At 68.1% G+C, this 44,051-nt stretch carries 45 protein-coding genes (1 of these 45 only partly in view); 16 read left to right on the top strand and 29 right to left on the bottom strand.

Translation table 11 applies throughout. From position 1 onward, the window contains the following. The 15 genes from secA to QM693_RS25905 form a co-directional block, all read right to left on the bottom strand. A protein-coding gene (gene secA, locus QM693_RS25835; protein ID WP_283353777.1) for a preprotein translocase subunit SecA crosses the window boundary here: on the bottom strand, positions 1 to 380 show its start. It extends 2,491 nt beyond the left edge of the window; 380 of the gene's 2,871 nt are visible here — the first part of the coding sequence; its start codon is at positions 378 to 380; its stop codon lies beyond the left edge, outside the window. A gap of 151 nt (positions 381 to 531) precedes the next feature. After that, entirely contained in the window at positions 532 to 1,209 is a 678-nt protein-coding gene (gene hpf, locus QM693_RS25840; protein WP_005259747.1) for a ribosome hibernation-promoting factor, HPF/YfiA family, read from the bottom strand. Positions 1,210 to 1,380: 171 nt separating this feature from the next. Continuing rightward, entirely contained in the window at positions 1,381 to 2,079 is a 699-nt protein-coding gene (locus tag QM693_RS25845) for a ComF family protein (RefSeq protein ID WP_283353760.1), read from the bottom strand. Between the two features lie 31 nt (positions 2,080 to 2,110). After that, the gene (gene lpqB / locus QM693_RS25850) at positions 2,111 to 3,904 is read right to left on the bottom strand and encodes an MtrAB system accessory lipoprotein LpqB (RefSeq protein ID WP_280781629.1); all 1,794 of its coding nucleotides are present in this window, start codon (positions 3,902 to 3,904) and stop codon (positions 2,111 to 2,113) included. Then, positions 3,901 to 5,673 carry an MtrAB system histidine kinase MtrB gene (mtrB, locus tag QM693_RS25855; RefSeq protein WP_283353761.1) on the bottom strand — a complete coding sequence of 591 codons (1,773 nt, stop codon included), beginning with the start codon at positions 5,671 to 5,673 and terminating at the stop codon, positions 3,901 to 3,903. Before mtrB ends, lpqB begins: the two co-directional genes overlap by 4 nt. Beyond that, positions 5,670 to 6,347, bottom strand: coding sequence for an MtrAB system response regulator MtrA (gene mtrA, locus QM693_RS25860; protein WP_005240059.1), 678 nt, complete (start codon positions 6,345 to 6,347; stop codon positions 5,670 to 5,672). Before mtrA ends, mtrB begins: the two co-directional genes overlap by 4 nt. A gap of 45 nt (positions 6,348 to 6,392) precedes the next feature. Beyond that, complete coding sequence (locus tag QM693_RS25865) at positions 6,393 to 7,076, bottom strand: dTMP kinase (RefSeq protein WP_283335213.1); 684 nt, start codon at positions 7,074 to 7,076, stop codon at positions 6,393 to 6,395. 56 nt (positions 7,077 to 7,132) lie between these two features. Then, positions 7,133 to 8,617, bottom strand: a complete 1,485-nt coding sequence (gene ahcY / locus QM693_RS25870; RefSeq protein ID WP_105413171.1) for an adenosylhomocysteinase — start codon at positions 8,615 to 8,617, stop codon at positions 7,133 to 7,135. Positions 8,618 to 8,707: 90 nt separating this feature from the next. Beyond that, positions 8,708 to 9,328 carry a TetR/AcrR family transcriptional regulator gene (locus QM693_RS25875; RefSeq protein WP_283335211.1) on the bottom strand — a complete coding sequence of 207 codons (621 nt, stop codon included), beginning with the start codon at positions 9,326 to 9,328 and terminating at the stop codon, positions 8,708 to 8,710. Between the two features lie 84 nt (positions 9,329 to 9,412). Continuing rightward, entirely contained in the window at positions 9,413 to 10,921 is a 1,509-nt protein-coding gene (locus QM693_RS25880; protein WP_283353762.1) for an amino acid permease, read from the bottom strand. Between the two features lie 28 nt (positions 10,922 to 10,949). Beyond that, positions 10,950 to 11,876, bottom strand: a complete 927-nt coding sequence (locus QM693_RS25885; protein ID WP_283353763.1) for a cation diffusion facilitator family transporter — start codon at positions 11,874 to 11,876, stop codon at positions 10,950 to 10,952. A 75-nt stretch (positions 11,877 to 11,951) separates the two neighbouring features. Then, on the bottom strand, positions 11,952 to 13,184 hold the full coding sequence (gene manA / locus QM693_RS25890) for a mannose-6-phosphate isomerase, class I (RefSeq protein ID WP_280781624.1): 1,233 nt from the start codon (positions 13,182 to 13,184) through the stop codon (positions 11,952 to 11,954). After that, positions 13,184 to 14,263 carry a hypothetical protein gene (locus tag QM693_RS25895; protein WP_009479522.1) on the bottom strand — a complete coding sequence of 360 codons (1,080 nt, stop codon included), beginning with the start codon at positions 14,261 to 14,263 and terminating at the stop codon, positions 13,184 to 13,186. Before QM693_RS25895 ends, manA begins: the two co-directional genes overlap by 1 nt. A gap of 77 nt (positions 14,264 to 14,340) precedes the next feature. After that, positions 14,341 to 15,708 (bottom strand): phosphomannomutase/phosphoglucomutase, encoded by a 1,368-nt coding sequence (locus QM693_RS25900; RefSeq protein ID WP_283335208.1) that lies wholly within the window; start codon positions 15,706 to 15,708, stop codon positions 14,341 to 14,343. Positions 15,709 to 15,812: 104 nt separating this feature from the next. Further along, on the bottom strand, positions 15,813 to 16,208 hold the full coding sequence (locus QM693_RS25905) for a DUF3499 domain-containing protein (protein ID WP_283353764.1): 396 nt from the start codon (positions 16,206 to 16,208) through the stop codon (positions 15,813 to 15,815). An 80-nt stretch (positions 16,209 to 16,288) separates the two neighbouring features. Between QM693_RS25905 and QM693_RS25910 the strand changes: the two genes are divergently transcribed. Beyond that, positions 16,289 to 16,780: a metallopeptidase family protein gene (locus tag QM693_RS25910; RefSeq protein WP_283353765.1), complete on the top strand. Its 492-nt coding sequence runs from the start codon at positions 16,289 to 16,291 to the stop codon at positions 16,778 to 16,780. Between the two features lies 1 nt (position 16,781). Here the strand turns inward: QM693_RS25910 and QM693_RS25915 are convergent, their stop codons facing one another. Continuing rightward, positions 16,782 to 17,042: a WhiB family transcriptional regulator gene (locus QM693_RS25915; protein ID WP_166680705.1), complete on the bottom strand. Its 261-nt coding sequence runs from the start codon at positions 17,040 to 17,042 to the stop codon at positions 16,782 to 16,784. 467 nt (positions 17,043 to 17,509) lie between these two features. On the opposite strand from QM693_RS25915, the gene cofD reads away from it, so the two are divergent. Genes cofD through QM693_RS25930 form a run of 3 tightly spaced genes read left to right on the top strand, consistent with a single transcriptional unit; the run spans position 17,510 to position 20,395 of the window. Then, positions 17,510 to 18,475 carry a 2-phospho-L-lactate transferase gene (cofD, locus tag QM693_RS25920; RefSeq protein WP_283353766.1) on the top strand — a complete coding sequence of 322 codons (966 nt, stop codon included), beginning with the start codon at positions 17,510 to 17,512 and terminating at the stop codon, positions 18,473 to 18,475. After that, positions 18,472 to 19,836: a coenzyme F420-0:L-glutamate ligase gene (locus tag QM693_RS25925; RefSeq protein ID WP_283353767.1), complete on the top strand. Its 1,365-nt coding sequence runs from the start codon at positions 18,472 to 18,474 to the stop codon at positions 19,834 to 19,836. The genes cofD and QM693_RS25925 overlap by 4 nt, the downstream gene beginning before the upstream one ends. Positions 19,837 to 19,846: 10 nt before the next feature. Next, positions 19,847 to 20,395, top strand: a complete 549-nt coding sequence (locus QM693_RS25930) for an NUDIX hydrolase (protein WP_280785199.1) — start codon at positions 19,847 to 19,849, stop codon at positions 20,393 to 20,395. A gap of 445 nt (positions 20,396 to 20,840) precedes the next feature. On the opposite strand, the gene manB is transcribed toward QM693_RS25930, so the two are convergent. The 3 genes from manB to rfbD are packed head-to-tail and all read right to left on the bottom strand — an operon-like array spanning position 20,841 to position 23,692. Then, complete coding sequence (gene manB, locus QM693_RS25935; RefSeq protein WP_280785198.1) at positions 20,841 to 21,920, bottom strand: mannose-1-phosphate guanylyltransferase; 1,080 nt, start codon at positions 21,918 to 21,920, stop codon at positions 20,841 to 20,843. Continuing rightward, positions 21,910 to 22,809 carry a glycosyltransferase family 2 protein gene (locus QM693_RS25940; RefSeq protein WP_005264672.1) on the bottom strand — a complete coding sequence of 300 codons (900 nt, stop codon included), beginning with the start codon at positions 22,807 to 22,809 and terminating at the stop codon, positions 21,910 to 21,912. Before QM693_RS25940 ends, manB begins: the two co-directional genes overlap by 11 nt. 34 nt (positions 22,810 to 22,843) lie before the next feature. Further along, entirely contained in the window at positions 22,844 to 23,692 is an 849-nt protein-coding gene (gene rfbD, locus QM693_RS25945) for a dTDP-4-dehydrorhamnose reductase (RefSeq protein WP_283353768.1), read from the bottom strand. A gap of 68 nt (positions 23,693 to 23,760) precedes the next feature. On the opposite strand from rfbD, the gene QM693_RS25950 reads away from it, so the two are divergent. After that, on the top strand, positions 23,761 to 25,290 hold the full coding sequence (locus QM693_RS25950; protein WP_502942675.1) for an LCP family protein: 1,530 nt from the start codon (positions 23,761 to 23,763) through the stop codon (positions 25,288 to 25,290). A 23-nt stretch (positions 25,291 to 25,313) separates the two neighbouring features. Continuing rightward, positions 25,314 to 26,033, top strand: coding sequence for a TIGR03089 family protein (locus QM693_RS25955; RefSeq protein WP_283353778.1), 720 nt, complete (start codon positions 25,314 to 25,316; stop codon positions 26,031 to 26,033). Here the strand turns inward: QM693_RS25955 and QM693_RS25960 are convergent. The 3 genes from QM693_RS25960 to QM693_RS25970 are packed head-to-tail and all read right to left on the bottom strand — an operon-like array spanning position 26,018 to position 28,182. Next, positions 26,018 to 26,374 (bottom strand): hypothetical protein, encoded by a 357-nt coding sequence (locus QM693_RS25960; RefSeq protein ID WP_283353779.1) that lies wholly within the window; start codon positions 26,372 to 26,374, stop codon positions 26,018 to 26,020. The genes QM693_RS25955 and QM693_RS25960 overlap by 16 nt on opposite strands. A gap of 37 nt (positions 26,375 to 26,411) precedes the next feature. Next, positions 26,412 to 26,939, bottom strand: coding sequence for a 5-(carboxyamino)imidazole ribonucleotide mutase (gene purE / locus QM693_RS25965; RefSeq protein WP_283353769.1), 528 nt, complete (start codon positions 26,937 to 26,939; stop codon positions 26,412 to 26,414). After that, positions 26,923 to 28,182, bottom strand: coding sequence for a 5-(carboxyamino)imidazole ribonucleotide synthase (locus QM693_RS25970; protein ID WP_280785195.1), 1,260 nt, complete (start codon positions 28,180 to 28,182; stop codon positions 26,923 to 26,925). Before QM693_RS25970 ends, purE begins: the two co-directional genes overlap by 17 nt. Before the next feature lie 130 nt (positions 28,183 to 28,312). On the opposite strand from QM693_RS25970, the gene QM693_RS25975 reads away from it, so the two are divergent. Continuing rightward, positions 28,313 to 28,858 (top strand): GtrA family protein, encoded by a 546-nt coding sequence (locus QM693_RS25975; protein WP_164065884.1) that lies wholly within the window; start codon positions 28,313 to 28,315, stop codon positions 28,856 to 28,858. A gap of 3 nt (positions 28,859 to 28,861) precedes the next feature. Here the strand turns inward: QM693_RS25975 and QM693_RS25980 are convergent, their stop codons facing one another. From QM693_RS25980 to QM693_RS26000, 5 genes are read right to left on the bottom strand one after another with little or no spacing between them, the layout of a single operon-like run. Beyond that, positions 28,862 to 30,196 (bottom strand): sensor histidine kinase, encoded by a 1,335-nt coding sequence (locus QM693_RS25980; protein WP_283353770.1) that lies wholly within the window; start codon positions 30,194 to 30,196, stop codon positions 28,862 to 28,864. Positions 30,197 to 30,204: 8 nt separating this feature from the next. Continuing rightward, entirely contained in the window at positions 30,205 to 30,885 is a 681-nt protein-coding gene (locus tag QM693_RS25985) for a response regulator transcription factor (RefSeq protein WP_025432276.1), read from the bottom strand. Between the two features lie 39 nt (positions 30,886 to 30,924). Beyond that, positions 30,925 to 31,482: a PH domain-containing protein gene (locus QM693_RS25990; RefSeq protein ID WP_105413190.1), complete on the bottom strand. Its 558-nt coding sequence runs from the start codon at positions 31,480 to 31,482 to the stop codon at positions 30,925 to 30,927. A gap of 15 nt (positions 31,483 to 31,497) precedes the next feature. Next, positions 31,498 to 32,055, bottom strand: coding sequence for an HdeD family acid-resistance protein (locus QM693_RS25995; protein WP_280785193.1), 558 nt, complete (start codon positions 32,053 to 32,055; stop codon positions 31,498 to 31,500). Positions 32,056 to 32,071: 16 nt separating this feature from the next. Further along, on the bottom strand, positions 32,072 to 32,920 hold the full coding sequence (locus QM693_RS26000) for a biotin--[acetyl-CoA-carboxylase] ligase (RefSeq protein ID WP_280785192.1): 849 nt from the start codon (positions 32,918 to 32,920) through the stop codon (positions 32,072 to 32,074). 116 nt (positions 32,921 to 33,036) lie between these two features. Here QM693_RS26000 and QM693_RS26005 point away from each other — a divergent pair, with 116 nt between their 5' ends. The 3 genes from QM693_RS26005 to QM693_RS26015 are packed head-to-tail and all read left to right on the top strand — an operon-like array spanning position 33,037 to position 35,691. Beyond that, positions 33,037 to 34,677: an acyl-CoA carboxylase subunit beta gene (locus QM693_RS26005; protein WP_112299291.1), complete on the top strand. Its 1,641-nt coding sequence runs from the start codon at positions 33,037 to 33,039 to the stop codon at positions 34,675 to 34,677. Beyond that, on the top strand, positions 34,674 to 35,036 hold the full coding sequence (locus QM693_RS26010) for an acyl-CoA carboxylase subunit epsilon (RefSeq protein WP_283335198.1): 363 nt from the start codon (positions 34,674 to 34,676) through the stop codon (positions 35,034 to 35,036). Before QM693_RS26005 ends, QM693_RS26010 begins: the two co-directional genes overlap by 4 nt. 10 nt (positions 35,037 to 35,046) lie before the next feature. Further along, a complete protein-coding gene (locus QM693_RS26015) occupies positions 35,047 to 35,691 on the top strand; it encodes a Maf family protein (protein ID WP_280785218.1) in 645 nt (214 codons plus the stop codon). On the opposite strand, the gene QM693_RS26020 is transcribed toward QM693_RS26015, so the two are convergent. Continuing rightward, positions 35,674 to 37,392, bottom strand: coding sequence for an MFS transporter (locus tag QM693_RS26020; RefSeq protein ID WP_280785219.1), 1,719 nt, complete (start codon positions 37,390 to 37,392; stop codon positions 35,674 to 35,676). The two genes, QM693_RS26015 and QM693_RS26020, sit on opposite strands and share 18 nt — an antisense overlap. A gap of 248 nt (positions 37,393 to 37,640) precedes the next feature. On the opposite strand from QM693_RS26020, the gene QM693_RS26025 reads away from it, so the two are divergent. Next, positions 37,641 to 39,158 (top strand): condensation domain-containing protein, encoded by a 1,518-nt coding sequence (locus tag QM693_RS26025; protein ID WP_283353771.1) that lies wholly within the window; start codon positions 37,641 to 37,643, stop codon positions 39,156 to 39,158. Continuing rightward, a complete protein-coding gene (locus QM693_RS26030) occupies positions 39,158 to 40,600 on the top strand; it encodes a condensation domain-containing protein (RefSeq protein ID WP_283353772.1) in 1,443 nt (480 codons plus the stop codon). The genes QM693_RS26025 and QM693_RS26030 overlap by 1 nt, the downstream gene beginning before the upstream one ends. Here QM693_RS26030 and QM693_RS26035 read toward each other — a convergent pair. Then, a complete protein-coding gene (locus QM693_RS26035; RefSeq protein WP_283353773.1) occupies positions 40,560 to 40,976 on the bottom strand; it encodes a group III truncated hemoglobin in 417 nt (138 codons plus the stop codon). The genes QM693_RS26030 and QM693_RS26035 overlap by 41 nt on opposite strands. A gap of 148 nt (positions 40,977 to 41,124) precedes the next feature. Here QM693_RS26035 and QM693_RS26040 point away from each other — a divergent pair, with 148 nt between their 5' ends. From QM693_RS26040 to QM693_RS37910, 4 genes are all read left to right on the top strand, one after another. Continuing rightward, on the top strand, positions 41,125 to 42,024 hold the full coding sequence (locus QM693_RS26040; protein WP_283353774.1) for a sulfurtransferase: 900 nt from the start codon (positions 41,125 to 41,127) through the stop codon (positions 42,022 to 42,024). Beyond that, on the top strand, positions 42,021 to 42,437 hold the full coding sequence (locus tag QM693_RS26045) for a SufE family protein (protein WP_009479492.1): 417 nt from the start codon (positions 42,021 to 42,023) through the stop codon (positions 42,435 to 42,437). The genes QM693_RS26040 and QM693_RS26045 overlap by 4 nt, the downstream gene beginning before the upstream one ends. Positions 42,438 to 42,458: 21 nt before the next feature. Beyond that, positions 42,459 to 43,835 (top strand): condensation domain-containing protein, encoded by a 1,377-nt coding sequence (locus tag QM693_RS26050; RefSeq protein WP_283335192.1) that lies wholly within the window; start codon positions 42,459 to 42,461, stop codon positions 43,833 to 43,835. A 131-nt stretch (positions 43,836 to 43,966) separates the two neighbouring features. Then, the coding region (locus tag QM693_RS37910; RefSeq protein WP_378690743.1) for a biotin carboxylase N-terminal domain-containing protein at positions 43,967 to 44,051 on the top strand (85 nt) is incomplete at its 3' end.

The following is a 44,051-nucleotide window of genomic DNA, read 5'->3' on the forward strand; positions in this document are numbered from 1 at the left end:
TGCACGCCGTCTCCGGCGATCGCATTGAGGTACGCGGGCAACACGCAGGTCAGGGTCTTGCCCTCACCCGTCTTCATCTCGGCGATGTTGCCGAAGTGGAGGGCGGCGCCGCCCATGATCTGCACGTGGAAGTGCCGCTGGTCGATGACCCGCCAGGACGCCTCGCGGGCGACCGCGAACGCCTCGGGCAGCAGCTCGTCGAGCGTCTCGCCGTCGCGGTAGCGGGCGCGGAACTCCTCGGTCTTCGCGCGGAGTTGCTCGTCGGTCAGGTCTTCGACCTCGGGCGACAGCGAGGAAACGTGGTCGGCGATGTGCTTGAGCCGCTTGACCATGCGACCTTCACCAACACGGAGCAGCTTCGATAGCGACAGCGACGGCACAGTCTTGTTCGTCCTCAATCTTCGGCAGTGGATGGGTGACACACAAAATCCGGCCGGAGGTCCGAGAACCCCGGCCGGATTCCATGGTAGGCGCTTCCGCGATCGGACGAGTAGACCGACCGCTCGGATCGTCAGGCGGAACGGGAGTACATCACGCCAGACGGATCAATCCGTAGTCGAACGCGTGCCGCCGGTAGACGACGGTCGCCTTGTCCGACTCCTTGTCGTGGAACAGGAAGAAATCGTGTCCTACCAGCTCCATCTCGTACAAAGCATCGTCGACGGTCATCGGCGTGGCCTTGTGTTCCTTGGTACGCACGACATGACCCGGTGTGTGCTCGTCCGGCATCTGACCGTCCAGGGAGATGTCGGGACTGATGCCGAGACTGTCGTCCTCGGCGAGTGCGGCGGTGGCCTCCGCCACCGACACCGGGGTCTTTTCCCCGTAGTGGACCTTTTTGCGGTCCTTGGTGCGGCGGAGCCTGCTCTCGAGCTTGGCGGTCACCGACTCGAATGCTGCATAGAAGCTGTCGGCGCATGCCTCGGCTCGGGCTACCGGCCCCTTGCCTCGGGCAGTGATCTCGACGCGCTGGCAGTTTTTCCTCTGGCGTCGATTGGGTTCGTGGTGAAGTTCGACATCGAACAGAAATATGGAGGGATCGAAGCGCTCGAGGCGCGACAGCTTCTCGGAGACGTACACGCGGAAGTGGTCGGGTACCTCGACGTTGCGTCCCTTGACGACGATCTCGGCGTTGGGGGTATCCGTCTTCTCTTGTGCATCCGTTGTGCGGTCGTCGACGAAAACCGAGGCTTGCGAAGGGGTCGTCACTCGTACCTCCCGATTACGGCCCCGCCCCTTGATGGGCGGCGGCGAGTTTGAGCAATGCCGGAAGGGGGTCCGCCCGGCACCAGGTTCGAAGTTCCACCTCCTACCTGTGTTTTCGGGTGTGTCCGCGACGCTAGTACGTAACGCGCGCGAGTGCCACTGTTCGGCAGAATTTCATCCGACACCCGCCACGACGACCACCGCGCTCACTCGGATACCCACTCGCGACAGCACCCGGACCGACTCGGCGGCGGTCGCCCCGGTGGTCGACACGTCGTCCAGCAGTACCACCGATACCCGTTGCAGTGCATCCGATTCCGACAAGAGATGCCGTGCGAATCCGCGACCGCTGCGCGTCAACCGGACGCCACCCTCGAGGTTTACTCGACGTTGATCTGCGCTCAGTCCGACCGAATCGCGCACGGCGTGTCGCATCACGAGCGCGGGGCACACGCGTCTGCCTCCCACCGCGGCGACGGCGATCCGGGTGACGGGGTCGCCGCCGCGTGCACGGGCGGCCCGGGGACGCGTCGGGGCCGGCACCAGAACCACCGGGGCCACGTCCGGCGGGTCGAGTTCACCCCACTGCTGCAGACGGCACAGGGCGCCCGCGACGGCGGATCCGAGGGGCGCAGCGAGATCACGCCGCCCGCGTTCCTTCGCGGCGATCACGGCCCGACGGCGGGCACCCGAGTACGGCCCGAGGGCCCACACCCCGACCCCGGGATCCACGCGGGGCCGGAGCAGCACGGGATCGTCGGCCAACTCCGTGGCGCAGCGGGCACACCACTGAGTGCCCGGCACCCCGCACCCGCCGCATTCGGCGGGCAGGATCAGGTCGAGCAGGCTCCGGAGGCCGGGCAGGGCGCGCATGCGGGCAGTATCGGCGACCGCACCGACAGCCTCAGCCCGGCAGGACCGGGATCGCCTTCACACCCGTCAATCCGGGGACCTCCCGCCAGTACCGGTCGCCCGCCGGATCGTTGTTGTTCAACTGGAACACCGCGCGGGAGTCGGCGACGAACTCCGTGGTCGTGGACGCGTCCACGGCCACCACCGGCGCGGTCAGGTTGCGGCTCGGCAGCGCGTCCATCCGCGAGCCGTCGACGGCCACCTGCACCACCGGGATGTCCGAGGCCGCGCGCGCGACGACGATCGTGTCGCTCGTGCTCCAGTCCAGCGACAGCGCCGGGCTGCCCAGACCGATCGCGACCGCACGGGGATTCGTCAACGCGTACTCACCGCCCGGCATCTGGGTGACGATCGCGAGGTAGACCTTGCCGTCGACGATCAGCGCCGCGCGCACCCCGTCGCGGGACAGCCGCAACTCGGTGATCGTGGCACCCAGCGCGGTGACGGCGCCGGCATCGACGTTGACCACCGACGTCCGGCCGGTTCCGGGCTCGCGCAACACCCGAATCACCGTGTTGCCGTTGACCGCTGCCCAGATCGCCGAATTGTCGGGTGCCCATGTCGGGCGGGTGATCGCGCCGCCTTCGAGCACCGACGCGGCACCGTCCTCGTATGCGCCGACCATCAGCGAACTCGCGGGTTCCGGGGCGGGACGCCCGGTGTCCGCGACCGCGGCGACCAGCTTTCCGTCCTGCGACAGCGCGAGCGAACGCATGTTGCGGGCCGAACCGAAGTACCCGGGCACCGGGGTGACGCCAGTCTCGGTGACGCTCACCATCGACCCCTCACGCAGCGCGTGCAGCCCCACGGTGGCACTCGAGGTCGCGAACGGATTCATCGACGCGACGTCCGCGGTGGTCCACCCGTTCGGGAACCGCTCGTCGAAGGGCTCGCCGTCGGCGAGCAGCACATACGGGCCCGAGATCTCCGCGTTGGCCAGCGTCCAGATCACCTGCGCCGCGAACAGCTGCTTCGCCTGCGCGTCCATGGGCGGCACGCCGGCGAAATCGATCCGGATGCCGCCGAGCCCCACCCCCACCTGCGCGGTGCGGCCGTCGGCCTTCGTGATCGGGCCCCGCACGGACACGCCGTCACCGAGCTCGTTGCGCACGGCCGGGGCGAGGGCGGCCTTCGGCCCGTCGATCAGCAGGCCGATCAGCTGCGACGCCATCTGGTCCTGGGCGCCCGACACCCAGCGCGGATCCGGCACGACCGTCGTCCCGGCCGGATCCAGGAAGTACAGCGATTTGCGCTGATAGGTGTTCAGGAACTGTGCCCGGTCCAGGATCACGCCGGCGGGGAGCTCGGAGATCCTCCACTCCCCGTCGAGTAGCTCGAGGCTGATCTTCGTCTCGAAGCTTCCCTCCTCCGCCACGTACAGTCCGCCGGGCTCGAGCTGCCCCACCTTGTTGGCGCGGATCGTGTACGTCGCCTTGTCGGCGGACCGGGTCTCCGGCAGCACGTCGACCTTGTCGACGATGGTCGCGCTGGCCGCGTCGTCCCAGCTGCCGGACACCCCGGCGGTGAGGAATTGGCGGGCCGCCAGATGCCGGTCGGTCGGGTCCGTGCTGGCCTTGAAGAAGTCGCGGAGCAGCAGGTCGGGTTCACGCCCCGGCGCGGGGGCCGCGACACTCGATCCCGGCGAGTCACGGTTGATCGTGCCGATCGCCTGCGGTGTGGAGGAATCCGGGAGGCTCGCGCACCCACTGACCGTCACGAGCACCGCCAGGACGATCGCTCCGCACACCGACCGCGACAGCAGGGCGGATCGCCGGCCGGGCGTCACAGGTCCTGCTCCGGAAGGTGCGAACCGTCTCGGTCACCGACGTGCGCTCGCTCGCGCTTCCGGGGAACCGTGCGGGACTCGTCGGCCACCGTCTCCGGGCTCTCGTTGCGCACCGGCAACGTGGTGTCGCCCGGGACGGGCTGCCCTTGAACGTATTTCGCGGTTCCCGGTTTCAACGGCAGCGGGCTCGACACGACCTTGCGGCCCCGCACCCGCGGCAGCGTCAGCCGGAAGCAGGCGCCTTGGCCGGGTTCGCCCCACGCCTCGAGCCTGCCGTCGTGGAGATTCGCGTCCTCCACACTGATCGCGAGTCCGAGGCCGGTACCGCCCGACCGTCGCACACGCGACGGGTCGGACCGCCAGAACCTGTTGAACACCAGCTTCTCCTCGCCCGGCCGCAGCCCCACGCCCTGGTCGCGCACGATGAACGCCGCAGCGCTGTCGTCGGCGCGCAGGCGCAGCAGCACCGGTTTGCCTTCTCCGTGATCGATCGCGTTCGCGAGGAGGTTCCGCAGAATGCGTTCCACGCGACGCGGGTCCACCTCGGCCATGACTGCCTGATCGGGCAGGTCCACGATCAGTTCGGTCCCGCTCTCGCGCGCGAGGTGACGGACCGTCGAGATCGCCGCACGCGCACACATCCGGACGTCGAGTTGCTCGGCGGCCAGTTCCGCGACACCGGCGTCGTGCCTGCTGATCTCGAGGAGGTCGGCCAGCAACCCCTCGAACCGGTCGAGTTCGGCGACCAGCAATTCCGACGACCGCCGGAGCACGGGGTCGAGGTCGTCGCTGCCGTCGTGGATGAGGTCGGCCGCCATGCGCACGGTCGTCAGCGGGGTCCGCAGCTCGTGGCTCACGTCGGAGGTGAATCTCTTCTGGAGATTTCCGAACTCCTCGAGCTGGGTGATCTGTTTCGAGAGGCTCTCGGCCATCTCGTTGAACGACATCGCCAGCCGGGCCATGTCGTCCTCGCCGCGCACGGGCATGCGTTCCTTCAGCCGGCCGTCGGCGAAGCGCACCGCGATCCGGGACGCCGACCGGATGGGCAGAACCACCTGCCGGGCGACGAGGAGCGCGATGGCCGCGAGCAGCACGGCGAGCACCGCACCACCCACCAGCAGCGTGCCGCGAACCAGCGACAGGCTGCGGTCCTCACTGGCCAGCGGGAACACGAGGTACAGCTCGAGCGTGGAGATCGCGGACGCGGTCGGGCTCCCGACGATCAGCGCCGGCCCCGAATAGCCTTCGGGATCGTTCACGGTGGCGAACTGATAGGCAACCTGACCGGCCTGGACGAACGCCCGCAACGATTCCGGGATCTGGTCCGCCGGACCGCTGGACGTCGGGGCCCGGGGGCCGTCACCGGGCACGATCAGCACGGGGTCGAACGTTCCCGCCGACCCCGACGCCTGACCGGCGTCGGGCTCCCGGTTCGTCAGCGCGGCCCGGGCACCGTCGAGCTGGGTGGTGGGCGAACTACTGTCGTCCGCGCCGGCCAACTGCCCCTCGACCGTGCTGCGGGCACGGTCCATCTCCTCGGTCGCCGCGTTGATCTTCGTTTCGAGCAGACGGTCGGTGATCTGACTCGTCAGCACGACGCCGAGCACGACGATGACGATGAGCGACAACGTCAACGTCGAGACGACGACCCTCAGCTGCAGCGAACGACGCCACGTGTGCGCGAGGGTATTGCTCAGTGAGTGACCCCACCGAAGGATCGGCGAAACGCGTCGGTTGACGCGACGCCGCCATCGGGAAACACCTGTCACGGCGGTCCGGCCTTGTAGCCGACCCCCCTGACCGTCAAAACCACTTCGGGATTTTCGGGATCAGTCTCGACCTTGGCCCGCAGACGCTGAACGTGCACGTTGACCAGTCGGGTGTCGGCTGCATGTCGGTAACCCCACACCTGCTCGAGCAGGACCTCACGGGTGAACACCTGTCGCGGCTTGCGCGCCAGAGCCACCAGGAGGTCGAACTCGAGGGGGGTGAGGGAGATCAGTTCTTCGCCCCGGCTCACCTTGTGGGCGGGGACGTCGATGACGATGTCGGCGATGCTGAGCAGCTCGGCCGGCTCGTCCTCGGTCCGGCGAAGCCGTGCCCGAACCCGCGCCACCAGCTCCTTCGGCTTGAACGGCTTCATGATGTAGTCGTCCGCGCCGGATTCCAATCCGAGGACCACGTCGACGGTGTCCGTCTTCGCGGTCAGCATCACGATGGGCACACCGGAATCGGCCCGCAGGACGCGGCACACGTCGATGCCGTTCATGCCGGGCAGCATCAGGTCGAGCAGCACGAGGTCCGGGCGTGTCTCCCGGACCGCGGTGAGCGCCTGGGTCCCGTCCCCCACCACATACGGATCGAATCCTTCGCCGCGGAGGACGATCGTGAGCATCTCCGCGAGCGCAGTGTCGTCGTCGACAACCAGAATCCTTGGCTTCATGTCCCTATCGTTGCATCTTCGGAGGCCGTAACAGCCCGTTCGCCGTTACGGCGTGCCGTGTTCTTTCTCGTCACGGCGTGCCGTGTCGTCACTCAAGAGTGCCAGGTTTTCGGCGAGCGTGACCGGATCGGTGTCCGGGGTGAGCACCCACCACGGTGAAATCCAGTCCTTCACGGCCAGCTCGCGGTACACCTCGCCGGTGCGTTCCTGCAGTCCACGGTCGCGTTCGTAGGCGTCCAGCGACCGGCTCGCATCCGCCGATTCGCGGCCGCGGGCGCGTTGCGCGGCGAGTGCCACGGGGACGTCGAGATACAGCTGCAGGTCGGGCCGAGGCAGCCCCAGCCGCTCGAATTCGAGGTTCTGCACCCAGCCCACGAACTCCCCGTCCGCCCCCTGATGCAACCGAGCTGCGCCGTACGCGGCGTTGGACGCCACATAGCGGTCGAGGATCACCAGGTCGTGTCCGGCGAGCAGCTCTCCGAGCTCTCCGACGGCACCGGACCGGTCCAGCGCGAACAACACGGCCATCGCGTGCACGGAGTCGCTGAGGTCGCCGTGCGCGCCCTTGAGCGCCTCGGACGCCAGATCCGCGTGCACGGACCTGCCGTACCGCGGAAAGTCGAGGGTGCCGACCGTCAGGCCCTGTTCGGTGAGGCGTGCCACCACTGCGCCGACGAGTGTTCGCTTGCCGGCGCCGTCCAGGCCTTCCAGCGCAATCAGTTTTCCCACGAGGAAGAAGGCTATCCCCCGGCCCGCCCGCGACGGGCCGGGGGACGCCGCAGCCTCTAGTAGCGGTAGTGCTCGGGCTTGAACGGGCCCTCGACGTCGACGCCGATGTACTCCGCCTGCTCCTTCGTGAGCTTGGTGAGCGTGCCACCGAGCGCCTCGACGTGGATCTTCGCGACCTTCTCGTCGAGGTGCTTCGGGAGGCGGTACACCTCGTTGTCGTACTCCTCCGGCTTCGTCCACAGTTCGATCTGCGCGATCACCTGGTTGGAGAAGCTGTTGCTCATCACGAACGAGGGGTGGCCGGTGGCGTTGCCGAGGTTCAGCAGGCGGCCCTCGGACAGCACGATGATCGAGTGGCCGTCCTTGAACCGGAACTCGTCCACCTGCGGCTTGATGTTGATGCGGGTGACCTCACCGGAACGCTCGAGGCCCGCCATGTCGATCTCGTTGTCGAAGTGGCCGATGTTGCCCAGGATGGCCTGGTGCTTCATCTGCTTCATGTGCTCGAACGTGATGATGTCTTTGTTGCCCGTGGACGTGATGACGATGTCGGCCCAGCCGATGGCCTGCTCGACCGTCTTCACCTCGAAGCCGTCCATCAGCGCCTGGAGGGCGTTGATGGGGTCGACCTCGGTGACCGCGACGCGGGCACCCTGTCCGCGCAGAGCCTCCGCGCACCCCTTGCCGACGTCGCCGTAACCGCAGACGAGCGCGGCCTTGCCGCCGATCAGCACGTCGGTGCCGCGGTTGATACCGTCGAGCAGCGAGTGCCGGGTGCCGTACTTGTTGTCGAACTTGCTCTTGGTGACCGAGTCGTTGACGTTGATGGCCGGGAACGTGAGTTCACCGGCGGCCGCGACCTGGTAGAGACGCAGGACACCGGTCGTGGTCTCCTCGGTGACGCCCTGTACCGACTCCGCAACCTTGGTCCACTTGGTCTTGTCCGCTTCGAGGGACTGACGCAGCAGGGCGAGGAACACCTTGTACTCGTCGGAATCCTGCTCGTCGTCGGTGGGCGGCACGACGCCGGCCTTCTCGAACTGCGCGCCCTTGAGGACGAGCATCGTGGCGTCGCCGCCGTCGTCGAGGATCATGTTCGCGGGCTTGTCGGCGTCCGGCCAGGTGAGCATCTGCTCGGCGGCCCACCAGTACTCCTCGAGCGTCTCGCCCTTCCACGCGAAGACCGGGGTGCCCTGCGGCTCCTCGGGCGTGCCGTGCGGGCCGACGACGATCGCGGCGGCGGCGTGATCCTGCGTCGAGAAGATGTTGCACGAGGCCCAGCGGACCTCCGCGCCCAGAGCGACGAGCGTCTCGATGAGGACGGCCGTCTGGATGGTCATGTGCAGCGAACCGGAAATGCGAGCGCCCTTGAGCGGCAGCACCTCTGCGTACTCGCGGCGAAGCGCCATCAGTCCCGGCATCTCGTGCTCGGCGAGCCGGATCTCCTTGCGGCCGAACTCGGCGAGCGAAAGGTCCGCCACCTTGAAATCGATCCCGTTTCGGCTCTCGGCCACGGGCGTGGTTGAAACTGAGGTCGTCATCTGCCTCTCCTGTTTGACTGCTGTTTCGGTCAAGGCTATCGGTACTGCGGCCCGAGGGTCACACTCACGTGAGGCTGCGCCGCGGGGCGGTCACTCCCGATCGGCCCCGTCGACCGCCTCGTCCACGAAAGGCCCCAGAAGAGCACCCAGATCCTCGGCGACGTTGGCCTCGGATTCGGGTGGCATCGAGATGTAGCTCATAGCGAGGCGCACGATGGCGCGGCTGAGAATCCCCGCGTCCGACGGGCTCGCCCGCACCCAGCACCGCTGGAAGACGTCGGCGAGCCGCGTGGACGCCCGCTCGATGATCGGCGCGCTCTCGGTCGTGATCAGACGCAGCAGATCGGGCTTGGTCTCGCCGCGCAGAAGTGACTGTACGAGCGGGTCGGACAGGCTGGCCGCGAAGAACGCGGTGAACCCGGAGAGCAGCGCGGCCCGACCTTCCCCGACGTTCGCCACGAGCGCCTCGTCGACGGCGTCGACCAGTTCGTCGGCCAGCCGGAGGGCGTACGCCTCCGCCAGCCCCTGCCGGGACTTGAACTCGTTGTAGAGCGTCTGCCTGCTCACCCCGGCGCCGGCCGCGACATCCGACATCGTGATGTCCGACCAGTCCTTCTCGAACAGGAGATCCCGCATCGCATCGAGCACCGACTGACGCAGCAGCAGGCGCGCAGCCTCCTGATAGGGCACCCGGACACGCGACGAAGTCATGGCCAAGACATTAGTGCCCGCCACCTCCGGGGTACTCGCCCGGTACTGCCGCTCCGGCACCCGGAGGTCGAAACCCGTTGCGTGTCAGACCTCGCCGCGGCTTCGTCTCTCCATCATCGAGTGGCGGCGGCTGTAGGCGAAGTAGATGATCACGCCGAGCGCCATCCACACGATGAACCGGATCCACGTCTCGACGGACAGATTCACCATCAACCACAGGCAGGCGAGGACGGCGAGGACGGGCACCCACGGGACCAGTGGGACACGGAATCCGCGGGGCAGGTCCGGTCGCGTCCGGCGCAGCACGATCACGCCGACCGACACGAGGACGAACGCGAACAGCGTTCCGATGTTGACCATCTCCTCGAGGGTGCCGATCGGGAAGATCCCCGCGAGCACCGCCACCACGACTCCGACGAGCACGGTGATCCGAACGGGTGTGCCGTGCTTGCCGGTCGGCGCGAGCCGCCTCGGCATCAGTCCGTCCCGGGACATGGCGAACAGCACCCGGGTCTGCCCGAGCATCAACACCATCACCACGGTGGTCAGGCCCGCGAGCGCACCGAACGAGATCAGGTTCTTCGCCCACGTGATTCCGTGGATGCCGAACGCGGTGGCCAGATTGGAACTGTCCCCGGCCAATTCGTGGTAGTCCACCATGCCGGTGAGCACCAGTGTCACCGCCACGTACAGGACTGTCACGATCAGCAGCGATCCCAGAATTCCGCGGGGCAGCGCCTTCTGCGGATCCTTCGTCTCCTCGGCGGTGGTGGCGACGATGTCGAAACCGATGAACGCGAAGAACACCAGGCTCGCCGCTGCCAGCAGTCCGTACCAGCCGAACGTGCTACCGCCGGCGCCCGTGACGTAGGAGAACAGGGACTGGTGGATGCCCTCGCCCGTGCTGCCCGCCTCGGACGGGGGAATGTACGGCGAGTAGTTGTCGGTGTCGATGTAGAACGCGCCGACGACCACCACCACGAGCACCACGACCACCTTGATCGAGGTGATCACGAGGGAGACCCGCGACGACAGCTTCGTGCCCGTCGCCAGTACGACGGTGATGATCGCGACGATGAGTACCGCACCCCAGTCGAACGTGACCGAGCCGATCTGCGCCATCGGCGTGTGGTTGCCGATCACCTCACCGAGATAGAGCGACCAGCCCTTCGCCACGACCGACGCGGCGAGCGCGAATTCGAGGATGAGGTCCCAGCCGATGATCCACGCGATCAGTTCACCGAACGTCGCGTAGGAGAACGTGTACGCGCTGCCCGCGACCGGAACGGTCGAGGCGAACTCGGCGTAGCAGAGCGCGGCGAGCCCGCACGCGATGGCGGCGATCACGAACGCCGCCGACACCGAGGGACCGGCGACGTTGCCTGCGGTGCGCGCGGTGAGCGTGAAGATGCCGGCACCGATGACGACGGCGACACCGAAGACGGTCAGGTCCCACGCCGTCAGATCCTTGCGGAGTTTGGTTTCCGGTTCGTCCGTGTCTCGGATCGACTGCTCGATCGACTTGGTGCGGAACAACCCGGTCGGCCTGCCGCCGAGGTGCGGTTCTCCACTGTCTTTGTCCTGGATGGCCACATCAGCCTCCTCAATCGAAAGTTGCCGTTCAGCCTATGCCTTCGGTTGCCCGGAACAGGTCGGGTTCGATGTAGATGCGGCGAGCCGCGGGGACGGCGCCACGCACTCGCGCCTCGGCCTCGTCGATGGCGTCGGCGACCGCACTGATGTCCGATCCTGCGGCCACGGCCACTTTCGCGGCCACGAGGATTTCCTCGGGTCCGAGGTACTGCGTCTTGCAATGGATGACGCGCTCGATCTTCTCCCCGTCGACGAGAGCGGCGAGAATGCGCGACTCCTCTTCGGCGGTCGCTCCTTCACCGATCAGCAGGCTCTGCATCTCGACGATGAGGATGATCGCGATGATTCCGAGCAGGGCGCCGATGCAGAGGGTGCCGACACCGTCCCACACCGGATCCCCGGTGAGCATCGTCAGTCCGACACCACCGAGCGCGAGAACCAGACCGACCAGTGCGCCGGTGTCCTCGAGCAGCACGACGGGAAGCTCCGGGCTGCGCGACGTGCGAATGAATCCCCACCAGCTCGCCTTTCCCTTGAGGGGGCGCGACTCCCGCATGGCCGTGAGGAAGCTGAATGTCTCGAGTCCGATGGCGATCACCAGGATGACCACCGCCACGAGGGGCGACGTGAGTTCCTCGGGATTCTGGATCTTGTGGATGCCCTCGTAGATCGCGAACAGCGAACCGAGGCTGAACAACACGAGCGCGACGACGAACGAGTAGAAGTAGCGGCTACGCCCGTACCCGAACTGGTGCAGGTCGTCGGCGGCGCGTTCGGCCTTCTTCTGGCCGAGCAGGAGCAGGCCCTGGTTGGAGGTGTCGGCCACCGAGTGCACGGACTCCGCCAGCATGGATGACGAGCCGGTGATCAGGAAGCCGGCGAACTTGGCCACCGCGATACCGGCATTGGCGCCGAGCGCGGCGAGAATCGCCTTCTTCCCCCCATGAGCCGACAACTGACTTCTCCTCTCGGTCGCACACGACCCTCGCGACGGGCCGCGGAGCCCCTCCCGGATCAGGGCGGGTACAGGCTACGCGATCGGCGGGCCGACCCTCGCACTGAACAACTGGGCGCACTCGGTGCCCGCGGTCACCACCACTTCGGGGTCCTCGGCCGCGATCCAGACGGCGTTGCCCTGGGACAGTTCGAGGGCATCGGTTCCGCACCGCAACTCCACCGAACCCGAGGTGCACAGCAGAATGTGCGGTCCCTCCGAGTCGAGCCGGTGCTCCGTGGGGCCGTCCGGTGACAGGTCGATCCGCGCGAGAACGAATTCCGGCGCCGGCGTGGAGTACACGAATTCGCCACTGCCCGGGCGCTCTTGCGCCTCCAGTATCGGAATGTCGACGGTGTCGAAGTCGAGGACGCGCAGCAACTCCGGAACGTCCACGTGCTTGGGCGTGAGTCCCCCGCGCAGCACGTTGTCGGAGTTGGCCATGATCTCGACGGCCATCCCGTGCAGGTAGGCGTGGAGGTTGCCCGCGGCGAGGTACAGGCCCTGCCCCGGTTCGAGGGTGACCCGGTTCAGGAGGAGCGCGGCCAGCACACCCGCGTCTCCCGGGTACACCTCACTCAATTCGAGGGCCGTGCGGATCTCCGCCGCGAACTCGCCGTCCCTGGTGTTCGACAGATAGGCGACGCATCCGTCGAGCACCCTCGGCATCAGCGCGCCGAGCACGGGTTGCGGCAACGTGATCCACGTGGTGAACAGCGCGCGGAGACCGTCCGAGTCGGGTTGTCCGGCAATCAGGCCGACGTAGGGCTGCAGCTCCGGAACCGCGATCGCCTCGAGCAGCTTGACCGTCCGCTGAGGGTCCCGGAAACCGGCGAGCGCGTGGAACCGGCTGAGGGCCACGACGAGTTCGGGTTTGTGGCTGGCGTCCTTGTAGTTGCGCACCGAGGACTCGAGCGGGATTCCCGCTTCGTTCTCCCGGGCGAATCCCTCCCACGCCTGCTCGGCGCTCGGATGGGCCTGCAACGACAGTGGTTCCTCCGACGCGAGCAACTTCAACAGGAACGGGAGGCGATCGCCGAACGTCTCCACACTCCGCTTGCCGAGCTGACGTTCGGGTTCCGAGTGCACCAGGTCCAGAAGGGACCGGGGCCCCTCCTCGGTGAGAACGCGGGCGGGATCACCGGGGTGCGCGCCCAACCACAGTTCCGCCTCCGGATGCGCCGTGGGAACCGGAAGTCCACGCAGCTGCGCGATGGCTGTGCGCGATCCCCACGCGTAGGACCGCAGCGCACCTTCGAGTCGGTGCACTAGATACCGCCGATCAACTGGAGATACGCGGCAGTCATGTCGAGCCTGCCGACGAGAACCGCCGCCTGTTCCAGCTCGGGACGCTGCGACGGAACCTGACCCTCGTCCGAGGACGCGACGACGAGGTCGACGTCGCCCAGGGCGGCGATCCTGCGTTCGACGAGCATCCGATCGGCGTCGGCGGACAACACGAACGTGCGCACCGGGCTCGCCGACGGCGGACCGTCCAACTCGGGATCGTGGAATATCGAGTCGTGCGCGGAGAGCGCCTGGTCGACACGGAACGTGCCCGCCGCGCTCAGAACGTCCGGAAGTTCCGACGCGGTCGCCACACGACCCGCGTGCAGCAGCGCCTCGGCGCCGTGCCGGGCCAGTTCCACCGTGCTCTCCGTGTCACCCGTGAGCACGATGCGGCGTCCCTGCATGCGGGAGGCCAACGATTTCGCCGGATTGTGGAACACCTCGCTGTTCGGCCTGTCACGCAGCGCCTCACCGTCGACGGCGTCGGCGATCTGCTCGAGGTCGGGAACCTCGTCGCCCCAGCGTTCCGAACCGACCACGCGGAGGACGGCCAGCAGTACGGCAAAGTACCGCAGCAGACCGTGCCGGGTGAGTGCCCGCACCCGCGGCGCGAACATGACGACGCGTCCGGCCGCCGCGGCCTGCAAGGGTCCCTCGTCCGGCGCCGCCACCACGACTTCGGCGCCGCGGCGCACCGCTGCGTCGATGGCCTGCACGAGCCGGGGGTCGCCTGCGTCGTCGCCGGCCACCACCACCACGTCCAGCGGGCCCACCCACACGGGGGTCCGGGTGGCGCGCACCAGCGGGAAACCGATCCGTTCGGCGAGGACCGCCGTCAGGATCGCCGCCCCGCGGCTGGCACGCCCCGCGCCGGTCACCACCACCACGCTGCGCGGACGCAGCCCCTGCAGTCGTTCGAGAGCCCCCTCCTCGACCGCGGACCGGGTGGCCCGGATCTGGGCACCCCCCATGGCGGCGGAACGCAACACACCCTCGGTGTCCGCCGCGACCAGTGCGTCCCCGTCGTCCAGATCGAACAGGGGCGTCGGCGCTGTCATGACACCGCACCCCCTTTCTTCATCAGTGCAAGCCACATTCGCAACACGAGCAGAACCTGTAGTTCCAACTATGGCAGTCAGGCTCGGACGATGCCCAGTATCTCGGTAACGAGTGCATCTACCTCGGCCGCCGTCGCCGCCTCCACGTTCAGTCGCAGGAGCGGCTCGGTGTTGGAGGCCCGCAAGTTGAACCACGCGCCGTCCGCCAATTCGACCGTGACACCGTCGAGCCGGTCCACGACCGTGGTGCGGTCCGCGAACGCCGACAGCACCGCGTCGGTCCGTTCGGCGGCGTCCGCGACGGTCGAGTTGATCTCCCCCGACGCCGCGTACCGCTCGTACTTCGCCATCAGCTCGGACAGCGGACGATCCTGCTCCCCCAGCGCCGCGAGAACGTGCAGTCCGGCGAGCATCCCGGAGTCGGCGCCCCAGAAGTCGCGGAAGTAGTAGTGCGCGGAGTGCTCGCCGCCGAAGATCGCGCCCGTCTCGGCCATCTGCTGCTTGATGAACGAATGCCCCACCCGGGTGCGGACCGGGTGTCCGCCCAGCTCCGTCACCAGCTCCGGCACCGCGCGGGACGTGATGAGGTTGTGGATGACGGTCGCGCCGGGCTCCTTGGCCAGCTCCCGCTCCGCGACCAGGGCGGTGACGGCGGACGGCGACACCGGGTTGCCGAGCTCGTCGACCACGAAGCAGCGGTCCGCGTCGCCGTCGAAGGCCAGACCGATGTCGGCACCGGTCTCACGGACGTACCGTTGCAGATCCACGAGGTTCGCCGGGTCGAGCGGATTCGCCTCGTGGTTCGGGAACGTGCCGTCGAGCTCGAAGTACAGCGGCTCCAGCTTCACCGGCATCGGCTCGAACACCGCGGGAACGGTGTGCCCACCCATGCCGTTGCCCGCGTCGACGGCGACCGTCAGCGGGCGGAGGTCGGAGAGGTTCACCAGTCCGCGGACGAAGCTCGCGTACTGCTCGAGCACGTCCTCCTCGGACACCGTGCCGGGAGCGCCGTCGAACGCGGGGACCCCGTCGACGACCTCGGCCGCGATCGTGGAAAGGCCCGTCTCCTGCCCCACCGGCTTCGCGCCTGCGCGGCACAGCTTGATGCCGTTGTACTTCGCCGGGTTGTGGCTCGCCGTGAACATCGCACCCGGGCAGTCGAACAGCCCCGACGCGAAATACAGCTGATCGGTGGACGCGAGACCGATGAGGACTACGTCCAGGCCCTGGGCGGTGACGCCGTCGGCGAATGCACGGGCCAGGTCCGGGGAAGACGCGCGCATGTCGTAGCCGATCACGACCTTCGTGGCGCCGTCCTCGCGAACGAGTCGTGCGAATGCGCCACCCACGTCCTGCACGAACGCGGCGTCGATGTGTTCACCGACGACACCCCGCACGTCGTAAGCCTTGATCACGGCATGTACGGACTCGGCTGATCGCGCCACTTCTTGTTTCTCCTTTACGAGCACCAGTGCTGGCGCAAGCCTAATGCCTGCCCGTCGCGGGCACGGCACGCCGCGGACCGCAGGCCCCGAAGCAGGCCGGGACGTCAGTTGGAAGGGTCGGGAAGTACCCGCAGATGGCCGCGACGACCGGTGCGTGCCGGGCCGGGCTGGGTGCCGGTCTCCGCGCGATCCTCGGTGGACAGGGTCCGTTCGGACCGCCCGCGATCGCCGAGGCCCGCCTCCCGCACGGCCTCCGCCAGCGCGGTCAGGTCGTCCTCGTCCGGGGTGCTCGACGAGAACCCACCTTCGTACCGAACCAGTTCCCAGCCCTTGGGTGCGGTAATCCTCGACGCGTGCGTTTCGCACAGATCCCACGAGTGCGGTTCCTCGACCGTGGCGAGCGGGCCGACGACGGCGGTGGAGTCGGAGTAGACGTACGTGAGCGTCGCGACAGCGGGGTTCTTGCACCCGGGGCGGCAGCATCGACGCAGAGATCTCACAGCTAGGGAGCCTAGCCCCACGAAGGCCCGGCACCTACTCGGACACACCGAGAGTGTGCGGCTGTCGTAATGTCCACACCATGTCCAGAGCACGACGCAGGCGTCCCGTGACCACCCGATCCGTCGACCGACGGGGACGGGGAATCCGCGGGTCCGTGTTCCCTCCGGACGCGCCGGCACGACGGAGCCGCGCAGAGAAGTTCGATCTGGTGGTGCTCGAGGCGTTCGCGCCGATCGACGCGCGCTGGCGCGAACGCCTGACGAAGCTGGACATCGCCGTCGACGAGGTCCCGAAAATTCATGCGCTCGACCCGGATTCGGTCAACTGGCCCGCCGAGGTCGTGGCGGACGGGCCCGTGCCACTGTCCCGACTGATCCCGGCCGGCATCGACCGGCACGGATCCACGACGCGGGCGCGAGTCGTCCTGTTCCGGCGACCGCTCGAACAGCGCGCCAAGGACCCGGACGATCTCACCGACCTGGTGCACGACGTGCTCGTACAGCAGGTGAGTACGTACCTCGGAGTCGAACCCGAGGTCATCGACCCGGATTTGCCGGGCGACAAAGACTGAACTAGACGATCCCCCGCTTCAGGCGCCGGCGCTCACGCTCCGACAGACCACCCCAGATACCGAACCGCTCGTCGTTGGCCAGTGCGTAGTCGAGGCATTCGTCCCGCACCTCACAGCCCAGGCAGATGCGCTTCGCTTCCCTGGTGGAGCCTCCCTTTTCGGGGAAGAAGGCCTCAGGGTCGGTCTGCGCACAGAGCGCGCGTTCCTGCCACTGATCCTCGATGGTCTCGAACAATTCGTCGAAACCGGTGACCAGACTCAACGCCGGGCGGGGGCCCGTCGTCTCGACTTCCTGTGCGACGAGTTCCGGCACAGGAATTTCTTTCACACTGCCTTCTTGCACACAGACTTCTTGAACACAGACGCCGTCCGCTGCGCCTGCTTCGGAATTGGTCTGCGGTTCGTCGCTTACTGTGCTCCAGCGAGTCTCCGACTCGATCTGCTCATTGGGCATCGTTCCGCCTCCTCACCTGTGATAGCGCAGAAAATTTCGATCGATCATGTACCCCGAACCGAACACCCCTGCCACCCGTTCGAACAACCGTTCGAATTGATCCCCGCTGCAAGTGATTCCACGCCCACAACGTCGGAATGACATATTTGTGATTAGACACGCCCAGCGTGTCGCGGTCAAGCTAACCGTCGAAAGTCGATTACTATTTCGCGCTCTCGATTCGCTCCGGGGAAGCAGCACACAGGAGGCGGGCGGCCACCGCCTAGGCTTGCACCGTGAACGTGACTGTATTGGTTGGCGGGGTGGGTGGGGCCCGGTTCCTGCAAGGTGTGCGGAGACTTCTGGGGGCCGATTCGGGCCATGTCGTTACGGCGGTGGTCAATGTCGGTGACGATGTGTGGATGCACGGGCTGCGGATCTGCCCGGACCTGGATACCTGCATGTATACCCTCGGCGGCGGTATCGACACCGAGCGTGGGTGGGGGCATGCCGGGGAAACCTGGAACGCGAAGGAAGAACTCGCCGCCTATGGTGCGAAACCGGATTGGTTCGGGCTCGGGGACCGGGACATCGCCACGCATCTGATCCGCACCCAGATGCTGCGGACGGGGTATCCGTTGTCGGCGGTGACCGAGGCGTTGTGCAACCGGTGGCAACCGGGTGTGACCTTGCTGCCGGTGACCGATGATCGTAGTGAAACTCACGTCGTGATCACCGATCCCGAGGACGGGGAGCAGCGGGCGATCCACTTCCAGGAGTGGTGGGTGCGGTACCGCGCCCAGGTGCCGACGCACAGCTTCGCGCACATCGGCGCCGAGCAGGCCGCCCCGGCGCCGGGGGTGCTCGAGGCGATCGAGGCCGCCGACATCGTGTTGCTGGCACCGTCGAATCCGGTGGTCAGTGTGGGGGCGATCCTGGCGGTGCCCGGGATCCGGGGCGGCCTGCGCACCACCGCGGCGAAGGTGGTCGGGATCTCGCCGATCATCGGCGGAAAACCGTTGCGGGGCATGGCCGACGAATGCCTCGACGTGATCGGGGTGGACACCTCCGCGGAGGCGATCGGCCGGTGGTACGGGGCCCGGTCCGGGACCGGGATCCTCGACGGCTGGCTGGTCCACGACACCGACACCGCCGAGATCCCCGGTGTGGAGGTGGCCCGGGTGCCGCTGATCATGACCGACCCCGACGCCACCGCAGCGATGGTGCGGGCGGCGCTGGACGTGGCGGGGGTGACGTTGTGAGCGACCCGGCGGGTGCGTCCGGGCTCGATCACGCCCCGGGCGGGGCGATCGAAATCCGCCCGGTGACCGGTCTGCCCGAGTTCCGGCCCGGCGACGACCTCGCGGCAGCCGTGGTCGCGGCCGCACCGTGGCTCGCCGAAGGGGACGTGCTGGTGGTCACCAGCAAGGTGTTCTCGAAGGTCGAGGGCCGGATCGTGTCCTCGCCCACCGACCCGGAGGAACGCGACGCCGCCCGACGGCGCCTCGTCGAGCAGGAAGCGGTGCGGATCGTGGCCCGCAAGGGCCGGACCCTGATCACCGAGAACCGGCTCGGGATCGTGCAGGCCGCGTCGGGGATCGACGGCTCGAACGTCGAGGGCTCCGAACTCGCACTGCTGCCGGAGGATCCCGACGCCAGCGCCCGCACCCTGCGCGATGCGATCGAGGTGGCGCTGGGGGTGCGGGTGGCGGTGGTGGTCACCGACACCATGGGCCGGGCGTGGCGCAACGGTCAGATCGACGCCGCGATCGGCGCGGTCGGGCTGCCGGTGCTGCACGGCTACGCCGGGTCCCGCGACAGTCAGGGCAACGAACTGGTGGTCACGGAGGTGGCGGTCGCCGACGAGATCGCCGCCGCGGGGGATCTGGTCAAGGGCAAACTCGGTGGGGTACCGGTCGCGGTCGTGCGGGGCCTGGATCTGGTCGACGACGGTTCGCGGGCACAGGATCTGATCCGCCGCGGCGCCGAGGACCTGTTCTGGCTCGGCACCGCCGAATCCGTCGAACGGGGCCGGGCGGAGGCGGTGCTGCTGCGCCGCTCGGTCCGCCACTTCGCGACCGACCCGGTCGACCCGGATGCGGTGCGGGCATCGATCGCGGACGCCCTGACCGCACCCGCACCGCACCACACCCGACCGGTCCGATTCGTCTGGGTCCGCACCCGCGCGGTCCGCGACGCACTGCTGACCCGGATGCGGCAGCAGTGGCGCACCGACCTGGCCGCCGACGGGATGAGCGCCGACGCGGTCGACGCGCGAGTGGCCCGCGGCAACATCCTGTTCGACGCACCGGAGGTGATCATCCCGTTCTGCGTCCCCGACGGCGCCCACCACTACCCCGACCAGCGTCGGCAGGCGGCGGAGTCGACGATGTTCACCGTCGCGGTCGGAGCCGCGGTGCAGGCACTGCTGGTGTCGTTGGCGACCAAGGGAATCGGCAGCTGCTGGATCGGGTCGACGATCTTCGCCGCCGACACCGTCCGCAGCACCCTCGACTTGCCCGCCGACTGGCAACCCCTCGGCGCGATCGCCGTCGGCCACCCCCTCGAACCACTGACCCCCCGACACGCCGCCGACCCCGGCGACGCCCTGATCGAGAGATGACCCACGCGCAATGAGCGCCGAATCACTACACCGCACCGCGACCGCCGCACTCGAGGGCTGGAAAACGCTCGACGAGAACGACGAATCATTGCGGCACACCATGCTCGCGTTCCTCGCGTCGGCGCCGCTGGGGTGCCTGCGGGAGCACGCACCCGGACACATCACGGCGTCCTCCCTCGTCCTGGACGAGGGGGGATGTCACGTGCTTCTGACCCTGCATCCCCGGGTCGGCCGGTGGATCCAATTGGGCGGGCACTGCGAGCCTTCCGACGAGACCGTCGTCGACGCCGCGCTGCGGGAGGCGTGCGAGGAATCGGGAATTCCCGACCTCCGGATCGATCCCGTCCTGCTGTCGGCGCACACCCACCCGATCACGTGCTCACTCGGACAGCCCACCCGGCACCTGGATCTCCGGTTCGTCGTCCGCGCGCGTCCCGACGCCCACATCGTGCGCAGCTCCGAATCGACGGACCTCCGCTGGTGGCCGGTGGACGCACTGCCGCCGAACGCGGAGAAGTCCACGATCGACCAGCTCGTGCACCTGGCCGGACTGCGCTAGCGGAGCGGCGCCAGCGCAGGGCGTTTCGCCGAGATACGGTCGCCGGAGGATGTTCCCCAGATCGCCGGGTCGGCGTAGCCGAGATCCCCCGAACGGGCCGCAAGTTGCTCGGCAACCCGATCCGATCACCCGCGTAATCCGTTGGGACGCCTCGGGTCCGGATCGCCGCGGGGCGCGAACCTCGAGGCCTGCTACCCGTGCGGGCACGTCGACAAGGCGAACCGGATCACACAGGATCGGTTTGTGTGCCGGGTGTGGACATGTCGATCAGGCAGATCACAATGCCGCGTTGAACATCGCCTACCTGGGGTACGTGAAGTACATGACCACGACGCACGGCTATTGGGCCGCCTAATCAACCGGCCTACAGTCGGCGCGCACCCGACAGCCAGTCGGGGACGCGACTGGCAAACCCGGCCCTTCAGGGCAGGGGTACGTTGATCTCTCACACGTCCGTGCTGAACCGGACCCCGCCGTCGGGCAACGTCACTCCCGGCCACACCCGGGCGCCGCGCAGGAGTTCGCACCGGGCGCCGATGTCGGCTCCGTCACCGATCACCGCGTCACGCACCAGAGCCCGCGGCCCGATGCGTGCGCCGAAACCGATGATGGACCGTTCGACGGTCGCTCCGGCCTCGACCACGGCGCCGTCGAACAGCACCGCGCCGTCGAGTCGTGCGCCCGCACCCACCTCGGCGCCGCGGCCGACGACGGTCCCGCCGATCAGCAGCGCGCCCGGGGCGACACCCGCCCCCGGGTGGACGAGCGACTCGCCCCGCGGTCCGTCGAGCGCAGGCGACGGTGCGATGCCGCGCACCAGGTCCGCGGAACCGCGCACGAAGTCCTCGGGGGTGCCCATGTCGCGCCAGTACGAGGAGTCGACGTGACCGTAGATGCGGGCGTCCTCGGCCAGCAGGGACGGGAACACCTCGCGTTCCACCGACACCGGACGACCCTCGGGGATCCGTTCGATGATCTCGCGCTTGAAGACGTAACAGCCGGCGTTGATCTGGTCGGTCGGCGGGTCCTGCGTCTTCTCGAGAAACGCGGTGACCCGGCCGTCGGCGTCGGTGGGCACGCAGCCGAACGCCCGCGGATCCCCCACCCGCACGAGGTGCAGGGTGACGTCGGCGTCCCGGTTCCGGTGGGTGTCGAGGATCGCGCCCAGGTCGGTGCCGCCGAGAACGTCGCCGTTGAAGACCATGGCGTGGTCACCGCGCAGCTTCGGCAGAACGTTGCGGATGCCGCCACCGGTGCCGAGTGGTTCGGTCTCGGTGACGTAGTCGATCTCGAGACCGAGCTTGGAACCGTCGCCGAAGTACTCCTCGAAGACCTCCGCCTTGAATGACGTCCCGAGGACCACGTGCGTGATCCCGGCCGCCCCGATCCGCGCGAGGAGATGCTGGAGGAACGGCAGACCCGCCGTCGGCAGCATGGGTTTGGGCGCCGACAACGTCAGCGGGCGGAGCCTCGTTCCCTGACCGCCGACCAGCACCACTGCGTCGGTCGTCTTCTCAATTGCCATGAGTCGTTCCCCCCTCGTTCTGGTTCGTGCGTCGTTCCCGGACTGCGGCAGCCACGGCGATCTTCGACCGCACTGCCAATCCTCCCCGAAGTGCCCACCGAAGCGGCGCCTGCCACCAGTGGGGATGACGATCGGCCTGGAACCGGTACGCGCTCTGATGGTGAGCGGGCAGCATCAGTTCCGGATGCTTGCCCGCGGCGTGCCCCTTCGCGTGGGTGACCTCGGCGGAAGGCACGTACACGTTCAGCCATCCGGCCTTGCCCAGGCGGTCGCCGAGGTCGACGTCCTCCATGTACATGAAGTAGCGGGAATCGAAGCCGTTGATCGAGTCGAAGGCCGCGCGCCGCATGAGCAGGCACGAACCGGACAACCAGCCGACCGACCGCTCGCTGACCGTCTCGTTTTCCTGGCGGTAGCCGGCAGTCCACGGGTTGGACGGCCACACCGTGCCCAGAATCGCGTGCCCGGCACCCGACACGAGGTCGGGCACCTGGCGTGCCGACGGGTAGATGCTCCCGTCGGGTTCCAGGACGAGAGGTCCGAGCGCCCCGGCACGCGGCCAGCGCTCGGCGGCCGCGAGAAGTACGTCGATCGATCCGGGCGCCCAGCGAACATCCGGATTGGCGATGACGACGAACTCGATCTCGTCGTCGATCTCCGCCACAGCCCTGTTGATGGCACCGCCGTAGCCGATGTTCCCGCCGGTGCGCAGCAGGCGCACGTGCTCGTGCGCCGCGTCCGCGGCCTCGGGGGCGCCGTCCGTCGATCCGTTGTCGGCCATCACGACCTGCGGATCTTCTTTCGTCGCCTCGGCGAGAGTGCCCAGGAATTGCTCCAGATGCTCACCTGGCGAAAAGGTCACCGTCACCACGGCCAGCTTCGAACTCACGCGGGCAAGCGTAGCCGCTGGGAGAGGGTCCGCCTCACACCGCTGCACGCACAGCCGCATGCAGCGCGTCTCGCCACGGCCGCAACGGGGTCAGCCCGGCGTCGGCCCACGCACTCCCGGACAGCACCGAGAACGCCGGTCGCGGGGCGGGCCGCACGAACTGGGCACTCGTGCACGGCCGGACTCGCTCCGGGTCCGCGCCTGCTTCCTCGAACACTGCGCGTGCGAGGTCGAACCAACTCGCCCGGCCCGAATTGGTGGCGTGCAGGACCGGCGCGCCGACGTCGCTGCGCCCCGCGAGTTGGAGCAGCGCATCGGCCAGGTCGCCGGCGAATGTGGGCGAGCCCACCTGATCGTCCACGACGTCGACCGTGTCACGTTCGCGCTCGAGCCGGAGCATGGTGGAGACGAAGTCGGAGCCGACCCCCGTGTAGACCCATGCGGTGCGCACGACGTGGGCGGACGGAAGCGCTGCGTGGACGGCGCGTTCGCCGGCGAGTTTGGTGCGTCCGTAGGCGGTTGCCGGACCCGTCGGGGCGTCCACCTCGTACGGCGTGTCGCCCTGCCCGGCAAAGACGTAGTCGGTGGAGACGTGGATCAGCCGGGCACCCACCCGGGCGCACGCCGCCGCCAGGTTCCCAGGCCCGGTCTCGTTCACCGCCCGGGCGGTGTCCTCGTCCGATTCCGCAGCGTCGACCGCCGTGTACGCCGCGCAGTTGATCACCACCGATTCGCCTTCGACCTGCTCGTTCACCGCGCCGGGGTCGGTGATGTCGAGTTCGTCGGACCCCACCCCCCGGGCCGGAATACCGGTCGCCGCGGCTCGTCGGAGGAGGTGTCCACCCAGCTGTCCCCGGGCGCCGGTCACAAGGATCTTCGTCACGGGGGTCAGTCTGGCACGCCGATCGACGCCTCCCTGCTCCCGGCGCGGCGACCAGTAGCCTGGTTTCCGTGTCACACGAGCAACCCGCACCAGACGCACCCCCGAGCACGGCTCGGCGGCCGATTCACATCGCTGTGGCGGTGCTGTCGGTGCTCGCCCTCGTCGTGACGGGATTCGCCTGGCGGAGTATCGACTCGCTGCGCAACAATCTGGCAACCGCGGGCGGTCTGGGACTCGGCGGAAGCGCCGACGGCGCCGTCGACATCCTCATGGTCGGCACCGACAGCCGCACCGACGCCCACGGCAACCCGCTGTCCCAGGAGGAACTCGACTCACTTCGGGCCGGCGAGGAAGTGGCGTCCAACACCGACACCATCGTCCTCATCCGCGTTCCCAACGACGGGAGTTCCGCCACCGCCATCTCGATCCCCCGCGACTCCTACGTCGACGTGCCGGGCATCGGCATGTCGAAGATCAACGCCGCGTACGGCGCCACCAAGGAGACCGAGCGGCTCAAACTCGTCGAGGACGGCGCCACCGACAAGGAAGCCGAGGAGGAGTCGACGAAGGCCGGCCGCGAGGCGCTCATCCAATCGGTGGCCGATCTCACCGGGATCACCGTCGACCACTACGCCGAGGTCGGGCTGCTCGGGTTCGTCCTCCTCACCAACGCTGTCGGCGGCGTCGACGTCTGCCTCAACGAACCGGTGGACGAGGACATGTCCGGCGCGCACTTCCCCGCCGGTGAGCAGACGTTGAAGGGTGCGGACGCACTGAGCTTCGTCCGCCAGCGCCACGACCTGCCCCGCGGCGACCTCGACCGCATCGTGCGTCAGCAAGTGTTCATGGCCTCGCTCGTCGGCAAGGTGCTGTCCGCGAAGACACTCAGCGATCCCGGCAAGCTGAACGAACTCAGCGGCGCCGTGCAACGCTCGGTGGTGCTCGACGAAGACTGGGACATCATCGAATTCGCCACCCAACTGCAGGACCTCGCCGGTGGCAAGGTGCAGTTCGAGACGATTCCGGTCGCGGATCTCAACGGCATGACCGACTACGGCGAGTCCATCGTCGAGGTCAAGCCGAAGGACGTGAAGAAGTACGTGGCCGGTCTCGTCGGCGAGGAACCCACCGACTCGGAAGACACCACCACGTCCGAGACGCCCAAGATCGACGCCTCGACCGTCACCGTCGACGTGGCAAATGCAAGCGACGTCGGGGGCCTCGCGAACGGCGTCGCCGACGCTCTCACGTCGCTCGGCTACGGCCAGGGCGAGGTCGGCAACTACACAGGTCAGTCGCTGAGCGAGACCACCGTCTTCGCGCACTCCGCGGACGACGACAGCGCCAAGGCGGTCGCCGCAGCACTCGGCGGACTCCCCACGGACACCGACGCATCACTGCCCGAAGGCTCGGTGCGGGTGGTGCTGTCGAGTGACTACCAGGGCCCGACGTCCGCCGAGACCACCGGCACCACCACGTCGTCCGAGTCCTCGGAGACAGGCCTCGAGCCCGCGACCACAGCAGGAACGACCCCCACCCCGGCACCGCCCGGCCCACCCATCGATGCCGGCTCGTCGGGCCCGCGTTGCGTGAACTAGAAAACGAGAGACGGATCGTGTCCATGAACCATGCGTCCCGCACGCTGACCGACGCCCTGCTCGACCCCATCCTGAAGAACGACCCGGCCGGCCCGCGCGTCACGTTCTACGACGACGCGACCGGCGAACGGGTCGAACTCTCGGCCCTCACCCTCGCCAACTGGGCGGCCAAGACCGCAAACCTTCTGCGTGACGAATTCGGCGTCGAGCCCGGCGCCCGCGTCGCGGTGCTCCTTCCCGCGCACTGGCAGACCGCCGCGGTTCTGCTCGGTGCATGGTGGGCCGGCGCCGAGGTCGTCCTCGAAGCCGACGCGGACGCCGAGATCGCACTCGTCTCGGCCCAGCACCTGGGCGACGTCGAGGACGTACCCGAGGTCGCGGCGCTGTCGCTGGACGCGTTCGGCAGGCCCGTCCCCGACCTCCCCGTCGGCATCACCGACTACGCCACCTCCGTGCGCGTCCACGGCGACCAGTTCCGGCCGACGGTCGCCGGACCCGCACTGGCCGGCAAGAGCGTCGACGACGTCCTCGCCGCAGCGCTCGCCTCCGCCGAATCCCAGGGAATCACCGGTGCCGACCGGGTGCTGTCCGAAGAGGCGTGGGACTCCCCCGACGCCCTGATCGACGGTCTGGTGGCCGTCTTCGCAGCCGGAGCGTCACTCGTGCAGGTCACCAACGCCGACGACGCAGTTCGGTCGAGGCGCGTCGACACCGAGAAGATCACCCGTCAGCTCTCCCGGTAGCCGCCGTCCGCGAGGCCCGCGGCGATCTCGAACCTGTTCCGGGAACCGCGGTGCCGCAACTCCTCGAACAGATACCGCAGCGCGAAGGTCCACCCGTACGTAGCCCATTGGTCGGCGTGGACCGCTTCGTGTCGCATCAGCGATCTCGCCGGTTCCGGGCCGGTGAGGAATGCGCCGCCGATCGTCGTCCCGCCGCGCGCGTACCCACCCCGCATCCGGCTGCACACGAAGATGCCGAACTCGGCGTCGAACGCGATGTGGGCACCCCACAGCCGGGCATACACCAACGCCAGCCGTGTGATCGCCGCGGACTGCGAGCTCCCCCGCGACGCTCGGATCATCGGCACACCGCGGCTGCGTTTCACAGGCGCAGGATACTCAGCCCAGCAGCTTGTCGCGGAGTGCCTTGTCCTTGTCCAGGACCATCTTCTCGAGCCCGTCCTGGAACGCGACCATCCGCTGTTGCAGGGCGGGGTCGGAGGCGCCGAGGATGCGGACGGCGAGCAGGCCCGCGTTGCGGGCGCCGCCGATGGACACGGTCGCGACGGGGACGCCTGCGGGCATCTGCACGATCGAGAGCAGCGAGTCCATGCCGTCGAGGTATTTCAGCGGGACGGGCACACCGATGACGGGCAGTGGGGTGGCCGACGCGACCATGCCCGGCAGGTGGGCGGCACCCCCGGCGCCGGCGATGATCACCTGGATGCCACGGCCGGCCGCGTCCTTCGCGTAGTCGAGCATGCGCCGCGGTGTGCGGTGCGCGGAGACGACACCGACCTCGAAGCGCACCCCGAACTCGGCGAGCGCCTCGGCGGCGGCCTCCATGGTGGGCCAGTCGGAGTCGCTGCCCATGATGAGCCCGACCTGTGCGCCCTGCCGTGCTGCCGTGTCACTCACCGTGTACATCCCATCCGTCGGTCCATTCAGCGTGCGAGAGCCAGTGCGCGGCGCGCTCGGCGCGCTCGCGCACCCGCGCCACGTATTCGGGGTCGTCGATCGAGCCGGGTCCGCCGACGATGTTCACGTGGCCGATCTTCCGGTCCTCACGTTCGCCCTTGCCGTACAGGTGGATCTTCGCGTCGGGCATCCGGGCGAAGAGGTGGTGGACGCGTTCGTCCATGCTCATCTCGGGGGCCGTCGGTGCACCGAGCACGTTCGCCATCACCGTGATCGGTGCGAGCGGTGCGGTGTCGCCGAGCGGGTAGTCGAGGACGGCACGCAGATGCTGCTCGAACTGTGAGGTGCGGGCACCGTCCATGGTCCAGTGGCCGGAGTTGTGCGGGCGCATCGCGAGTTCGTTGACGACGAGCGTGCCGTCGGTCGTTTCGAACAGTTCGACGGCCATCGCGCCGACCACACCGAGTTCGGACGCGATGCGGAGCGCCAGTTCCTCGGCGGCCTCGGCGACCGAGTCGGGCAGAGCTGGGGCGGGGGCGAGGACCACGGCGCACTGTCCGTGGCGTTGCACCGTCTCCACGACGGGCCATGTGGCGCCCTGGCCGAACGGTGACCGCGCCACCATCGCGGACAGCTCACGCCGCATCTCGACCTTCTCCTCGACGATGAGGGAGACACCCTTGTCGAGTTGCCGGGTGACGATGCGCTCGGCCTCGTCGGAATCGTCGGTGATCCACACGCCGCGACCGTCGTATCCGCCGCGGACGGCCTTGATCACGACAGGCCACCCGTGTTCGGCGCCGAATTTGACGACGTCCTCGGCCCAGGTCACCTCGGCGTACGCCGGGACCGGTGCGCCGAGTTCGGCGAGCTTGCGGCGCATCGCCAGCTTGTCCTGCGCGTAGATGAGCGCCGTCGGCGGCGGCTGCACGTTGACGCCCTCGGCGACCAGGACGTCAAGGTGCTCGGTGGGCACGTGCTCGTGGTCGAAGGTCAGCGCGTGCGACCCGACCGCGGCCCTGCGGAGCGCGTCGAGGTCGGTGTGGCTGCCGAGGACGACGTCGGGGCTCACCTGGGCTGCGGGTTCGTCGGCGGCGCCGGAGAGCACCCGCAGGGTCTGGCCGAGCGCAATCGCGGCCTGGTGGGTCATCCGCGCGAGTTGGCCGCCACCGATCATCGTCACGACGGGTTGCCCGGCGGTCAGATCGCGGGGTGTCGTGGGACGCGGTGTGGAGTCAGAGTTGCCGGTCACGGGTCACTAGTTTGTCACGTCCGGCGCGGGGTTCCGCCGCCGAGGTGCCGGTGGGCAGTTTCTGTGATTCTCCTGATGATCTCGCCGTCAATTGGTGGTATCCGGTCCGACTTTCGTAAACTCATCCGTTGTGTCATTTGTCGACGGCGTCCTAGCACGCGTTCCCCAGCCTTTTCGGGCTCTCGCGTTGCGGCATCACGAACTGATCAAGTTCGCGATTGTGGGCGGCACCACCATGATCTTCGACCTCGCGATCTTCTATTCGCTGAGCCTGACGATCCTCGAAGAGAAGCCCGTTGTCGCAAAAATTCTGTCCGGAATTCTCGCGACGGTCCTGAGTTACATTCTCAACCGCGAATGGTCGTTCAAGAACCGTGGCGGGCGTGAACGTCACCACGAGGCCCTGCTGTTCTTCACGATCAGCGGGATCGGCGTCCTCCTCGCCGCGGCGCCCCTGTGGATCGCCAATAACGTGTTCGACATCCGCGCCGACCAGGAGAACCTGACCACGCTGGTGGTCGTCGACTTCGTGCTCAACTACATCATCGGAAACCTGCTGCAGATGGTGTTCCGCTTCTGGGCACTCCGCCGGTTCGCCTTCCCCGACGAGAACGTGCACATCATCGATCCGGACCTCGTCGACGAGGCCGTCGAGGAAGAGTTCGGCCACTCCTGATCATCAGCGCGGTTCCCGGATCCCGGTGACCCGCGTCGGCACGTGCTCGCGCGCGAGGGGAACGAAGATCGCGAACAGCGCCGGACGGCGTCGCTGCAGTTCCAGCCGGCCGCCGTCCGCCTCGATGAGTGCGCGGGCCAACGCCAGGCCCACACCGGTCGAACCGGCCCCCGAGAATCCGCGGTCGAAGATGTGTGGCGCGAGGTCGTTGCTGACCCCGACTCCCTCGTCCGACACCTCGACGCACACCATGGTCTCGCGGGGCGACGTCTCCTCGCCGGGCGTCCTGAGATTCTGCCCCTGGATCAGACGCACCGCGACGGTGCACGTTCCCGCCCCGTGCATGAGCGCGTTGTCGACGAGCACCGCGACGGCCTCGCGGAGCCGGGAACCGGTGGTCGACGCCATCACGTTCGTGTCCCCGCGCAGCAGCAACTCGCGGTCGACGTCTTCGAACGGCCGCTTCCAGTCCGCGATGACCACGCTGAGCTCCCGGATCACCGACACGTGGGTCTCGGTACCACTGCTACGTGACGAGCGGACCAGTTCGTCGATCGCAACGGTCAATCGGTCCACCTGCGCCATCGCCTCGTCGGCCTCGACCACGACCGCGGGGTCCGAGTGCACGGACAGCTCGTCGAGCCGGAGACGGACGGCCGTGAGTCGGCTGCGGAGCTGATGGGAGACGTCCGCGACGAGCGCGTGCTCGCGCTGCAGCCGTCCCGCGATCTCGACGGTCGCGGAGTCCAGGACGTCGGAGACACGGTCGAGTTCGGGGATGCCGTGACGTCGGGGGTCGGGCCGGAAATCGCCCTCCGCGAGCCGGGCCGCCCGGTTGGCGACATCCCGCAGTGGGTCGGCGAGCCGCTTCGCCGTGACGTAGGCGACCACGGTGCCCGCGGCGATGGACACGAGCACCAGCAGCGCGACGGCACCGACCGCCTGCCGTTGCTGGGTGCGCATCTCGTCGGACGGCACCTCGAGACGCAGCGAACCGGATGTGCCCATCGCGAGAGATTCCACGAGGGGCGACCGCACGGACGATTCGCCGATGTCCACTCGCGCTGCGCCGTCGTCGGTGGTCGGATAGACCACCACCAGGCGGCCCCCGGCGGGCGTCAGCAGACGCAGGGAGTTCGTGTCGAGATCACCCTCGACGACGCCGTTGACGCCCTCCTGGGTGATGATCTCCGTCGCCATCCGATCGAGCCGGACCTGGAGATCGCTCCGGTTGAAATCCTCGACCCACAACCACGCCGTGTAGATGAGCGGCACACCGAGCAGCAGTGCCGTCAGGATCACGACTGCGAGGATCGACTGGAGAATTCTGCGGCGCACTACCCCGCCTAGTCGGTGTTGATGCGGAAGCCGACGCCGCGGACCGTCGCGATGCGACGCTCGGCGGCGGGGCCCTCGTCACCGATCTTCCGGCGAAGCCACGACATGTGCATGTCGAGTGTCTTCGAGCCGCGCAGTTCCACGTCGCCCCAGACCTCCGCGAGGATGGTGTCGCGGGACACCACCTGCCCGGCGTGCTCGAGCAGCACCCGGAGAAGCTCGTACTCCTTGTTGGCGAGGGCGATCTCGGTGCCGTTCACGAGCACCCTCCGGGCCGCCGGTTCGAGCCGGATGCCGCCGACCTCGACGACGGAATCCTCGCCGCCGCCGCGACGGCGCAGCAGGGCGCGCACCCGTGCCATCAATTCCGCCAACCGGAACGGCTTGCCCACGTAGTCGTCGGCGCCCGCGTCGAGTCCGACGACGAAGTCGACCTCGTCGGTGCGTGCGGTGAGCATGAGCACCGCGAGTTCCGAACTGTGGGCGCGTACCTGCCTGCACACCTCGAGTCCGTCCATTCCCGGTAGGCCGAGGTCCAGGATCAACAGGTCGTATGCTCCGTCGAGCGCCTGCTCCAGCGCTGCCGGGCCGGTCTGCTCGATGGTGACGTCGTATCCCTCCCGGCCCAGTGCCCGCGACAGCGGGGCGGCAATGGCTTCGTCATCTTCGGCAAGCAATACAGCAGTCACCTCCACAGCGTACGGAGGTGCGCAGACGGCCGTGACCGGTTACCAGCCTTTGCCGGTGTCGGCGTCGCCGCGCGGGTCGTCTCGCTCTCGTTCGCGGTGGAGATCCATCGCGTCGAACACCTGGTGATAGAGCAGCGAGTGGACGCGCTGGACGTCGGGGATGTCGTCGAATTCCAGTGGATCGTCCGAGGACGACACGATCACCAGCGTGCCGGTGCGGAGCATCCGGTCGAGGAGGCCGTGCCGGAACTGGACGTTGCTGATGCGCCCCATCGGAATGTCGATCCCGGTGTGGGTCATCACACCCTGGCGGATGAGAACACGCCGGTCGGTGACGATGAAGTGGGTGAACTTCCAGCTGAGAAACGGCGCGACACAGCGCCATACGACGAGCCCCAGCCACACCACGAGGACGACGACGAGCACGACGTTCAGCGCGGAGCCGTCCAGCTTGTTCTCGGCGAATCCCGCCGCGAAACCTGCCACGGCCGTCGCCAGCAGAAACGTGACGGCGGGGAGCAGCAGCATCTTCCAGTGTGGATGACGGTGAAGCAGCAGTTCCTCGTCCTCGGCGAGGGCGTCCTCCGGATATCCCATGCGAAGAGTGTGCCTCTATCGCATGCGGCTGAGCACTATCGGGGTGATGACGATGATGATGCCGTACAGCACCATCCACACTCCGACCACGATCACGAACACCTCGAGCGACAGTTCGGGCTGCAGGAGGACGAAGCCCCCGGCGATGACGCTGATCACGCCGAGCACGATGGTCAGCCCGCGATCCGCGACCGAACCCGAGGCGCCTTCCACGATTTCGAGGACACCTCGGAACACCCACCACGCACCGACGACGAGCGCGATGATCACGACGGTCTGGAGGGGGCTCCTCAGCACGAGGAACGCCAGAAGTATTGCCAGGGCGCCGGATACGCCTACCAGGGTCCGTGCAGCTCCCCCGGCCTCGACGTCGGCGAACGCCCGGATGATCTGGACGATCCCGAAGCCGAAGAACTGGATGGCGATCAGGACGGCCAGCACCGTGAGCGTCACGTGCGGCCATACGAGCACCGCGATGCCGAGACCCAGGGTGAGCAGACCGAGCACCACCGTGAGACCGGTCAACGTGCGCCGGGCTGCGGTGACGGAGGACTCCGGAATTGAGGTACTCATGTACCACAGTGTGGCACTACTCGGTGCGCACCGGGCGTAAATGTGTGATGTCACCTGCGGCGACGGCGATCGTGCCGGGCTGGCCGTCGGGGGCGATCACGACCCGGCCCTCCGCGTCGACGTCCGTTGCGATGCCGATGAGTTCACGCCCGCCGGGCAGTTCGGCGCGCACTCGCTGGCCGAGCGTGCCGCAGCGGGCACGGTAGGCCTCGGCGAGTTCCGTGACGTCCCAGTTGGAGTCGTGCCATTGCTGCCAGCGATCGGCGATGGCGCGCAGCACCGCCCGCACGAGGGTGTCGCGGTCACTGACCTCGGCGCCCTCGAGGACGAGCGACGTCGCATGCTCGACGGGCAGTTCGTCTCTCGTGAGGCTCACGTTGAGACCGATCCCGACGACCACCGCCGGATCCGGTGCCGTGGCGGACACCTCGGCGAGGATGCCGGCGACCTTGCGGCCGTCGATGAGCACATCGTTGGGCCACTTGAGTTCCGCGGGAACCTTGGCGGCGGCGCGGAGCGCGTCGACGACGGCGACACCGGTCAGCAGGGGCAGCCACCCCATGTCCTGGACGCTCATCCCCGGCATCGTCAGCAACAGGGAGACCGCGATCTGCGCCTGCGGCGGACTCACCCAGGCGCGTGAATGGCGGCCCCGGCCGCTGTCCTGGAATTCGGCGAGCAGCACGTGCCGGTCGCAGTTCGACGTCGCGGCCCGCGCGAGAAGATCGGCGTTGGTGGACCCGGTCTCCTGCACCACGTCGAGCCGCGCCCAGAACCTGCGGGTGTCGCTGTCGTCGTCACCGCGGACGAGCGCCGCGCGCAGATTGTCGGCGTTGAGAGGGGGTCGGTTCAGGTCGGTCCACATCACCACAGCCTAGGACGAGCTGGAAAAGGTACTGGTCAGTAGCCGGGTCCGGGCAACCCGCCGCCTGACCACCTCCCTTGGCAGAAGCTCGTCGGCTCTCGTTAAGCTGACCTGTCATGACCACTGTTCAGGAGCCGAGCGCGGCGGAGTCGGCGAGTACGCCCGATATTCACACGACGGCGGGAAAGCTCGCCGACCTGCGTAATCGTCAGGCCGAGGCGCAGCACCCGAGCGGTGAAGCCGCGGTCGAGAAGGTCCACGCCAAGGGCAAGCTCACCGCCCGCGAACGCATCACCGCCCTGTTGGACGAGGGCAGCTTCGTCGAACTCGACGCCCTCGCCCGGCACCGCTCGGTGAACTTCGGCCTCGCCGACAACCGCCCCGTCGGCGATGGCGTCGTCACCGGCTACGGCACCGTCGACGGCCGCGACGTGTGCGTGTTCTCCCAGGACGCCACCGTCTTCGGCGGCTCCCTCGGCGAAATCTACGGCGAAAAAATCGTCAAGGTCATGGACCTCGCCCTCAAGACCGGCCGCCCCCTGATCGGCATCAACGAAGGCGCCGGCGCCCGCATCCAGGAAGGCGTCGTCTCCCTCGGCCTCTACGGCGAAATCTTCCACCGCAACGTCCAGGCCTCCGGCGTCATCCCGCAGATCTCCCTGATCATGGGCCCCGCCGCCGGCGGCCACGTCTACTCCCCCGCCCTGACCGACTTCGTCGTCATGGTCGACCAGACCTCCCAGATGTTCGTCACCGGCCCCGACGTCATCAAAACCGTCACCGGCGAAGACGTCACCATGGAAGACCTCGGCGGCGCGCACACCCACATGGTCAAGTCCGGCGTCGCCCACTACGTCGCCTCCGGCGAACAGGACGCCCTCGACTACGTCAAGGACCTGCTGTCCTACCTACCCAGCAACAATCAGGCCGCGGCCCCCCGGATGCTGCCCACCGACCCGATCACCGGGTCCATCGAAGACTCCCTCACCGCCGAGGACCTCGAACTCGACACCCTCATCCCGGACTCGGCGAACCAGCCCTACGACATGCACGAGGTCATCCGCCGCATCCTCGACGACGACGAATTCCTCGAGGTCCAGGCCGAACGGGCCGGCAACATCGTCGTCGGCTTCGGCCGCGTCGACGGCCGCTCCGTCGGGATCGTCGCCAACCAGCCCACCGTGTTCGCCGGCTGCCTCGACATCGACGCCTCCGAAAAAGCCGCCCGCTTCGTGCGCACCTGCGACGCGTTCAACGTCCCCATCATCACCCTCGTCGACGTCCCCGGCTTCCTGCCCGGCACCGACCAGGAATACAACGGCATCATCCGCCGCGGCGCGAAACTGCTCTACGCCTACGGGGAGGCCACCGTCGGGAAGATCACCGTCATCACCCGCAAGGCCTACGGCGGCGCCTACGACGTGATGGGCTCCAAGCACATGGGCGCCGACGTCAACCTCGCCTGGCCCACCGCCCAGATCGCCGTCATGGGCGCGTCCGGTGCCGTCGGGTTCGTCTACCGCAAACGCCTCCTCGAGGCCGCCAAGAACGGCGACGACGTCGACGCCCTGCGCCTGCAACTGCAACAGGAATACGAAGACACCCTCGTCAACCCGTACGTCGCCGCCGAACGCGGCTACGTCGACGCCGTCATCCCCCCGTCCCACACCCGCGGACAGATCGTGGCCGCCCTGCGCCTCCTCGAACGCAAAATGGTCACCCTCCCGCCCAAGAAGCATGGGAACATCCCCCTATGACCGCTATCACCGACGACGGCGTGCGCACCGAGACAGGTTCGGACGCGACGGCGTCAGTCAACGGTTCCGCAGCGGACACCACGCTCGCGAAGGGTGCGGCCACCGACCTGCCGGGTGACACGGACGGCACCGCCGCCGACGCGGCCCGTCAGCCTTTCCTGAAGGTGGTCAAGGGCTCACCGTCCGACGAGGAGATCGCTGCGCTCGTCGCGGTGCTGTCCGCGGTCGCCGCCGCCGGCAGCGGTGAACCGGATTCGCACGTACCGCCCGAGTCCTGGGGCGCTCCCACGCGGATGCACCGGAGTGTCGCCCCGTTCTCGCCGTACGCGTTCCCGAACGTGTCCGCGTACCGGCGTTGATCAGGATCCGGTGACATCCTTCGTTCTCGCCTCGGCTTCCCCGGCGCGGCTGGCTGTTCTGCGCAGCGCCGGGGTGGAGCCGGTCGTGCGAGTCTCCGGAGTCGACGAGGATGCCGTCATCGCGGCACTCGGTGCCGACGCAGCCCCCGAGCACGTCGTCACCGAACTGGCCCGCGCCAAGGCGAGCGACGTCCTCCCTGTTCTCGCACGGGACGGGATCTCGGACGCCGTCGTCGTCGGATGCGACTCCATGTTGCTGATCGACGGGTCCCTGCAAGGCAAACCCGGAACCGTCGACGTCGCCCGCGCGCGGTGGTCGTCGATGGCCGGCCGTAGCGCGACCCTGCTCACCGGGCACAGCGTCCTGCGGATCGCGGAGGGCGCGGTGGTGGGTGACGCACACGATCACAGCGCCACCGTCGTCCATTTCGCGAGCCCGCCGGACGCCGATCTGGAGGCCTACCTCGCGACCGGGGAACCACTGCAGGTCGCGGGCGCGTTCACCCTGGACAGCCTCGGGGGCTGGTTCGTGGACCGCATCGAGGGCGACCCGTCCAGCGTGATCGGGATCGGTCTGCCGCTCGTCCGGAGGTTGCTCGCGGAGGTCGGGGTCGGCGTCGCCGAGTTGTGGGCGTCGTCAGGCCGCGTCGACTGACTGTTCGTCGACCGACAGATTCCGGCGCGGAAGCGTCAATGACGCCACACCGATAGCCGCCGCCACCGCCGCGATGATCCAGAGGATGCGGCGCTCTGCCTGGAGAAACGCCTCGCCTGCCGCTGATCGGGTCGACTCCCGTGCGGCTACCACCGCGGAGTCGGCGATCTGCTGCTGAGCGGCGCCGAGCGCCGCACCCCCGGACGCCGGCGAACGGCATTCGTCGGGCACCTTCATCGGGGACGTGGACCCGAGTTGCTCCGTCGCGCAGCGCACGAACGTGTCCTCGGCCCGCGGGATCAGCGCCGGCGGCACCCCGGCCTCGGCGAGTTGCGCGGTCAACGCGGGCCGCTCGGCTTGCACCGCGTCCGCCGACTGCGTCGCGACGAGGTTGAAGAACACGACGCCGATCACCGCGAGGCCGATCGAACTACCCACCTGCTGCACGGTCGGGAGCAGCCCCGACACCGACCCGGCGTTCTGCGGTTGCACGGTCGCGAGGATCGCCGTCTGGAGCGGTGCCACGAACAGCCCGAGCCCGGCTCCCCCGATGAACAGCGGACCGGCCAGCGCCGACCACCGCGGATCGGTGCCCTCGTGCTGCAGTTGCGCCGCCAGCACGATGAGGGAGCCGGCGAAGAGCAGCATCCCGAGAGGCAGGACGAGGTTGCCGATGCGCCGATACACGGCAGCGGAGGCCAGCGCGGCGAGCCCGGTCCCCAGCGCCCACGGCAGCGTCATCACCCCGGCCCTGAGCGGTGAGAACCCGAACCCGAACTGCAGGGTGAGGGAGATGGTGAAGATCAACGACGTGAGCGTCCCGAAGAACACGAACGCGATGGCCGCGCCGAGCGAGAACGCGCGGTCGGTGAACAGTTCGAGGCGCAGGACCGGGTCGCCGCCGCGGCGCCCGAGCCGCCACTCGTGGACGACGAACGCGATCAGGACCGGCACCGAACACAGCAGCATCACCACGAGCGACGTCGGCCAGCCGCGTTCCCGGCCCTCCGCGAGCGGAAAGATCAGGAGGAACAGGCCGAGCGCCGACAGCACGGCGCCGCCCACGTCGAGCCGGCGGATTCCGTCGGGCTTCGCGTCGACGAGATAGAAGTAGCCGAGGACCAGGGCCGCGAGCCCGATCGGGAGATTGACGAAGAAGATCAGCCGCCAACCCCAGTCGAAGAGATCCCACTGGATGAGAAGTCCGCCGACGAGCGGACCGCAGATCGTGGCGAGCCCGATGGTCGCGCCGTAGATTCCGAACACGCGCGGGTGCGAGCGTTTCGGAAACAGTCCCGAGATGATGGCGAACGTCTGAGCCGACATCGACCCCGCCGCGAGGCCCTGCAACGCCCGCGACACGACGAGAGCGGTCGGCGACTGGGCCAGTCCGCAGAGCAGAGAGGCAACGATGAAGACGGCCAGTGCGGTGAGGAAGACCCGTCGTCGGCCGAGCAGATCCCCCAGCCGCGCCGCTGTGATCAGCGAACATGCGAACGAGAGCGTGTAGACGCTCACCATCAGCAGCTGCGCCGACACCGAGGCGCCGAGATCGACCGCGATGCTCGGAAGCGCGACGTTGACGATGGTCGCGTCCAGGAGTTGCATGAACACGGCGGCGAGACTGGTGGCCAGACCCAGCCACGGGACCCAGCGACCGAGTTCGCCTCGATAGAGTGCGTCACGCTGAGTCACAGGCATCCGGACAGGCTAGCGGCTCGAACCTCACGGAATGCTGTGAGGTTGTTCAAAGGTTGCTGGATGCTACGCGAAGAACTTGCAGCGTGGAACCCTTTTGCCCGACACTTGACTGGACCGGGACCGACCTGTAATCAGTCTCATACTTCTCTACCTCTCGCGGTAAGGCACTCGGTGCCGCATCCTGTTGCGAGAAAGTCCGTGCCACACCCGACCGAACTCGCAACTCGAATCCGACCAGGAGCCGCTCGATGGACTTGAACTTGATCACCCACTGGAAGCCAGAACCTGGGCGGGTCGTCGAGTGGAAAGTCACGGACGCGAGCGCACGAGCGGCTGCCGAAGCGCCGGTGGATCCGGCACTGCCGACCACCATGCAGGAGCGGCACCTGCGGCGGGCCCGGCTGGCGGCGAACAACGGCGAGACGCAGTCCCCGTGGATCGGCATCGCCTTCGACTTCCCCGGCCGCCTCGACACCGCCGCGATGACACGAACCCTGGAGCGCTACGTCCTGCGGCACGACACGTTGCACAGCTGGTTCTCGTTCGAGAACGCGGACGCCGACCCCACGGACACCACCAATGCCGTCCGACGGCACGTCGTGCCCGCCGGCTCCATCGCGCTCACGGCGCACGAGGGCGAGACGCTCACCACCCCCGAGCAGGTCCGCGACCACGTCGCCGCGCGCTTCGCGAACGATACGAGCGCGCTGGCCTGGCCCGCATTCGTGTTCGGGGTGGTCGAGCACTACGACACCGGGGCTCCCGGGCGCGAGGACAGCTTCACCCTGATCCACGCCGTCGATCACGCGCACACCGACATGCAGTCGATGATCCTCACGTTCGCCGAGACCCGGACCATCTATCAGGCCGAACTCGACGGCGTGGAGCCCGACCTGCCAGACCCGGGCAGTTACGTGGAATACAGCCGGCGGGAACGAGAGAAGGCGGCGACGCTGACCCTCGCCTCCCCCGAGGTCCACGGCTGGATCGGTCACCTCACCCGAAACGGCGGAACGTTCCCGAGCTTTCCCCTCGACCTCGGCGCTTCCGACGAACCCAAACCGGCCATCGGCAGCCGGTTCGACCTCGCCGACGCCGACGAGTGCGAGCGGTTCGGTGCCGTGTGCAAGGCCCACGGTTCCAACTTCATCGGCGGCGTGTTCGCGGCCCTCGCCATCACCGAACACGAACTGGTCGGGCGCGACCGCTACATGGCGCTGTCGCCGCTCACCACCCGCAACGACCCGCAGTTCTATTGGTCCCAGGGGTGGTTCATCAATCTCATTCCGGTCGGGTTCGCCCTCGAGGACGCCACGACGTTCACGGGCCTTGCCCAGCGCGCGCAGGACGCCTACCGGTCCGGCAAGGCGCTCGGCGAGGTGTCCGTGCAGCAGGTGATCGACACCGTGCTCGCTCAGGCCGGCCCCGAGGCGATGTCGCAACACGCCACCACACTCGCACCGCCGCCGATCGTGTCGTACATCGACGGCAGGCGGTTGCCGCAGACCGAGAGTTTCACGTCGACCCGGGCGACCGGCATCGTCGGGGGCAAGGCCACGCAGATCGCGTCGATCTGGGTGAACCGCATGCTCGAGGGCACGTGGATGGCCGTCTCGCACCCCGATACCGACGAGGCGCACCGGTCCGTGACCGCATACGCGGAGCGGTTGTCGGCCATCATGAAAACCGTTGCCCGCGAGGGCGATTACACGGTGACATCGTTCGCGCCTGCGGCGGACTCCGCGACTGCCGCAGGGGTGGAGTAGTGCACGTCACGTCGATCGACCGGTACATGCTCGAACCCGGCCTGGTGACGGAATGGTCCGTCGCGCCGGGCAAGGTCTCCCCGTCCGCGGTGCCGCCGTCGTACAACCAGCAATTCCATCTCGACACCGCCCGCACCCACGGCGTCGGCCGAAGCGTCTGGATGGCAGCAGCTTTCGACCTTCCCGGGCGACTCGACCGGGATGCTCTCGCGCAGGCACTGGTGCACTTCATCCGGCGGCACGACACGCTGCAGACCGGCTTCGACGTGAGCCCGGACGCGATGGCGCGCGTGGATCTCGACCCCGAGGACATCACCGTCGTCGCGTCCGAGTCCTCGGTGACGACGTCGCCACACGAGCTCCGGGACCATCTGCGGTACCGGTTCACCGAGGCGTGCGACCCGCTGACGTTCCCCGCGTACCTGTTCGCCACCATCGAACGCGACTCGCACTACACCGTGGTCAGTGCGTTCGATCACACTCTCGTCGACGGATACTCGCTCGTCATCGCCCTGGGCGAACTCCGGCAGATCTACCAGCGACTCACCGGGCTCGGCGGCTCGGCCGAACTCACGGAAGCGGACCTGACGAAGGAACTCGGCGATCCCGGGAGCTTCCTGCGGTACTGCGAACTCGAGGCCGAGACGCCCGTCACCGAAATCGGCGACCCCCGGGTGCGCGAATGGGCACGCTTCTACGAACGCTGCGGCGGCACCGCGCCCAGTTTCCCGCTCGATCTGGGTGTCGAGGCGGGCAGGCCCGCACCACAGGGGGCGGACGTCCGCCCCCTCCTCGACGCCGCCGACACCGAGCGGTTCGAGGAAATCTGCCTGGACTCTGGGGGAAGCCTGTTCACCGGGACGCTCACCGCGATGGGCATGGCAGTGCACTCGATCAACGGCATCTCCCGGATGCCGTTGCAGTTTCCGCTGCACATTCGCCAGGACCCGCAGTGGGCCAATGCGATCGGGTGGCTCACGACGAGCGCGCCACTGACGGTCGAACTGACCCCGGACTGCGACTTCCAGTCCTCCTTGGCGCACACCCACGCCTCGTTCCGCACAGCCCTGACGCTCAAGGGTGTGACGATGGCCCAGGTGCGGGAGGCGCTCGGTGACGGATACCGCCGCACCCGCACCGATGTGTTCATGGTCTCGTACATCGACTACCGCAGACTGCCCGGCACCGACGATCACGACGAGCTGAACGCCCACCACATCAGCAACGTGACGGTCGCGGACGACGCGCAGTTCTGGATCTCCCGCACGCAGCGGGGTCTCGCGCTGCGGTCGCGGTTCCCGGAGACGTCGACGGCACGCCGGGCGGTCACGGAATTCCTGGTGCGGTTGCGGGAGATCATGCACGACATCTGCGAGAACGGCGTCACTCCCATCGCGGAGCTCACCAGTCAGCTGAACCTGGAAGGCACTCCCGTCGTCTGACCGCCGGAGGCTCGAACAGTCGTCGCCGCATCGCGTCGGCGATCTTGGCTGCCTCGCCCTTGGCCCGCCCCGCGACGTCGCCTGCGAACAACTCGTCGACGCTGGACGCCCACAGTTCGACCCAGCGGTCGAAATGCCGGTCGGTGAATCCGTGCCGGCCGTGCAGCGCCCGGTGCACGGCGAACGCGCTGCCGCGGTAGACGCCGGTGCGCAGCAGGATCGTCTCCCAGAAGTCGCACATGACGGGCAGGTGGTCGTCGATGCCGATCACCGCGAGCGTCTCGAAGGCCGGTTCGAGGACCGGGTCGGCGAATGTCCGGCCGTAGAAGTGCCGGAGCAGCAGTTCCAGGTCGGCGCGCGTCGAGATGTCGGGCATGAGGCCTCCGTTCGGGTGCGAATCTACGCGCCCGCTGCGGCCTCCCTCACCGTCCACGGAAGGTAAGTGTGAACGCCGGTCGGAAGAACTTCCGGCGTCCGCCTAGAATTGACGCCGTCCCCGTCGCATCTGCCCCAGGAGCCCACCCGTGCCCGTAGCGCCAGATCCCACCCAGTCCTTCGCCGAGTACGCCAATCCCGGTCGGCTCGTGTCGACGGAGTGGCTGTCCGCGAAACTGGGCACACCCGGCCTCAAGGTGGTGGAGTCGGACGAAGACGTGCTCCTCTACGACGTCGGCCACATCCCCGGCGCCGTCAAGGTCGACTGGCACCTCGATCTCAACGATCCGGTGACCCGTGACTACATCGACGGCGAGCAGTTCGCCGACCTGATGAGCCGCAAGGGCATCAGCCGCGACGACACCGTCGTGATCTACGGCGACAAGAGCAACTGGTGGGCGGCGTACGCCCTCTGGGTGTTCACGCTGTTCGGACACGAGGACGTCCGCCTCCTCGACGGCGGCCGCGACGCGTGGATCGCCGAGAACCGGGACACCGCGTTCGACGTCCCCGAGACCTCCCCCACCGACTACCCGGTGGTCGAGCGCAACGACGCCCCGATCCGCGCGTTCAAGGACGACGTCCTCGATCACCTCGGCAAGGGTCCGCTGATCGACGTGCGGTCGCCCCAGGAGTACACCGGCGAACGCACCCACATGCCCGACTACCCCGAAGAGGGCGCGCTGCGCGGCGGCCACATCCCGAGCGCGCTGAGCATTCCGTGGGCCAAGGCCGCAGCCCCCGACAGCCGTTTCCGCTCGCGCGGTGAACTGAACGAGATCTACGGCGGTGTGTCCGCCGACGACGACATCGTGGCGTACTGCCGCATCGGTGAGCGCTCCAGCCACACCTGGTTCGTCCTCACCCACCTGCTCGGTTACCCCAGCGTCCGCAACTACGACGGTTCGTGGACGGAGTGGGGCAACATGGTTCGCGTTCCGATCGTCAGGGGTGAAGAGCCGGGAGACGTGCCCGGCGCATCGTCATGACCGAACTACCCGATTCGCTTGCCGAGATCGTCGACGACTTCGCTGCCGTCGACGGCTCGGACAAGCTGCAGTTGCTGCTCGAGTTCAGCCGCGAACTGGCGCCTCTGCCTGCCGAACTCGAGCAGGACGCGATGGAACCGGTGCCCGAGTGCCAGTCTCCGCTGTTCCTGTCGGTCGACGACTCCGATCCGGAACACGTGCGGCTGCATTTCAGCGCGCCCGCGGAAGCGCCGACGACGCGGGGTTTCGCGTCGATCCTGCACCAGGGCCTCGACGGGCACAGTGCCGCCACCATCCTCGGCGTTCCGGACGATTTCTATTCCGCGCTCGGGCTCGCCGACGCCGTCAGTCCCCTGCGACTGCGCGGCATGTCCGCGATGCTCGCGCGAATCAAGCGGCATCTTCGCGGCTAGGCAGGATCTGAACACACACTGATGGAATTCACCGAACTTGCCGACTACCCCGTTCCGGTGGGCGCGCTCACCGAATGGTTACCGTGCGCCCGCTCGGAATGGGTGGACGACCCCCGCCCGGCCTCGTACATCCACGAGGCGCACCTGCGCCGGTGCTCCGACTCCGGTGGTCGCGAATCCTGGCTGGGCACCGCATTCGAGATCCACGGCACACTGAACGTCACCGCTTTCCGGTCGGCGCTGGAGAAGTGGACCGATCGTCACGAGGTGCTGCGCTCCCACACGGCGTTCGACGCGGAGACCGAGCGCGTACGTCGGCGCACCGTGCCGCAGGGCGGGCTGCACGTCGGGGTCGTCAGCCACGGGTACGACGCCGCCGGCGGCGACAACTTCGCGCACCTGCAGCAACTGTTCGACGAGTACGCCTCGCCGCACAGTTGGCCGTCGTACGTCTTCGCGACGCTCGAAACCGTCCAACGCGATCGATTCACGGTGTTCTTCGCGGCAGACCACTCGATCATCGACGGGTTCTCCATCGTGCTCGTCGCCCACGAGTTGACCGCCCTGTACGAGGAGGCACTGTCCGGCCGCACGGCCAACCTGTTCCCCGTCGGCAGCTACATCGACTTCGGCCGTGAGGAGCGTGAGAGCTCCACCGACGCCGAGGTCAAACGGGAGGCGCTCGACGTGTGGCGGTCGGCCCTCGAGGGACCGGGCCTCCCCGAGTTCCCGCTCGAGGTCGGCCCGCGCACCTCGTACGCCCAGCAGAACCTGTCTGCCTGGATTCTCGATGCCGACCAGGCTGCGGCGTTCAACTCGGCGTGCCGCGAAGCAGAGGTGGGGTTCTTCCCCGGCCTGCTCGCGTGCCTGGGGATGGCCGGGTCGGAAGTGGCGGGGCATCAACGCTTTCGGACGGTCACTCCGGTCCACACCCGGCATTCCCCGCAGTGGGCCTCCGCGCTGGGATGGTTCGTGGGTCTGAGCCCGATCGACTTCGAGGTGACGTCGGACGACTTCGCCGCCGTCGCCCGCGAGGCCGCCGAGAGCGTGGCCCGGACGAAGCCGATCTCGGTGGTCCCGTTCGACCGGATCGAGAAGGAACTCGACATCCCCATCCGGCCGCGCTTCGTCGTCTCCTACATGGACGTCCGGTTCGTGCCCGAAGCGGGCCGCTGGCACGAGCGCAACGCCCGGGCCCTGCGGAGCAGGCAGTACACCCACGACGTGTACGCGTGGATCAATCGCACCCCCCGAGGCGTCAATCTGGCGGTCCGATATCCGGGCAACGACATCGCTGCCGCGAGCGTCCACACGTGGGTCGGGAGCCTCCGCCGGCAACTGGAACAGGTTTCAACCAGCTACCCATCGGTAGGGCTGCGAAGCGTCGGACAGCCCTGACCGGAAATTTCGGTCCGGTGACAACACGAATCGGTTCGGTGCCTAGACTCCGAAGTGATGCCGTAAACGACCGCTGGTGACACCCACGGGAGCCACCGCGGAGACAGACCATGCGAACCACAGGAGGCTCAGTGCCCAGTCATGCCAGCGCGCACATCACGAAGGTGCTCGTCGCGAACCGCGGTGAGATTGCAGTGCGGGTGATCCGGGCCGCAG

The organism is Rhodococcus sp. IEGM 1305 (genome assembly GCF_030058635.1).
GTDB lineage: Bacteria > Actinomycetota > Actinomycetes > Mycobacteriales > Mycobacteriaceae > Rhodococcus_F > Rhodococcus_F opacus_D.

Bases quoted from the DNA above. Each gene is read 5' to 3' on its own strand.
- QM693_RS25845 (WP_283353760.1), bottom strand. From the start codon at position 2,079: ATGCGCGCCCTGCCCGGCCTCCGGAGCCTGCTCGACCTGATCCTGCCC.
- mtrA (WP_005240059.1), bottom strand. From the start codon at position 6,347: ATGAAGCCAAGGATTCTGGTTGTCGACGACGACACTGCGCTCGCGGAG.
- ahcY (WP_105413171.1), bottom strand. From the start codon at position 8,617: ATGACGACCTCAGTTTCAACCACGCCCGTGGCCGAGAGCCGAAACGGG.
- QM693_RS25875 (WP_283335211.1), bottom strand. From the start codon at position 9,328: ATGACTTCGTCGCGTGTCCGGGTGCCCTATCAGGAGGCTGCGCGCCTG.
- QM693_RS25895 (WP_009479522.1), bottom strand. From the start codon at position 14,263: ATGACAGCGCCGACGCCCCTGTTCGATCTGGACGACGGGGACGCACTG.
- QM693_RS25910 (WP_283353765.1), top strand. From the start codon at position 16,289: ATGTCCAGAGCACGACGCAGGCGTCCCGTGACCACCCGATCCGTCGAC.
- QM693_RS25930 (WP_280785199.1), top strand. From the start codon at position 19,847: ATGAGCGCCGAATCACTACACCGCACCGCGACCGCCGCACTCGAGGGC.
- manB (WP_280785198.1), bottom strand. From the start codon at position 21,920: ATGGCAATTGAGAAGACGACCGACGCAGTGGTGCTGGTCGGCGGTCAG.
- QM693_RS25955 (WP_283353778.1), top strand. From the start codon at position 25,314: ATGAACCATGCGTCCCGCACGCTGACCGACGCCCTGCTCGACCCCATC.
- QM693_RS25960 (WP_283353779.1), bottom strand. From the start codon at position 26,374: ATGATCCGAGCGTCGCGGGGGAGCTCGCAGTCCGCGGCGATCACACGG.
- purE (WP_283353769.1), bottom strand. From the start codon at position 26,939: ATGTACACGGTGAGTGACACGGCAGCACGGCAGGGCGCACAGGTCGGG.
- QM693_RS25990 (WP_105413190.1), bottom strand. From the start codon at position 31,482: ATGGGATATCCGGAGGACGCCCTCGCCGAGGACGAGGAACTGCTGCTT.
- QM693_RS25995 (WP_280785193.1), bottom strand. From the start codon at position 32,055: ATGAGTACCTCAATTCCGGAGTCCTCCGTCACCGCAGCCCGGCGCACG.
- QM693_RS26000 (WP_280785192.1), bottom strand. From the start codon at position 32,920: ATGTGGACCGACCTGAACCGACCCCCTCTCAACGCCGACAATCTGCGC.
- QM693_RS26005 (WP_112299291.1), top strand. From the start codon at position 33,037: ATGACCACTGTTCAGGAGCCGAGCGCGGCGGAGTCGGCGAGTACGCCC.
- QM693_RS26010 (WP_283335198.1), top strand. From the start codon at position 34,674: ATGACCGCTATCACCGACGACGGCGTGCGCACCGAGACAGGTTCGGAC.
- QM693_RS26020 (WP_280785219.1), bottom strand. From the start codon at position 37,392: ATGCCTGTGACTCAGCGTGACGCACTCTATCGAGGCGAACTCGGTCGC.
- QM693_RS26025 (WP_283353771.1), top strand. From the start codon at position 37,641: ATGGACTTGAACTTGATCACCCACTGGAAGCCAGAACCTGGGCGGGTC.
- QM693_RS26035 (WP_283353773.1), bottom strand. From the start codon at position 40,976: ATGCCCGACATCTCGACGCGCGCCGACCTGGAACTGCTGCTCCGGCAC.
- QM693_RS26045 (WP_009479492.1), top strand. From the start codon at position 42,021: ATGACCGAACTACCCGATTCGCTTGCCGAGATCGTCGACGACTTCGCT.
- QM693_RS26050 (WP_283335192.1), top strand. From the start codon at position 42,459: ATGGAATTCACCGAACTTGCCGACTACCCCGTTCCGGTGGGCGCGCTC.